General features: G+C 42.9%; 47 protein-coding genes and 3 tRNA genes (2 of these 50 cut by a window edge). 19 read left to right on the top strand and 31 right to left on the bottom strand.

Annotated features, from left to right (window positions below):
- From IEY18_RS12905 to IEY18_RS12895, 3 genes are all read right to left on the bottom strand, one after another.
- A protein-coding gene (locus IEY18_RS12905) for an alpha/beta fold hydrolase (protein WP_188921472.1) crosses the window boundary here: on the bottom strand, positions 1-841 show its 5' portion. 38 nt of this gene lie to the left of the window's left edge; 841 of the gene's 879 nt are visible here — the first part of the coding sequence; the start codon lies at positions 839-841; the stop codon falls past the left edge of the window.
- A gap of 248 nt (positions 842-1089) precedes the next feature.
- Positions 1090-3264 (bottom strand): malate synthase G, encoded by a 2175-nt coding sequence (locus tag IEY18_RS12900; protein ID WP_188921470.1) that lies wholly within the window; start codon positions 3262-3264, stop codon positions 1090-1092.
- Between the two features lie 198 nt (positions 3265-3462).
- Positions 3463-4413, bottom strand: a complete 951-nt coding sequence (locus IEY18_RS12895) for a LysR family transcriptional regulator (RefSeq protein ID WP_188921468.1) — start codon at positions 4411-4413, stop codon at positions 3463-3465.
- Positions 4414-4525: 112 nt separating this feature from the next.
- On the opposite strand from IEY18_RS12895, the gene IEY18_RS12890 reads away from it, so the two are divergent.
- The gene (locus IEY18_RS12890; protein WP_188921466.1) at positions 4526-6112 is read left to right on the top strand and encodes an isocitrate lyase; all 1587 of its coding nucleotides are present in this window, start codon (positions 4526-4528) and stop codon (positions 6110-6112) included.
- Positions 6113-6239: 127 nt separating this feature from the next.
- On the opposite strand, the gene IEY18_RS12885 is transcribed toward IEY18_RS12890, so the two are convergent.
- Positions 6240-7184: an ATP-grasp domain-containing protein gene (locus IEY18_RS12885; protein ID WP_188921464.1), complete on the bottom strand. Its 945-nt coding sequence runs from the start codon at positions 7182-7184 to the stop codon at positions 6240-6242.
- 69 nt (positions 7185-7253) lie between these two features.
- Positions 7254-7751: a peptide deformylase gene (def, locus tag IEY18_RS12880; protein ID WP_188921462.1), complete on the bottom strand. Its 498-nt coding sequence runs from the start codon at positions 7749-7751 to the stop codon at positions 7254-7256.
- A 138-nt stretch (positions 7752-7889) separates the two neighbouring features.
- Between def and IEY18_RS12875 the strand changes: the two genes are divergently transcribed.
- Together IEY18_RS12875 and IEY18_RS12870 are read left to right on the top strand one after the other, a co-directional pair.
- Positions 7890-8246 carry an MGMT family protein gene (locus IEY18_RS12875; protein WP_229779864.1) on the top strand — a complete coding sequence of 119 codons (357 nt, stop codon included), beginning with the start codon at positions 7890-7892 and terminating at the stop codon, positions 8244-8246.
- A 23-nt stretch (positions 8247-8269) separates the two neighbouring features.
- The gene (locus IEY18_RS12870; RefSeq protein WP_229779862.1) at positions 8270-9064 is read left to right on the top strand and encodes a DUF3108 domain-containing protein; all 795 of its coding nucleotides are present in this window, start codon (positions 8270-8272) and stop codon (positions 9062-9064) included.
- Here IEY18_RS12870 and IEY18_RS12865 read toward each other — a convergent pair.
- On the bottom strand, positions 9029-9808 hold the full coding sequence (locus IEY18_RS12865; RefSeq protein ID WP_188921458.1) for a class II glutamine amidotransferase: 780 nt from the start codon (positions 9806-9808) through the stop codon (positions 9029-9031). The genes IEY18_RS12870 and IEY18_RS12865 overlap by 36 nt on opposite strands.
- A 228-nt stretch (positions 9809-10036) precedes the next feature.
- On the opposite strand from IEY18_RS12865, the gene fadE reads away from it, so the two are divergent.
- Complete coding sequence (gene fadE, locus IEY18_RS12860) at positions 10037-12484, top strand: acyl-CoA dehydrogenase FadE (RefSeq protein ID WP_188921456.1); 2448 nt, start codon at positions 10037-10039, stop codon at positions 12482-12484.
- 128 nt (positions 12485-12612) lie between these two features.
- Here the strand turns inward: fadE and IEY18_RS12855 are convergent.
- From IEY18_RS12855 to dnaQ, 4 genes are all read right to left on the bottom strand, one after another.
- Positions 12613-12689: transfer RNA gene (locus IEY18_RS12855), tRNA-Asp, on the bottom strand.
- Between the two features lie 49 nt (positions 12690-12738).
- Positions 12739-12815, bottom strand: a tRNA-Asp gene (locus IEY18_RS12850).
- A 178-nt stretch (positions 12816-12993) separates the two neighbouring features.
- On the bottom strand, positions 12994-14298 hold the full coding sequence (locus IEY18_RS12845) for a TIGR03503 family protein (protein WP_188921454.1): 1305 nt from the start codon (positions 14296-14298) through the stop codon (positions 12994-12996).
- Between the two features lie 10 nt (positions 14299-14308).
- Positions 14309-15037 (bottom strand): DNA polymerase III subunit epsilon, encoded by a 729-nt coding sequence (dnaQ, locus tag IEY18_RS12840; RefSeq protein WP_188921452.1) that lies wholly within the window; start codon positions 15035-15037, stop codon positions 14309-14311.
- 240 nt (positions 15038-15277) lie between these two features.
- On the opposite strand from dnaQ, the gene rnhA reads away from it, so the two are divergent.
- Complete coding sequence (gene rnhA / locus IEY18_RS12835) at positions 15278-15748, top strand: ribonuclease HI (protein ID WP_188921450.1); 471 nt, start codon at positions 15278-15280, stop codon at positions 15746-15748.
- A 105-nt stretch (positions 15749-15853) separates the two neighbouring features.
- Here the strand turns inward: rnhA and IEY18_RS12830 are convergent, their stop codons facing one another.
- A complete protein-coding gene (locus tag IEY18_RS12830; protein WP_188921448.1) occupies positions 15854-16594 on the bottom strand; it encodes a methyltransferase domain-containing protein in 741 nt (246 codons plus the stop codon).
- A 209-nt stretch (positions 16595-16803) separates the two neighbouring features.
- On the opposite strand from IEY18_RS12830, the gene gloB reads away from it, so the two are divergent.
- The 3 genes from gloB (at position 16804) to IEY18_RS12815 (ending at position 21164) form a co-directional block, all read left to right on the top strand.
- Positions 16804-17580 (top strand): hydroxyacylglutathione hydrolase, encoded by a 777-nt coding sequence (gene gloB, locus IEY18_RS12825; RefSeq protein ID WP_188921446.1) that lies wholly within the window; start codon positions 16804-16806, stop codon positions 17578-17580.
- 266 nt (positions 17581-17846) lie between these two features.
- Positions 17847-19421 carry a lytic transglycosylase gene (locus IEY18_RS12820; RefSeq protein WP_188921444.1) on the top strand — a complete coding sequence of 525 codons (1575 nt, stop codon included), beginning with the start codon at positions 17847-17849 and terminating at the stop codon, positions 19419-19421.
- Positions 19422-19613: 192 nt separating this feature from the next.
- Positions 19614-21164 (top strand): methyl-accepting chemotaxis protein, encoded by a 1551-nt coding sequence (locus tag IEY18_RS12815; RefSeq protein ID WP_188921442.1) that lies wholly within the window; start codon positions 19614-19616, stop codon positions 21162-21164.
- Between the two features lie 73 nt (positions 21165-21237).
- On the opposite strand, the gene IEY18_RS12810 is transcribed toward IEY18_RS12815, so the two are convergent.
- Genes IEY18_RS12810 through IEY18_RS12800 form a run of 3 tightly spaced genes read right to left on the bottom strand, consistent with a single transcriptional unit; the run spans position 21238 to position 24354 of the window.
- A complete protein-coding gene (locus IEY18_RS12810) occupies positions 21238-21972 on the bottom strand; it encodes a BsuPI-related putative proteinase inhibitor (protein ID WP_188921440.1) in 735 nt (244 codons plus the stop codon).
- A complete protein-coding gene (locus IEY18_RS12805; RefSeq protein ID WP_188921438.1) occupies positions 21973-23793 on the bottom strand; it encodes an AsmA family protein in 1821 nt (606 codons plus the stop codon).
- A gap of 60 nt (positions 23794-23853) precedes the next feature.
- The gene (locus IEY18_RS12800) at positions 23854-24354 is read right to left on the bottom strand and encodes a putative 4-hydroxy-4-methyl-2-oxoglutarate aldolase (RefSeq protein WP_188921436.1); all 501 of its coding nucleotides are present in this window, start codon (positions 24352-24354) and stop codon (positions 23854-23856) included.
- A 200-nt stretch (positions 24355-24554) separates the two neighbouring features.
- Between IEY18_RS12800 and IEY18_RS12795 the strand changes: the two genes are divergently transcribed.
- Positions 24555-24881 (top strand): hypothetical protein, encoded by a 327-nt coding sequence (locus tag IEY18_RS12795; RefSeq protein ID WP_188921435.1) that lies wholly within the window; start codon positions 24555-24557, stop codon positions 24879-24881.
- A 237-nt stretch (positions 24882-25118) separates the two neighbouring features.
- On the opposite strand, the gene IEY18_RS17435 is transcribed toward IEY18_RS12795, so the two are convergent.
- The 5 genes from IEY18_RS17435 to grxD form a co-directional block, all read right to left on the bottom strand.
- Positions 25119-27443 (bottom strand): ABC transporter substrate-binding protein, encoded by a 2325-nt coding sequence (locus IEY18_RS17435; protein WP_229779860.1) that lies wholly within the window; start codon positions 27441-27443, stop codon positions 25119-25121.
- Between the two features lie 674 nt (positions 27444-28117).
- A tRNA-Ser gene (locus IEY18_RS12780) sits at positions 28118-28205 on the bottom strand.
- A 484-nt stretch (positions 28206-28689) separates the two neighbouring features.
- On the bottom strand, positions 28690-30684 hold the full coding sequence (locus IEY18_RS12775; protein WP_188921433.1) for a methyl-accepting chemotaxis protein: 1995 nt from the start codon (positions 30682-30684) through the stop codon (positions 28690-28692).
- A gap of 154 nt (positions 30685-30838) precedes the next feature.
- Complete coding sequence (gene nadA, locus IEY18_RS12770) at positions 30839-31906, bottom strand: quinolinate synthase NadA (RefSeq protein WP_188921431.1); 1068 nt, start codon at positions 31904-31906, stop codon at positions 30839-30841.
- 208 nt (positions 31907-32114) lie between these two features.
- Positions 32115-32450: a Grx4 family monothiol glutaredoxin gene (grxD, locus tag IEY18_RS12765; protein ID WP_188921429.1), complete on the bottom strand. Its 336-nt coding sequence runs from the start codon at positions 32448-32450 to the stop codon at positions 32115-32117.
- Positions 32451-32803: 353 nt separating this feature from the next.
- Here grxD and sodB point away from each other — a divergent pair, with 353 nt between their 5' ends.
- From sodB to IEY18_RS12745, 4 genes are all read left to right on the top strand, one after another.
- Positions 32804-33388, top strand: a complete 585-nt coding sequence (gene sodB, locus IEY18_RS12760; protein ID WP_188921427.1) for a superoxide dismutase [Fe] — start codon at positions 32804-32806, stop codon at positions 33386-33388.
- Between the two features lie 370 nt (positions 33389-33758).
- Positions 33759-35693 (top strand): PrkA family serine protein kinase, encoded by a 1935-nt coding sequence (locus IEY18_RS12755; protein ID WP_188921425.1) that lies wholly within the window; start codon positions 33759-33761, stop codon positions 35691-35693.
- Between the two features lie 50 nt (positions 35694-35743).
- Positions 35744-37012, top strand: a complete 1269-nt coding sequence (locus IEY18_RS12750; protein WP_188921423.1) for a YeaH/YhbH family protein — start codon at positions 35744-35746, stop codon at positions 37010-37012.
- Positions 37013-37020: 8 nt separating this feature from the next.
- Entirely contained in the window at positions 37021-38547 is a 1527-nt protein-coding gene (locus IEY18_RS12745; protein WP_188921421.1) for a SpoVR family protein, read from the top strand.
- 102 nt (positions 38548-38649) lie between these two features.
- Here IEY18_RS12745 and fadR read toward each other — a convergent pair whose 3' ends face one another.
- Entirely contained in the window at positions 38650-39369 is a 720-nt protein-coding gene (gene fadR / locus IEY18_RS12740; protein WP_188921419.1) for a fatty acid metabolism transcriptional regulator FadR, read from the bottom strand.
- Positions 39370-39655: 286 nt separating this feature from the next.
- Between fadR and nhaB the strand changes: the two genes are divergently transcribed.
- Positions 39656-41239: a sodium/proton antiporter NhaB gene (nhaB, locus tag IEY18_RS12735; protein ID WP_188921417.1), complete on the top strand. Its 1584-nt coding sequence runs from the start codon at positions 39656-39658 to the stop codon at positions 41237-41239.
- Between the two features lie 167 nt (positions 41240-41406).
- Positions 41407-41934, top strand: coding sequence for a disulfide bond formation protein DsbB (dsbB, locus tag IEY18_RS12730; protein WP_188921415.1), 528 nt, complete (start codon positions 41407-41409; stop codon positions 41932-41934).
- A 118-nt stretch (positions 41935-42052) separates the two neighbouring features.
- Here the strand turns inward: dsbB and IEY18_RS12725 are convergent, their stop codons facing one another.
- The 11 genes from IEY18_RS12725 to yoaA form a co-directional block, all read right to left on the bottom strand.
- Positions 42053-42493, bottom strand: a complete 441-nt coding sequence (locus IEY18_RS12725; RefSeq protein WP_188921413.1) for a YcgN family cysteine cluster protein — start codon at positions 42491-42493, stop codon at positions 42053-42055.
- A 54-nt stretch (positions 42494-42547) separates the two neighbouring features.
- Positions 42548-43540, bottom strand: coding sequence for a lytic murein transglycosylase (locus IEY18_RS12720; RefSeq protein ID WP_188921411.1), 993 nt, complete (start codon positions 43538-43540; stop codon positions 42548-42550).
- A 44-nt stretch (positions 43541-43584) separates the two neighbouring features.
- Positions 43585-43866 carry a YcgL domain-containing protein gene (locus IEY18_RS12715; protein ID WP_188921409.1) on the bottom strand — a complete coding sequence of 94 codons (282 nt, stop codon included), beginning with the start codon at positions 43864-43866 and terminating at the stop codon, positions 43585-43587.
- 179 nt (positions 43867-44045) lie between these two features.
- Positions 44046-45155 (bottom strand): ribonuclease D, encoded by a 1110-nt coding sequence (gene rnd, locus IEY18_RS12710; RefSeq protein ID WP_188921407.1) that lies wholly within the window; start codon positions 45153-45155, stop codon positions 44046-44048.
- A 92-nt stretch (positions 45156-45247) separates the two neighbouring features.
- Positions 45248-46921 (bottom strand): long-chain-fatty-acid--CoA ligase FadD, encoded by a 1674-nt coding sequence (gene fadD, locus IEY18_RS12705; RefSeq protein WP_188921405.1) that lies wholly within the window; start codon positions 46919-46921, stop codon positions 45248-45250.
- Between the two features lie 185 nt (positions 46922-47106).
- A complete protein-coding gene (locus tag IEY18_RS12700) occupies positions 47107-47985 on the bottom strand; it encodes an alpha/beta hydrolase (protein ID WP_188921553.1) in 879 nt (292 codons plus the stop codon).
- Positions 47986-48034: 49 nt separating this feature from the next.
- Positions 48035-48856 carry a class I SAM-dependent methyltransferase gene (locus IEY18_RS12695; protein WP_188921403.1) on the bottom strand — a complete coding sequence of 274 codons (822 nt, stop codon included), beginning with the start codon at positions 48854-48856 and terminating at the stop codon, positions 48035-48037.
- Between the two features lie 153 nt (positions 48857-49009).
- The gene (locus tag IEY18_RS12690) at positions 49010-49684 is read right to left on the bottom strand and encodes a M50 family metallopeptidase (protein WP_188921551.1); all 675 of its coding nucleotides are present in this window, start codon (positions 49682-49684) and stop codon (positions 49010-49012) included.
- Positions 49685-49716: 32 nt separating this feature from the next.
- Positions 49717-50055, bottom strand: coding sequence for a hypothetical protein (locus tag IEY18_RS12685; RefSeq protein ID WP_188921401.1), 339 nt, complete (start codon positions 50053-50055; stop codon positions 49717-49719).
- Positions 50056-50247: 192 nt separating this feature from the next.
- Positions 50248-50952: a tRNA (adenosine(37)-N6)-threonylcarbamoyltransferase complex dimerization subunit type 1 TsaB gene (tsaB, locus tag IEY18_RS12680; protein ID WP_188921399.1), complete on the bottom strand. Its 705-nt coding sequence runs from the start codon at positions 50950-50952 to the stop codon at positions 50248-50250.
- Between the two features lie 191 nt (positions 50953-51143).
- Positions 51144-53075: a DNA repair helicase YoaA gene (gene yoaA / locus IEY18_RS12675; protein WP_188921397.1), complete on the bottom strand. Its 1932-nt coding sequence runs from the start codon at positions 53073-53075 to the stop codon at positions 51144-51146.
- A 538-nt stretch (positions 53076-53613) separates the two neighbouring features.
- Here yoaA and hisG point away from each other — a divergent pair.
- The 4 genes in view from hisG to hisB are tightly spaced (at most 39 nt apart) and all read left to right on the top strand, a layout consistent with a single transcriptional unit that may run on beyond the window.
- The gene (hisG, locus tag IEY18_RS12670) at positions 53614-54513 is read left to right on the top strand and encodes an ATP phosphoribosyltransferase (protein ID WP_188921395.1); all 900 of its coding nucleotides are present in this window, start codon (positions 53614-53616) and stop codon (positions 54511-54513) included.
- 5 nt (positions 54514-54518) lie between these two features.
- The gene (gene hisD / locus IEY18_RS12665) at positions 54519-55814 is read left to right on the top strand and encodes a histidinol dehydrogenase (RefSeq protein ID WP_188921393.1); all 1296 of its coding nucleotides are present in this window, start codon (positions 54519-54521) and stop codon (positions 55812-55814) included.
- 3 nt (positions 55815-55817) lie between these two features.
- Positions 55818-56894, top strand: coding sequence for a histidinol-phosphate transaminase (hisC, locus tag IEY18_RS12660; RefSeq protein WP_188921391.1), 1077 nt, complete (start codon positions 55818-55820; stop codon positions 56892-56894).
- A 39-nt stretch (positions 56895-56933) separates the two neighbouring features.
- Positions 56934-57671 carry the 5' portion of a bifunctional histidinol-phosphatase/imidazoleglycerol-phosphate dehydratase HisB gene (hisB, locus tag IEY18_RS12655; RefSeq protein ID WP_188921389.1) on the top strand. Its footprint extends 330 nt past the window's final position, so 738 of the gene's 1068 nt are visible here — the first part of the coding sequence; it begins with the start codon at positions 56934-56936; its stop codon lies off the right edge, out of view.

Below are 57671 nucleotides of genomic sequence, written 5' to 3'. Positions count from 1 at the left end.
GCCAATCTAGCAAGGTATGGTTAAATTCGTCTTTTGCCTCTGTCATCACCCAATGACGCGTCGCAAATGGTACAACTCTATTTCCTGGAGTTGCGGAAATGCGTTCTTCCCATGATTTGGAATGAAACATACCCGGCTTATTCTCGCCGTACATAAACAAAAATGGACATTGAATATCCAAGGGTAAATTGCCTAACGGTCTACCAGTTAATGTATTACTCCACTTCCAATAATAAGAATAGGTCATTGAAGACGTAATACTCTCGATGTCACCAGGTGCTTTTAAAATCTTCGCCATCTTACGCGTCATAGCATCACCAATGGGCCCGCCAATCTTCCATGCCGTTGCCAACCACATTTGATAACCAAACATAAAGGCTTTAACTTTGGCACTCAAAACATGCTCTTTGGAGCCTGCATCACCAATGTCCACGCCTATGATTTTTGATACTTTCTCTGGGTATCGCATATAAAATTGATAACCAAAGAAGCAGCCCCAGTCATGCAACAACAAAGTAACGGGGTCACCCTCACTTACTGCATCGACTATTTTGTTAATTTTATCTACAAGTTGCTCTAAGCTATAGAACGCTCTTGGCGAATTTTTATCGTAGCCTGGTAAAGTAAAGCGAACGCAGCGGTATTGGTCTTGCAAGGCTTCAACTTGCTTGTCCCATATTCGAAACGTATCTGGCCAACCGTGGATCATCACGATGGTATCTTTTCCCTTACCTTCAATAATAACGTCTGTACCATCGACCTGAATCTGCTGAGCCGCTTCTAGCAGTTGATCTCGCTCTGGTTCAGTTTCATGCGCAGTAATTTCTGATTGTTGTTCCATTGATCTCTCCACTAATGCTTTGCCTTACCCAAATAGAGCAAATACTCTAGATAGAGAGTATTCTGATTTTAAATGCTTGTCTAGATCTTCATCACACAAAATAAATGCCAAAAACCGTCTCGCATCACAACACGCACGTTGTACTACGAAAATAATGCAATGCGCTACATCGCGAACAACAAAAAGCCGGAGGTTACTCCGGCTATTTAAATGTAAGTTCTGATTTAATCAGAACACGATACTAAAGGTTAACTTTGCAATTTAGCTTGCTTACGGTAAGCATGCAGCAAAGGTTCGGTATAACCTGAAGGCTGTTCTTTACCCTTAAAGATTAAATCACAAGCGGCTTTAAACGCAATGCCATCAAAACTAGGGGCCATCGCCCTATACTCTGGGTCAAACGCATTCTGGCCATCCACCACGGCAGCCATTCGTTTCATTGCTTCCATCACTTGCGCTTCAGTACAGACCCCATGTTCTAACCAATTAGCAATATGTTGAGAAGAAATTCTTAGGGTTGCACGATCTTCCATCAATCCGACATTATTAATATCAGGCACTTTGGAACAACCAACACCATGATCAATCCAACGAACCACGTAGCCCAAAATTCCTTGAGAATTATTGTCCAGTTCAAACTTAATTTGCTCTGATGTTAACGACTCTGGCGAGGTTTCTAACGGAATGTTGAGGATATCATCTAGACTAGCTCGCGCTCGTTTTTTGATCGCCTCTTGCGTTTGAAAAACATTGATTTGGTGATAGTGGATCGAGTGTAATGTAGCTCCATTGGGTGAAGGAACCCACGCAGTATTAGCACCGGCTTTAGGATGACCCGACTTCTGCTCTAACATCGCCGCCATTTCGTCTGGCATTGGCCACATCCCCTTACCAATCTGTGCAACACCACTTAAGCCACATTCGAGACCAATATCTACGTTCCAATCTTCGTATGCTTTAATCCAAGCTTGTTGTTTCATTTGAGATTTTGCAACAAAAGGACCGGCTAGCATCGAAGTATGAATTTCGTCACCAGTTCTATCCAGGAAACCTGTGTTGATAAATACAACTCGCTCTTTCGCGACACGTATACACTCTTTCAAATTCACGGTTGTACGACGTTCTTCATCCATAATACCAACTTTAATGGTATTTCGATTTAAGCTCAGAGCATCTTCAATGCGAGCAAATAACTCACAAGTGAGTTCTACTTCCTCAGGTCCATGCATCTTAGGTTTCACGATATTGACTGAACCAGCGCGACTATTACTACGTTGATTATTATTCCCTTTAAGATCGTGTATAGCAGCAAGTACAGTCACCATGCCATCAAGGAAACCTTCCGGAACCTCATTGCCATTTTTATCAAGCACGGCATCGATTGTCATTAAATGACCGACATTACGGTTAAATAATAAACTTCGACCTGGAAGTATGAATTCATCACCGATAGGAGACTGATACTTGCGATCATCATTTAGCTCGCGAAGTAGTGTTTTGCCACCTTTTTGGAACTCAGCACTTAAATTACCCTGCATTAACCCGAGCCAATTGCTGTAAATTTCAACTTTATCTTCAGCATCAACAACAGCGACAGAATCTTCACAATCCATAATCGTGGTGACCGCTGCTTCTACTAACAGATCTTTTACGCCAGCAGCATCTGTTTTACCAATTGGATGTTGATTATCAATTTGGATTTCTACATGCAAACCATTGTTTTTCAGAAGAACAGCGTGGGGTTCGGAAGCTTCGCCTTTAAAGCCAACAAATTTTTGAGGCGTTGCAAGCGTCGTTTCAGTACCATCCGCTAACGTAATCACAAGGCGACAATCAACAACTTTGTAGTTAACCGCTTGAGCATGACTCCCAGATTCAAGCGCCGCAACACAGTCAAGGTGTTGTTTTGCAAATGCAATCACCTTATTACCGCGAACCGGGTTATAACCAGCTGTTAATTCGGCACCTTCGGTATCGCTAATTGCATCGGTTCCGTAAAGGGCATCGTACAAACTCCCCCACCTAGCGTTCGCAGCGTTTAAACTAAAACGTGCATTTTTCACCGGGACGACGAGTTGCGGCCCAGCTTGCACTTTGATTTCCTCATCAACATTTTGTGTCGTCACCGAAAAAGCTTCACCCTCAGGCACAAGATAACCAATGTCATATAAAAATTGTTTATATGCTTCGGCATTGTGTGGCTGCTCTTTACGCTCGGTATGCCATTGATCAATTTGCTTTTGTAACTGTTCACGCTTTGCAAGTAATGCTTTGTTTTTGGGACCTAACTCTTCGACAATATTTTCAAAAGCTTGCCAAAAGTCTGCCGAGCTAACGCCGGTACCAGGTGCAACCTTATCTTCGATTAATTGCCAAAGACTACTTGCGACTTGTAAACCACCTACTTGAACTCTTGAAGTCATATCCTTGTCCCTTTTCATGGTGCTAATTACTTGAAAAATATAAGTTATAACAGTTAGCTATAGCTAATATTTTACGCTAAGGCCGATAAAAGTTATCAACCTAGCCTAGCCTAACCATTTTACATTTAGCCAATTTATAGTGTTTATTGACATCATTCACAAAACAAATATCAGTTCATAAAACAAACAACACCTACTCTAAGCGATGGCCTGATCTATCTCAATGGCCGTTTCATTAATCTGCTGTCTCATCCATTTATGGGCCGGATCATGTTGGTAGAGTGGACTCCAAGCCATGGTTAATTTAATCGGTTTAATTTCAAATGGCGGTGGGACAATCTTGACACCTTCACGGTGCTGCTGCTGTTTAGCCATTTTGGAGGGGACAGTTGCTATCAAATCTTGCCGCTGTGCCAGTAAGCAAGCCTGTTGATAATGTCGAGTGAATACCGTGATGTGCCGCTTAGCACCGATTTTATCTAATGCATCATCAACCCAACCAAGTCGCTGCACATCACTTGGATCCATCCCAACCCCGACCCCCATACCAGTTTTACTCACCCAAACATGATGTGCTGATAAATAACCTTCTAAATTAAACTTATTTAATACTGGATTATGATCACTGATAACACAGCTAAAATCATCGCTCCACAAAACTTTTTGGTGAAAAGACAAAGGGATACTGTCAAATCTATTGATCACCATATCGACCCGACCTTGTTCTACATCGGGGAAGCTAACATCGCTTGGCGTCATGATGTCGAGTATAATATTCGGTGCCCGCTCTCGAAGTTTAGTGATGAGCGGTGGGATCAACGTGGCTTCGGCATAGTCACTTGCCATCATGCGGAACACTCGATTACTGTTCACAGCATCGAATTCTGTGCGCGGTTGTACCGCCTTTTCAATACCTACAAGCAATTGGCGGACCTGGGGTTCCAACTCTTGTGCACGCTCTGTCGGTGTCATTCCATTACTTGTGCGAATCAACAAAGGGTCATCAAACAAATTTCTTAGCCTTTTCAACCCGTTACTCATTGCGGGCTGACTAATGCCTAATTTGTCTGCTGCTCTTGTAACATTTTTTTCACGAAGTAAAACATCAAGATATACCAATAGATTCAAGTCGATACGAGACATATTCATAGGATAAATACCGAAGATAGAAAGTATAAATTAGATTAATTACGTTCATTATTACTACTATTTATCAGGTAATCAAATGTCGCGTACCATTATTTCGTAGAAGGGATTAACTATGACTACTTATACTAAATACATTGATGAAGCAGCTACCTTACTAGAGACTCAAGGTTCAGCTTGGAATGCCATCAGCTCAGAGTCTGTTGCCCGCATGCGACTGCAAAACCAGTTTCAAACTGGCTTAGATATCGCAAAATATACCGCGAAGATCATGCGTGAAGATATGGCTGAGTATGATGCAGACTCATCAAAATATACGCAGTCATTAGGTTGTTGGCATGGATTTATCGGTCAGCAAAAAATGATCTCTATTAAAAAGCACCTTCTCACAACGAAACGTCGTTACTTATACTTGTCGGGTTGGATGATCGCAGCGCTTCGCTCAGAATTTGGCCCACTTCCAGATCAGTCAATGCATGAGAAAACTGCTGTCGCCTCATTGATTGCAGAGCTATATACGTTCCTGCGTCAAGCCGACGCTCGAGAGTTAGGCGGACTATTTAGAGCGTTAGATAGCGCAACTACTGCAGAAGAAAAATCCGCAGTACAAAGTAAAATTGATAACTTTGAAACACACGTCGTACCGATTATTGCTGACATTGATGCAGGCTTCGGTAACGAAGAAGCAACCTACCTCATGGCAAAACAAATGATTGAAGCCGGAGCGTGTTGTATTCAAATTGAAAACCAAGTGTCAGACGTAAAACAATGTGGTCACCAAGACGGTAAAGTCACCGTGCCGCATGCAGAGTTCCTTTCAAAAATTAATGCCGTTCGCTATGCATTCTTAGAACTTGGTGTTGATGATGGCGTTATCGTTGCACGTACCGATTCACTCGGTGCAGGCCTCACACAGAAAATTGCGATGACGCAAACTGCTGGGGATTTAGGCGATCAGTACAACTCTTTCCTTGATGTGGAAGAGGTTGCACCAGAACAACTGCAAAATGGCGACGTCACACTCGTTCAAAATGGAAAGCTTGTGAAGCCAGCCCGTCTACCGAATGGTCTATTCCAATTCCGTAAGGGCACAGGCGAACAACGCTGTATCCTAGATTGCATTACCTCATTACAAAATGGTGCGGACCTCATTTGGATTGAAACAGAGAAGCCCCATATTGGTCAAATTGGCGCAATGGTCAACGCAATCCGTGAAACCGTGCCTAACGCGAAGTTGGTCTACAACAACTCACCATCATTTAACTGGACACTCAACTTCCGTCAACAGGTATTTGATGCAATGGATGAGGCGGGTCAAGATGTTTCAGGTTACAACCGCGACAACTTAATGAGCGTTGATTATGATGAAACAGAGCTTGCTGCTTTAGCAGATGAAAAGATCCGCACCTTCCAAGCCGATGCGGCACGTGAAGCAGGTATTTTCCATCATCTGATTACGCTACCTACGTACCATACCGCTGCATTGTCTACCGACAACCTCGCGAAAGAGTACTTTGGTGACCAAGGAATGCTGGGCTACGTTGCAAATGTACAACGTAAAGAAATTCGCCAAGGCATTGCCTGCGTGAAGCACCAAAACATGGCAGGTTCTGATATCGGTGATGATCACAAAGAGTACTTCTCTGGTGACCAAGCATTAAAAGCATCGGGTAAAGACAACACGATGAACCAATTCGGATAATCAGTGAGTAATCCGTAAACTCGGTTTCAAAGCGTTTCTTTTAAGTCGGAAAAAGCCAGCTTTCATGCTGGCTTTTTTTCATTTCATCATATCAATTACACATTGATCTTGCTTCGTGAGCGTTAAATTAGGTTTTATATTGCGCATCTCGAGTTTGAATAAGAAACTCTGCGATAGCGTCCATACCTGTCAGCGGGACTCCCCCCTCTAACTCGGCTCTACGATTGTAATTCGTATTCGTATTGACATCGTAAGTGTAGAGCTGCCCATGAATATCTTTAATCAGTTCAATACCCGCAATTTCAATCTGATTTTTTTGTAAAAACGTTTCATATCTAGTGATGATTTCATGACGATCAAATTCATGACTGATGTTAAATTTATGACTTGGCGCCGTCGCAGGGCAAACTTGCTCACTAATTTGACAACTATCAGCTGGACACAACTCAAAGCCTTGCTCCGTGTTGACATTGACACTGTAAACAAATTTCCCCCCAACAAATTCACAACGGGTGATGTGATTTTCTGCTGCGTGAACATAGGCTTGCACTAACCAAGTACCATCAAGTGGTGCTTCATAATCCTCACAAACTAAATAGTCTTTCAACTCATTAATACTTTTAAATAATTGTACTCCTAAGCCTTTTCCCCCTCGATTGGGTTTCAAAATAAATGGCTCACCGGCAAAGCATTCTGCGGCTTCTATAACTTGTGTTTTGCCCACAGCAACAATGGTTCTAGGGGTATTTATACCGCAAGATTCAAGTGCAGCATATTGAGATACTTTGCAAACCTCAAAATATAGAGCACGGCTATTGTTGATCACTCGGCGCCCGTGAGACTCAAGCCAAGTCAACACACTACGCGTAAGCTCAGGCGCATATCGATGACCTCTCGTATGCGATGACGCACTCATCCTATTATAAAAAATGCCTTCAGGCGGTATTGCCGCTAAATCCACCACCCCTTGATCAAGAAACATCTCTTTTGCTGATTCTTGACGTTGTTTAAAAGCTTCATGCAATGGCACAATCCATTCGCTATTTTCATGCAAAATATAAATCGGTGGCATTGTATGCTCCTTTTTTACTGAGCTTTGAATTTACGGATAATTGCTGGGTGTATCGAAACACACATGGCATCATTGCTTCAGTGTTTTCTTTACTTTCTTCAGCGCCATTTGTTGCTTTAACTTAGATAGGTGGTCAATGAATACTCGCCCCTGAAGATGATCAATTTCATGTTGTAACACGATAGCCAAAAACTCATCGGTTTGGATTTCAATCTTTTGTCCATCTCGGTTCAACGCGGTAACGGTTACAGATTCACTACGCTCAACTTTAGCTCGATAACCTGGGATAGATAAACACCCTTCCTCGCCCACATAATCCCCATGACTAGCAATGATTTCAGGATTAATCAGAACTTGTGGATTATCTCTATTCTCAGAAATATCAATCACAATAATTGCATGCTCACTTCCAACCTGTGTGGCGGCTAATCCGATGCCATCTTCAGTGTGGTACATGGTTTCAATTAAATCATCAATAAAGGATTGCACCTTACTGACATCGATGACGGGTTGGGCCACACGTTTTAAGCGAGGATCAGGTAAAGTTAATATTTCTAGCACTGCCATTACAAACTAGCTCTTTTAGAGTCATGAAAGCGCGCTATTATGCCGCAATGCCCTGCAAACGCAAAGTGCCTTACCCTCTGTCACTCTTTTATAAGCAATGCTAGGATAACAATAATTGTTCAAGAAATTACAGACACCATGAAAGAGCCAACCGAAGTCCCATCGGCCTTAAACAAAATATGGTTTATTGTTGCTATGATCCCAGAAGGAGCTGTCATTAACTACGGCAAAGTCGCTGATTTGGCAGGTTTACCTGGTCGCGCTCGATATGTATCAAGAGCACTCAAATTAGCGCCGCAGCACATGCAGCTGCCCTGGCACAGGGTCATTAATAGCCAAGGAAAGATTTCGTTTAAATATGGAAGCGAAGGATATCAGTTGCAACAAAGCCGTCTTAGAGAAGAAGGGATTAAAGTGAACAAAGGTAAAATTAGTTTGTCTGAGTATGAGTGGCGCCCTGATATTGCGACACTGGTTATGTCGATCCCTTTTTAATAAAATCCCTTAAGGAGAAGCCATTGAAGTTTTATTCATTACTTTTTCTAGCTTTGGTACCAACATTCGGTTGGGCAAACACAAATGAATTACAAAACCCAATTGAAACTGGTATAGATTTAACTCAAAAAAAACTCAAACCTATAATTGCAGCAACAACACCGTTTACTGCTGAATATAATGTTGATTACGGCAGTATCGGTTTAGGTAAGGCCAAGTATGATTTTCCCGCGCCAGAAGGAAATACCTATACATTTAAATTTAAAAGTAGCCTCAGTTTTTTATTACTCTCAGATAAACGTAAAGTCGTCAGTGAATTCACAATAGAAGACAATAAACTCACACCGTTTCGATTTTTACATCACCGTAAAGGGACTGGGCCAGACTACCGCGAACAAGCAGCCTTCATACGCTCTGAAAATATCGTTCATACCCGATACAAAGACGAAAAAGCAAAAATTGAATACGATAATGATTTACTTGATCCTCTCATGACCCAACTGCAAATCAGGATTGATCTACAAAATAACCGTAAAGAGTTAACCTATAAAATGGTCGAAGAAAACCAAGTAGAAAACTATAAGTTTAAAATTCTTGGCCAAGAGGTTATGAAATTAGAAAGTGGCAGCTACGATACCATCAAGCTTGAGGTCGTGCGCAAAAGTAAAAAACGCCATACCTATTTCTGGATGGCGCCTGATTTAGGTTATTTACCCATTCGATTAAGCCATTTCGAGAAAGGTGATAAACAACTCGACATGACACTGCGAAGCTACAAGTTCTTAGCCCTCGAGCAACAAACAGCCCTGGCGAAATAGCTTCCATTCCCCAGGTTTTAATATGTGCCACTCTTCATTATCAGTTAATGGGCGAGTGGCGATCACAGTGACAACATCATTAGGCGTTGTTTCTTTGTCAAAATCAATCACCACATCAGTATCGATCAATTTTGCCTTCCCAAACGGCGCCTTTCGAGTGATGTAGCATAAATTATTGCTGCAAAAATTCATCAAGTGATCACCATCACTCAGGATCATATTAAATATCCCAAGCTCACGGATCTCTTCAGCCAACTTTGCAATAAATCGATAGACAGCCATTAAATCACCCGGCTCTGTCTCACCAAACTTCATCACCACTTGTTCTAAAATCCAGCAAAATGCCAATTCACTATCGGTATCACCAACGGGTTGATATCGCGATACAACGAACTTCTGTTGGTAATCACTTAGCTGGCCATTGTGAGCATACGTCCAATATCGCCCCCAGAGTTCTCGAGTGAACGGGTGGGTATTTTCAAGAGAGACACAGCCACGATTTGCTTGTCGTATATGGCTCACCACCACTTCGCTTTTAATCGGGTACGACTGTATCAATTTCGCGACATGAGATTGGCTGCTTTGAATCGCATCCTTAAAAGTACGGCTTCCTTTGCCTTCATAAAACGTTATACCCCAGCCATCAACATGGGGGCCAGTTACCCCACCACGCTGCACTAAGCCAGTAAAACTGAAAACAATATCTGTTGGCACATTTGCACTCATCGCCAGCAACTCACACATACTTATTTACTCGTAACTAATTGAATATCTCTATTGTATCTAAACCTGTAATAGAGGGGAACGAAGCCGGGTCACAAATAATTTAAACAATTGTTTGAAAAATACTTGTATTGCTTGGCGCTAGGGTTTAAGTTTTATGAGAGACAGGTCTGACCACAAGCGCATTCTGTGATCATGATCGACCCATTTGTAAAGGATGTAAACAGTAAACAGAAAGGGAGAAATATAGTGACTAGCCTACTTTGGATCGTCGCAATGATATTAGTTTTAGGGACAATGTCCTACTTACAAATTTCATTGCTGACCACAACAATCGTAGCGGCAATCGTCATGGCCTTTGGTGCAGCACTCGATGTCGTGGGCGTTGCTTCATGGATTGTATTCTTGGCCATTGCACTACCGCTTAATATCAATAGCTTTAGGCAGAGCGTTATTACTCGCCCACTGTTAAAGATGTACAAAGGCATCATGCCTGAAATGTCGAGCACAGAAAAAGAAGCGATTGAAGCCGGTACCACTTGGTGGGAAGCCGACCTCTTTGCGGGAAATCCAAACTGGAAAAAGCTTCACAACTATCCAGTTTCACGCCTTAGTGCTGAAGAACAAGCATTTTTAGACGGACCAGTAGAAGAAGTATGCCGTATGCTTAGCCAGCACCAAGTGTCTCACGAACTCGCCGATCTACCAGCTGATGTTTGGCAATACCTAAAAGACAATGGCTTCTTCGCCATGATCATTAAGAAAAAGTATGGTGGTCTTGAATACTCGGCTTATGCACAATCTCGTGTGCTACAAAAACTAGCTGGCGTAAGTAGTGAACTCGCTTCAACGGTCGGTGTACCGAATTCCTTAGGCCCAGGCGAACTCCTTCAACACTATGGTACGCCAGAGCAGCAAGACCATTACTTACCAAGGCTTGCAAAGGGTCTAGAAGTCCCCTGTTTTGCGTTAACTAGCCCTGAAGCAGGAAGTGATGCCGGCGCTATTCCAGACTTTGGAATTGTTTGTAAGGGCGAATGGCAAGGTGAAGAAGTTCTTGGCATGAAGCTGACTTGGAACAAGCGTTACATCACGCTTGCTCCTGTTGCGACCGTGCTAGGTTTAGCATTCAAACTGCAAGATCCGGATCAGCTCCTAGGCTCAGAAAAAGACTTAGGCATTACCTGCGCTCTCATTCCAACCGATATTGAAGGTGTCGACACGGGTCGTCGCCATTTCCCATTAAATTGCATGTTCCAAAATGGCCCAACACGAGGCAATGAAGTGTTTGTTCCACTTAGCTTCATTATTGGTGGTCCAGAAATGGCAGGGCAAGGTTGGCGTATGCTTGTTGAATGTTTATCTGTAGGTCGCGGCATTACCCTACCCTCAAATTCAGCTGGCGGCGTTAAAACTTCTGCGCTGGCCACGGGTGCTTATGCCCGTATCCGTCGTCAATTTAAACTCCCCATCGGTAAGCTTGAAGGTATTGAAGAGCCAATGGCTCGTATTGGCGGCAATGCTTACCTAATGGATGCAGTGACTTCGTTAACGACCACAGGAATTGATTTAGGTGAAAAGCCTTCGGTAATTTCTGCCATCGTTAAGTATCACTTAACCGACAGAATGCAACGATGCGTTATCGACGCGATGGATATTCATGGTGGTAAAGGTGTCTGCCTTGGCCCTAATAACTATCTCGGCCGTGGCTATCAAGCCGCTCCCATTGCCATTACGGTTGAAGGTGCAAATATTCTCACTCGCTCCATGATCATTTATGGACAAGGTGCGATTCGTTGTCACCCCTATGTACTCGCTGAAATGGAAGCTGCTTTTGACCCAGATACTACCCAAGGTCTTGATAACTTTGACTCTGCACTGTTTGGGCATATTGGATTTACGACAAGCAACTTTGTAAAAAGTGTGTGGCTTGGCTTAACTTCTAGCCGCTTCTCGAACTCGCCTTATACAGATCAAACTGAACGCTACTATCAACATATGAATCGATTCAGTGCTAACTTGGCGTTGCTGTCGGATTTAGCAATGGCAACCCTGGGCGGCAACCTTAAACGAAAAGAACGAATTTCCGCTCGTTTGGGTGACCTCCTCAGCCAGCTATATCTTGCGTCTGCGACCTTAAAACGCTACCAAGACGATGGACGATTAGTTGAAGATCTACCCTTAGTTCAGTGGGCTGTTGAAGATGCACTATTTAAATTGCAAACGTCACTTGATGAACTGCTTGATAACTTCCCGATGGGCCTGGGTTTTGCGCTACGCCTAGCGATATTCCCGTACGGTCGCCCAATCAAGCGCCCTAGTGACACCCTTGATCATAAGGTTGCCAAAATCATGCAAACACCAAGTGCGAGTCGTGACCGTTTAGGTGAAGGACAGTTCTGGGAAGCCCATGAAAACAATCCTGTTGGTGTTCAAGAGCAAACATTTAAAGACATTCTGGCTTGTGAGCCGCTTTACGACAAAGTGTGCGAAGCTGCCAATAAACGCCTACCATTTATGTGGCTTGATAAAATTGCCGCTCAAGGTAAAGAGTTAGGTGTCTTGAATGACGACGAGGTGGCTTTATTAGAACGTGCAGAAATTGGCAGAATGAAGTCAATTAACGTGGATGATTTTGATTCCGATGAGTTGAAAGCGCAATCCATCACCCCTCCGCCTCAACATCAAGCAGCTTAGTGAAGCAATAACCTTAAACAACAAAGAGACCTTCGGGTCTCTTTTTATTGGAGTAACAACCAGTAAATACACAATATAGTGACTGGCATACAAAAAAGCCCTTGCTTTATAGCAAGGGCTTGATTGTTTGGCGGAGCGGACGGGACTCGAACCCGCGACCCCCGGCGTGACAGGCCGGTATTCTAACCAACTGAACTACCGCTCCTAACTCTTATCATACGGCTCAGCCATATAATTAAATTAGGTAACTTGATTGGCGGAGCGGACGGGACTCGAACCCGCGACCCCCGGCGTGACAGGCCGGTATTCTAACCAACTGAACTACCGCTCCCCTCAAGTTGCGAGGAATAATACGTACGGAGCAGACCGTCGTCAACAACTTTTTCAACAGTTGAGATCCGTTTAGTCAAAAAACAAACAAACCAAATCAATCGACTTTAGAATCACCGCGAAACAAGGATCAAAAATCACCCCAATTCCACATAAAAAACGAAAGTTTTAGTGAAGATCTAATTGTCGTCAGGAATCGTCAAATCAATGTCATCTAGCGTACTTTCTAAACTAGGTTTAGATTTAGGCTCTTCGACATCCAAATTCTCTTCTGCTTGCTTTAAATTTCTCGCTAGACTCTGACGCTTACGCCAAATCACTAAACCTAAGGCACCAACAATCAATAGCACACTATTGACAACAGCAATCCAGAATACGGCTTTGTCACGGGCTTCTTTTTCTGCAATTTCAGCCTGCCGAGCTGCGATTGCAGCCAACTCTTCGGCTGTAGGTGGCGGTGGCGGTGGCTGTACGAGATTAAAAAAGACCTCTGGCAAGCTCAACGTGATCTCTCGTCCCTCTTTGGTGGTGCTCGCCGCTGTACCTTTAAGGCGGTAACTGCCAAATTCTGTGACAACGGGAAGCTCTATCTGCGACGATTGCTGTAACACGCCATCTTGAATAACAGGTAATTGCAAACCTGCTGGTCCCAGCAACTCAAAGGCAAAGTGAGTCTCTTCAAGGTTAAGCAATTCTTGATCAACTTGTACAGCTAAATGCCATCGTTCTGTTAAAGGATCTTCGGGCTTCACGATATTAACCGTAATGGGGATCGGAGAAAGACGAAACGACTGTTTATACTCACGGGTGAAAATATTGTTCCGCGCTCTCACTTGGAATGTATAGTTCCCCCAAGGCTGGCTTAAATTTAATTTGCCAGTAAAATCACCGTCATCGGGGCGCTCATCGAGTTCTTCGCCATTATCTTTGTAGGAACCAACAATAAAAGTACCCGATGCAAAATTTTCATCTCCTGGCAAATGTTCACTCGCAAACCGAGCGGTCCATTCAACCAAATAATCTAAGCCAGGCATTCGCACTTTTTGCTCATCACCGATGAGTTTCGCCATGACTTTAATACGCTCACCTTGAAACAGTGGCTGGGGTAAAGGGTCAACTTGAATGGCCAACTTAGATAAGAATTTAATTTGTGAACCTTCAGATACGCGGCCTAGCAACTGCCATGGACCCGGAACCGGATTAGCAATTGTAATAATGTCCCCCGTTACACCGTCAAGCCATTGCACTTGCTCTTTGGGGTGACGACTCGCATACCACTTACTGCCATCTGGCAACACAATCACAACCGGCGCAGAACCATAATCCCGCTGTATCATCAAGGTAACGCTTTCAACCATATGGTCGATGCGAAATCTATTTTTAAGCTCCATCGCTTGCGATAAAGGCACCACCTCCGCTTTGACCGGACAGGCTAAGCTGAATAGAAGCAGACAACTGACAAGAGTACAAAGGTAGCGATTCATAAATAGAAAATTATCCTCTCCAGAGGCATTGTCCAGACTTATCAATTAAATCAAGACGCTGTTCATGCTTATTTAGTTCATCGGCAGAAGCGGAGATCACTTTAAGCCTTCCTCTGTTTGCATCTAAGCGGACAATTCCTCCGCCTTCTTGCCCTTCTTCCTCATTCGATAATTTAAGTTTAGTTTGGCCACCGGTCATGACCAAATAAACATCAGCTAGGATTTCGGCATCAAGTAATGCGCCGTGCAAATCACGCTTGGAGTTGTCGATACCGTAACGCTTACAGAGCGCATCAAGGTTGTTCTTTTGTCCAGGGTGAAGAAATTTTGCAATATCAAGGGAATCTAGAATTTGGCATATATCTGCGGTTTTAGGACCACTGGGCTGCAGCATAGAAAACTCATGATCCATGAAACTCACATCAAACGGCGCGTTATGTGCAACAATCTCTGCACCATCAATAAATTCGATAAATGATTGCGCGATTTCATGAAAACGCGGCTTATTCGCAACAGCTTCATTGGTAATACCATGGACAGCGATGGCTTCTTCATCAATCAATTGACCAGGATTTATATACTCATGATAGTGACGACCCGTTAATTTCCGGTTGATGACTTCAACACAACCAATTTCAATAATTCGATGGCCGATATAAACCGGACCGCTCGCCTGATTCATACCCGTTGTTTCGGTATCAAGAATTATTTGGCGGGATGCTTTTGAAACAATATTCATAAACTAAATCACTTTATGTCAGAAATCATGGACTAAGACGCAATAACGCTAAACGTTCATGACAATACTTTACCGTCTTATTTTGTAAATTGCGCAAGTAATTCGCTACTGAGGAGCTCACCCGTACTAAAATCACCCAGTTGTAACGTCGGTTACGGCTTCGTTCCCACATCACTTTGCCCATCGAACGGTGTTAGGTATATACTCGCCATGACAATTTTAACAAGTGTGCGGAAATTCATGAGCGACTTAAAAAAGATCCAAATATTCACAGACGGCTCTTGCCTAGGCAACCCTGGCCCCGGGGGCTATGGAATTGTAATGAAATATAATGAACATACCAAAGAGCTTGCCGATGGATTTGCGCTTACCACTAACAACCGCATGGAATTGTTAGCCCCGATCATAGCCCTTGAAGCACTAAAAGAGCCCTGCCAAATCGTACTGACAAGTGATAGCCAATACATGCGGCAAGGGATCACACAATGGATCCACGGCTGGAAAAAGAAAAACTGGAAAACAGCGAGCAAACAACCGGTTAAAAATGTCGATCTTTGGAAACGGCTTGATGCTGCATCACAGCATCATCAAATTGATTGGCAGTGGGTAAAAGGCCACGCTGGTCATGTCGAAAATGAACGTTGTGATGTGCTTGCTCGGAATGCGGCAGAAGCAAATCCGAGCCAAGAGGACAAGGGATATAACCCTTAGTCCTACATTTATAATTTATGAACCACAACCACCACAAACCGATTTTTCCACACAATATCTGGTAATCGAGCCTCAATGTGGACAATTGATACTGAACACACGGCTTTATGATTTGCTACGGGGGGTCGCTTTACCCGCTGTCGGTGCAGGCGACCATTTCGTTTGCCGAACCTTTCGCTTTTGACGAACAGGTGTTAATGGTGAGTCGAGCTTTCTAGCAACCAATACATAGAAGCTTCCAGCATTTGGCAACCAAGCTTCTAACGTGTGCTGCCATATGCTTTTAGGATTGGCTTCTTTCAATAACGAATGGAAGACCATTCGCTCATCAGCAACCACTTGATAACCTAATAAGCCTAGCCAATCTTTCACTCGAGCAGGTGTAAAAAAATGGCCACACCAAGGTACGCGAGCCTGATATTTCGGCCACATTTTCCCAAAAAATATAGAACTCAGTGGATTAATACCAACAATAAAAAGATAGCCACCAGAAATAATGACTCGGTCTAATTCTCTTAAGATACGATATGGGTCGTCTTCAAACTCTAACAGCAGTGTCATCAATGCCGCATCGATACAAGAATTCTGCAAAGGTAAATTTTCAAAACGTCCAATCACACTGGCAAAGTCTTGTTCAAATAACATCACCTGATGCGGTATAGAACATTGCATGCTGTTGAGCCCTGCACTGAGTTCACCGAGTTTCAAAAGATGGTAACCAAATACTTTAGGCCACCAAGTTTCAAGGTAATCCTGCACATTCGCTTGTACTAGCTCACCGCTTGGTAGATCGCCCCAGTGGATTGGTTTGCAGGCACGTGGCGAATGATTAACATGGTCAGACAAACAAAGCCCCCTCGACAAGTAAACCAATGATTGGATGAATAAACATCATATACGCCAAAGTATTCGTGGGACAAGCCTTTCATTTAATTCTTTCTTCTCAATAGTTTGTCAAAATTCCAACCCAAGATGTAAGACAGGTAAAAGATATACAAATACCGCACACTCCCGTTAAAATAGTCAATAATATTGAATTGGTAACCGATGGCATTATGATTAAAATCCACACTATCCCAGCTTTTGATGATAATTATATTTGGGGCATTCAAGCTCACGATCAATCCGGTGTCGTCGTTGTAGACCCTGGCGATGCGCAAGCCGTCATTCGTTACCTCAACACCAACAAGCTCATTCTAAAAAGTATACTCATCACTCATCATCACCATGATCACACTGGGGGCATACAAGCATTACAAACACACTTTGGTCAGCAACTCACAGTCTTCGGCCCCAAACGAGAAACGATTTCTGGCATAACCCACGAAATTGAAACCCAAGAGTCTATCTCGCTACTCCCTCTCGAACTCAGTGCTCAGGTGATTCAAGTTCCAGGTCATACCGCTGGCCATATTGCCTATTTAATTGAAGACAATCTTTTTTGTGGTGACACATTATTTAGTGGCGGTTGCGGACGATTGTTTGAAGGTACAGCTAAACAAATGCTATCCAGCCTTAAAAAGCTCGCTGAACTTCCACCACAAACCCGTATTTTCTGTGCCCATGAATATACACAAGCAAACTTAGCATTTGCTCGTGATGTCGATCCTCAAAATCAAATGCTTGCCGATTATGTCCGCAAGGTCAGCAATTTGAGAGAACAACGACAGCCAAGCATCCCAAGCACGCTCGAAACCGAATTAGCAATTAATCCATTCTTACGTTGCTACACATCAAATATTCGCAACCGTATACAGCAGCAAACCGGTATTCAGCCCCAGAGTGAGTTAGAGACCTTTACGCTACTGAGGAAGTGGAAGGACAACTACTAGTCACTTGCATAGTTAAATATATTTATTAGATACATTGAGCAGCACAATCTGCGTATTTGCGTGGTCTAATGATTAGGAATCGTAAAGGTTACGCGAATTGCCCCCATGACAAGGCGCGCAATCTAAGCAAAGTCATCCAACGAATTGCTGACATTTGTGGTTCGTCGAACAGACAAGCTGCTCGTTTTAACATACAATGCAGCGCTAAATTACTAACGAGATCGAGATAAACTGCCTTCAAACTTAAGTTGCAGTATACGAATCATATGCGAATTACTTTACCGTCTATTTTAAGTTGCTCATTTCTAAGCTGCGCCTTTTTGCTAACTGGCTGCGTGGCAACTACAGAGCCCGTGCCTCAGACGACTCAAGCCCCTGAACTTATACAACCCCAAGCGGTTTCCGTACCAAGTCCAATCGTAGAAGTGAAACAAGCGGCGCCAGTAACCGATGTATGGCATAGAATTAGTCGCCAAATCACTTTCGATGTGCCAGACCATAAACTAGTCAATTATTATCGCCAAAAATATATCAAGAACCCACGTCATCTGGCTGAGATTTCTAAACGTGCACAACCGTTTATGTTGCATATTGTCGAGAAAATTGAAGCAAGAGGCCTCCCAATTGAGTTGGCACTATTACCCATTGTCGAAAGTGCATTTGACCCATTTGCGTACTCCCATGGCGCAGCTTCAGGGCTCTGGCAATTCACCTCGCCTATGGCAAAGCATTTTGGCCTTCATATGAACTGGTGGTACGACGGTCGTCGAGACGTTCCTGCAGCGACCACAGCCGCTTTGGACATGATGCAATACTTACACAAAAAAACGAAAGGCAATTGGTTATATGCGATTGCGGCGTACAATACCGGTGAAGGTCGCGTCCTCAAAGCCATCAAAAAAAATAAACGACAAGGTAAACCCACTGACTTTTGGGCTTTAGATTTACCAAAAGAGACCGAACATTACGTCCCTCAACTGATCGCGTTAGCCGATGTCATTAAAAACGCCAAGAAATATGGCATTCAATTGACACCTATTGATAATCAGCAAAAAATTGCTGTGGTTGATATCGGAAGTCAGATTGATTTGGCGTTTGCGGCTGAGCTTGCGGACATGAGCATCGACGGGTTACATCGCCTAAACCCTGGATATAATCGCTGGGCAACTTCGCCAGATGGACCACATCGCTTGGTGCTCCCTGTAGAAAAAGTGGCTGCTTTTAAAACTCAAATCGCCCAAACCAAGCCAAATGAACGATTGAATTGGCTCAGATATAAAATCAAACCTGGTGACAGTATTGGTGTGATTGCCAAGCGATACCATACCAATATTGCAGTGTTGCGTTCAGTCAACAACATCTCAGGCAATACCATTGTCGCAGGTCGGCATTTATTGATTCCTGTTGCGGCAAAAGATCCAAAACAGTATGCACTGACACTGGATAATCGGCACTCAAAAAACAAGAATAGAAAACGTGCAAACTTTAAAATTGACTATCAAGTGAAATCTGGTGACTCATTATGGAAAATTGCCAAAAACCACAAAGTTAAAATTTCCCAACTTGCTCAATGGAATAACATCACACCCAAAACAGCATTACAGCTAAACCAAAAGCTGGTGATTTGGGCAAATACGGTCAGTGATAATCAGTCAAAAACCTCGGTAATGCGTAAGGTTAATTACAAAGTACGCAGCGGTGACTCCTTGGCACGTATCGCCAGTAAATTTAATGTCACAGTAAATGATCTCCTACGCTGGAATAGTATTCAAGCAAGTAAATACCTTCAGCCGGGACAAATGCTCAAGCTTTTTGTCGATGTAACCAAGGTAAATGTGTAACAATCTGGCCCCTAAATTGATAGGTTACGCACGTCATACTTTTGATTGGCGTGACCTATTTCATACAATTGAAATGCTTCTTAATTTTTCACAGTTAAATTAGCGAATCGTCACATAAATATCACCTTTTCTCATTAATAATTCCTGCACACCTCGCCCCTGCAACTCGCTTGTAACTATTGAAGTAGAAACATGACGGCTAAAAATATTATCAATGAAGAAGTGACTTACCCTTCAGACTACAAAATCCTCTCAACAACGGATCTTGATAGCATCATTACCCATGTGAACAAAGATTTCACCGAAGTATGCGGTTTCGAAAGCGAGGAGTTACTCGGCAAACCACACAATATCATTCGCCACCCAGATATGCCTAAAGCCGCCTTTGGCAACCTATGGGACACCATTAAACAAGGCCAAAGCTGGATGGGCTTGGTAAAGAACAAATGTAAAAGCGGCAAATACTACTGGGTGAATGCCTACGTCACCCCAATTAAGCGCAATGGTAGTATTTGTGAATACCAATCCGTCAGAACAAAGCCGGAACCTGAACTCACTCAGCGCGCTCAAGCTTGTTATGACGCCGTTAATGCAGGTAAAGCAGCAAAGCCCTTCTTTGGTTTGAGTATCATTACTAAGCTGCTCATAGGCTGGTTGGTTTCCTGCGCTTTAATCGCCAGCCTTCCCCACCTTACAACTTGGCAAATATTTGTCGCGATAACAACTGCGATAGCTAGCTTCCTCTGGCCATTACTTAATTTAAAACAACGATTCAATCGAACTCTAGCACTCAGCAAGAAAGTTCATGACAACCCGCTAAATCAGTTTGTTTACACCGGCTATATCGATGAGCTTTCTCATATTGAGTTAAGCTTAAGAATGCAAAAGGCTGAAACCTTAGCTGTCATCGGCCGCATTAAAGATAGTGGCGAACATTTACAGCAAGGTCTTGAAGAACACCAAGAGCAAAATCAAAACAATCAAAGCCAGTTAGATGAACAATCACAAAGCTTAGAGCAAGTTGTGACCGCAATTGGTCAAATGAATTCATCAGTAACAGATATTGCCCAAAATACCGCCAACTCAACTTCAGAAATCCACCAGCTGGTTAAGCAAATTGACGCGACTAAAACAGCGCTAGATAGCAGCCAAACTGCAACCTTAGAGATTACGGCACTTCTTGAAGAATCTCGCGGTGCGATATCAGCACTCGATCAGCAATGTCAGAGTGTAAACCAAGTCGTCGAAGTGATTGAAAATTTAGCTGAACAGACCAACCTACTCGCACTCAATGCCGCGATCGAAGCAGCTCGAGCTGGTAATGCTGGTCGTGGATTTGCAGTGGTTGCGGATGAAGTACGTAATCTTGCCACTCGTTCGGCAACCTCAGCACAAGAGATCCACAATATTATTAACTCTTTAAGCCAGACTACTTCTCAAGCCGTTACACAAATGGAAGAAAGTCATCAGCTCACCAATAAAAGCGTCGAATCAGGCAAAATGCTTGAGCAAAATTTAATATCTGTCAGTGAAGTGATGCAGATTATCGAAGCAAATGGTGAACAAATCGCTGTCGCAGCAGAAGAACAAGCAACGGTTGTAAATCAAATTTATAACAACGCCATGGAGTTACAAGCAGGAATAGGCCAATTTGAAGATAACTGTGCAAACGCCGCGATTCATAGCCAAGAGATAAGCGCTCAAGGGCATCGCCAAACAGAGCTTGTTTCTCAATTCAATTAACCTTTTTGAGTTGCCATAAAAGCAAAAAACCTTGTTTGCGTTTAGCCAACAAGGTTTTTTTATCGCTCAGGTTTTACATCAAGTTTGGAACATCAAACGCTTTCTCAACGGGTGCCATCGCTGGGGTGTCAGCCTCTTGAACCTTCGCAGCCAATATTGCTCGTAACCGGTATCCCTCACCTTTTAAGCTTTCAAGCACATCTTTTGGAATGTAAAAGCTTGTTGAGATATCACGACCCGCAATAAGCTGTTTTTCTGAAAGAGCCTGAGTAAACATCATATCGTTTGACCAACGCCATACTGTTTTACCCATATTATCAACAATCTCTAAATCAGCAGTTTTACCAGAAGAAAATACGAGTGGCACTGAAACCTGGGTGGTGTTGGTCGCCGTTAAGGTCACCTTTAGACCGAGTTGGACATCAAATGATCGAGCCACTTTTAACTTGCCCGTTAACGGCGTTAGCATAGCAAGCTCCTTAGCCCCCTTTTGCTTTAAGCTTCCGATATCAACAACCTGCTCAACTTGCTGAGATAGCAGCTGCGATACTTCTGCTGCTTTGAGGCCTTGTGTAAGTTCAGCCTTATGACCACGGTTGGATGCTGATTCCTGCTGCTGAGTTGCTTGAGGTTGCTCAGCACCAGATGTAACTGCAGCAACTTGCGGCTGTTCAACCTCTAATTGTTGCGTTTTGTCACCATCCGATGGATTTGTTGGCTTTGACTCAACCTTTTGCTCATTGCACGCCGTCACTGAAAGTACAGCGATTACCGCCAGAGCGACTGATGTGGTTTTGAATAATTTCAATTAAAAGCCTCCAAATTTTTCAAGCAATGAATCCTTTAACTTTTTCTTGGCTTTATCTTTTACTTTTTCCGTCTCTTGCTTAATTTTTGCATCCATTAGGCCACTTGTATCAAGCGAGAATTTTGGTTCTTGGAAAGTTCCTTTAATCGCAAACGGGATCTCCAAACCTTTCATATCATCACTGCCGCCTTGACCTTGTAAAGAGCCCACGACATTCGTGGTTAACTTATAATCAATCGACTCGTTCACAATATTTGCTTTACCACCACCTTTAACACGGATCAGTGGAGAAGCCATGAGTAAGTCAGGGTTCGACGCGACACCGTTTTTGACATTGAAACGACCCGTTAAACTTGAGAAGTCTGTTTTTTGTTCTGATGCTTGCGCAGAAGACATGTCCCCCTTAAGTTTGGCTTGCGCTGAACGCAGCATATGGGGAATATTCACACCATAGAGCGCACCGTCAGCAACATCAAATTTGCCCTTCGCATCAAGGTTCTTCTTAATATTATCTGGCAGCAAACTACGACCAGAACCTTTTACGTTGAAACTCGCCGTACCTGACAAGAAATCAATTTCAGCAGCGTCTTTCAATAAATCGCCTACTTGAACACCTTGCAGAACTTTGTCAAATTGATATTGAGCAATCGCTTTGCGACCATCAAGCCTCGCCGTTGCCTTGAGCTTACCTTGATATAGATCAGAACTCAGTTGACTCACATTGAGGACACCATCTTTCAACTTGAAGTTAAGCGCCCAATTTTGGGTCAACAAATTGGCAACTTTTATCGATTTAGCGGTTAACTTCACGTCTGCATTTACACTTTTCATGCCTCGTAAGTCTGGTTCGACAGCAGGCTGGCTTGTAGAAGCTTGTTCATCTTCTGTTGCTTCTGACTTCGGTAGCATTTTATCCAAATCAATATCACCAAAATCTAAGCTCGCTTGAATCGAAGGAACCTGACGGCCGTAAGCGATATCGAGCTTACCACTGCCTCGAATATCTGCTGCAACAAACTCGTTTAACTCAACGGTTAAATTTTGACTATCAAGTGCGACTTGTATATTTGAAAGTAACGTTGCTATTAATTGCTTATTAGGGATCCCCTCCCCAGTGACTGTGTTTTCAACTTTGAAGTCTTTCACTTGCAGTTGCTTTAAATCCTTAGACACACGAAGTTGGCCTTGACCTAAACTCTTTAGTTCCATGTCTGGCAATTTGGCAGCAAATTCATAATCTAATGAGGCAAATTGGCCCAGTGAAAACTGACCCAAAGTCAAAGATTTTAATAGAAAAGTTTGAGTGACTTCTGCCGCTTCATCAACTAGGTTAATTTCAGTATTGGTAATTGAAACACCACCAATGTTAAGTGAATCTAATTGAATTTGATTGCTACCCGCAGGGGCTTCTTCAGTTTTCTTTTTTTCATCCTGAGACAACCCATCAAAGCTCGTTTTACCACCTTTTTGAGTCACTAAGTTTAGTTTTAATCCGTCTAAGTTCAGCTGAGAAATTTCAACTTGCTTACTAAATAGAGGCATCAACGCAACTTCTGCAACGACTTGGTTCACTTCAACCATGGAAGCAAGATTAAACCCTTCGGGATTAGATAATGCGATGCCTCCGAGCTCAATGCCCAACGTTGGGAAAAAAGTCCAGGTTAGATCTTTCGATATCGTTAAATCGCGACCAGTCTGCTGCTTTACCTGATCAACAACTTGGGGTTTAAAATCGTTGGGGTCAAAAACTGACGTAATATATACGACAACGCCAACGACCAGTACGATCATACCAATCAAAATCCACTTAACAGCTTTCATAGTAAAATCCTTATTCACCTAACTTATGCTTTAAAGCTTAGTTCAACCTAATTTGTTCAATTAATCCTGTTCTAAAAACGACAACGAAAGTTCTGACGCCGAAAATGCGATACCATTGTCATCTGCATATACCCACATTCCCGGTTTTATATGGTTTGATTCAATATTGATAGGTATGTTCAATTCACCTTGATTTTTTCTTTCGGTTTTAATGGGGACCGCCCCCAAAGCCTGCACGCCAAGTTTCATCGTTTTTAAAGTACCGACATCTCTTACAAAGCCATAAATAATCACGCCTTGCCAACCGTTCTTCACTGCGGACTCTGCTATTAAATCGCCAAGTAATGCCCGCCGCTTAGAACCGCCACCATCAACGACAAGTACCCGGTTTAAACCTGGCTCATTTAAAACTTGTTTTACTTTTGAATTATCTTCAAAGCATTTGACAGTGAATACTTCACCAAAAAAAATTGATTTTCCGCCATATTGGGAAAATAGAGGCGGTAGAATAGTGAGTTGCTCAGAGTAGCGATCAAAAAGATCGGGGAGTAAATCTAACATGTGGCCTCCTTGCTGAATCAATATCTTAGGCTACATTTGCCCGCGGTCGAAAACAAGAGTGATTGAAAGCTTTTAATCTAAACCATATAAACAAAGAATAATTAATTATTGTGCTTATTTAAGTTAAGACTATAATCTAACAACGATTTTATTCTTGCCTTGTCCGCCCAAACACATAACCATTACTAAAACGGAAACAAATGAGTAACGAACTCGATTTAGATAGCGCAATCAATGCGCTAGATACCTATCAATATGACCAAAAACACTCTGCTGATCTAGAGCAAGCTCGAAATAAACAGCAAATGTCTAAATACCTGAATTCTTTAGACTATAGCTTACATCGCCTACGTGTTTTACAAGAGACTGTTAATGAACTTGTCGCGGCTAAAGAAGCGGAGCAAGTCAGACAAGAGCACGTCCAAACCTATCAGACGAAAATTATAAATTTAGCAAAAGAGTACGACACAAATTACCAAGAAGTAATTTTAGTGATGAAACAATTAGAACTAAAAGCTTCCAGCTGATCATAAACTCCTGGATACCTGCCACCGCCTTTCCTTCGTGCTACAGCCACTTTTGATAAAGTAGCCACCACTACAAAGGCCCATGTTTATAGTGTATTTCATTAAATCTCAACGTATAGAGAATAAACCCGCATTTCATTGAAGTATAATTTCCACTGAACAAAAGCCATTGCAACGCAAGACGAGAGCGAATCGGATTCAAAGTCTCGTGTAGCACAATATCACGTTAAATCCGTTTTACGCGATTAAACCGTCACTATATATATGGAACCGGTTTTTGCCCGCGTTTTTTGCAGCATACATAGCGAGATCTGCATTACGAATGAGTTGCTCGGAATCTATCCCGCCATGGGGGTAAAAAGCCACGCCGATACTTGCTGAAACTTGCAATTCTTTCCCTTCAACAGTAACCGCGCTCATAGAAGCTTGTAGCAATCTGTGTAACACAAGTTCACAATCTTCAACTTTATCTAAATCAACCATCAGCGCTACAAACTCATCCCCACCAATACGCGCTATCGTATCGCCATCGCGCATGCTTTGCCCTAAACGATTCGCAACTATCGTTAATAGTTCATCTCCAACACTATGACCATGGGTATCATTCACTTCTTTAAAACCATCTAGGTCGATGTAAGCCACGGCAAGTAATTGCTCCCGACGTTCACATTGATTCATTGCATAACTCAATCGATCAGCAAATAACATCCGATTGGGCAAACCAGTTAGAGGGTCAAAATGAGCGATATGTTCAAGTTGCTGCTGGTGCTGCATCATAGAGGTGATATCAGAGAATAACGCTACGTAGTGCTTTGTTTCTCCTTTGCCATTGGTTACTGCACTGATAGTCACTAGTTCGACAAAGATTTCACCATTCTTACGACGATTCCATAGCTTACCCGACCATTCCTTTTGATTTAACAAACAAGCCCACATCTCTTGGTAAAATTCATCGCTATGGCGACCGGACTTTAAAAATCTGGGGTTTTGGCCAATAGCTTCTTCACGCTTATAACCTGTTATTCTGCTAAACGTATCATTCACGTCAATTATTTTGGCATCACTATCTGTAATCACGATTCCTTCACTCGCATGCGTAAATACACTTGCTGCAAGCTTCAGTTGTTCATCGGTTTTTTTTCTTTCACTAATATCAACAAATTCAATGACCCTTGCATCTTGCCCCTTATAAATAATGTTTTTACCTTTTACTGAAAATGGGCAACGTGTACCATCTTTTAAAATGCCTATCACTTCGTAACTATTCGCAAACCCAACTCGAACTTTCTCATGCACCCTGTCTAGGAATTCTGGTGCAATCAACTGAAAGCCATTCATGCCAATGAGCTCTTGGTAGCTAAAACCGGTAATGTCTGACAAGCCCTTATTGCACTCGAGAATAATGCCATTGTGATGAATAGCAATGCCACCATATGCGGCGTCACTGAGTGCTTTAAAGCGAGCTTCACTCTCTTGTAAATCCTGTTGTGCAACGAGCATGCGACGATTAAATCGATGCAAATAAAAGCTCACGATACTCGTTAATGAAGCGAGAATTAGTGCTCCAAATAAGAAAGGCATGATCCAAGCAGGAAATTCCGGTCGCTTGTCTTCATATACGAAGCCTGCTAATCGTTCCATATCTTCCACTAACCCCGCTTTTACAAAAGTTTCGGCCATATGATGCCAACGTGCGGGGTTCATATGACCAATCTGGATCAGATCAGGAAAAATTAGCGCACGCATAGCGCTGGCTTCAAATCTCAAATGCTCTCTGCTTTTATTGATCTGATATTTTGTCTTGAGAAGTTCAATAATTTCTTCAGGGTTATCTAACGCATATCGCCATCCTTTTAGCGTTGCCGTTCGCATGGCGCGAACGCGCTGAGGATGGTTGCGGAGCTCTTCTTCTGTGGTAAACAAAATATCACTATAAAAATCAACGCTATAATTTGTTGGGCTAATGATGTTGTATCGAATATTTTGTTGCTTTAAATAGAATGGCTCATTCGTCGAGTAAGAATTAAACGCATCAACCCGCCCTGATATTAAGTCTTCCAATTGGTAGCTACTCGGGATGATGTTGACATTTGAAGGGGAAATCCCTTCATTGAGAAACATCGCTAAAAAGTCCGCATCCTCTTTTACTGCGGCAAACATGACTCTTTTATCGACCAAATCGTGAACAGAATGAATTCCAGAGCTTTGCAACGTGAGTAGAACCGACGGGGAGTGTTGAAAAATAGCGGCTAATGCAACAAGAGGCTCACCTTTCAGGCGATGGTATAAAACTTCACTATTCCCTTCTGCGTATTGGGCTCTGCCAGACAAAACCTCTTGAACGGGTTGATGCTGAGGGCTACCACTGTGAAGTTCGACCTTTAGCCCTTCTTCCGCATAAAATCCTTTTTCTAAAGCCGCATAATATCCAGCAAACTGAAACTGATGATGCCAGCGAAGCTGAAGATGAACGACATTATCATCTTCAGATGCAACACCACTAGTAGTGGAGAGAATATAACCAACAAAGACTAAAACGATTTGAATTATTCTTTTGAGCATATATGACTCTACAAGTAAGCCCAAATTAAGGCTTTATAAAGTAAGTAATGAATGTAACGCTTCATTATTCATTCAAACTAATACCATTATTGTATTCAGTAAAACGCTGGTTCACACGCGAATAGCCAACTATCAGCATAAAGACTGACTAAAATGGCAATAACGGAATACAAATTTGAACACATTGAACTGCTGAAGTTTATGCTTAGCGGCTAGCTCTATACCAAAATAGATTCCTAAAGGAGTTCATCTTAAACCTAGAAATATTGTTCCAAAATAAACAAAAATCCCTGTTCTAATTCAGTTTTATCCCGAGAATCTATCAGTATTGTTCAATAGTGAAATGTACGAAGAATGCAACTCTTCATTGACACCCAAAATAGTCCGTGAGACACAAATTTACGGGTTAAGACCAAATATGACTTAAAAACTAAGATAAACAACAACGATTGAACTCAACATACTGCACGATCAATATAATTCTTTTGCCCCATAAACAGCGACATCGAATCATAAATTCTAAGGCAAAGGCGAACGCTAAGTGTAAAAAGCAATAGTAATGAATTGAGGTCGCAAACTTAATTTCAGTTATGCTTAGAAAACAAGTCGGGCTAAGATCCTAAGGAAGGGGTATAAACAGCAAAAAGCCCCGCATCGCAGGGCTTTTTAGAATTTGGCGGTGAGGGAGGGATTCGAACCCTCGATACGTTACCGTATACACACTTTCCAGGCGTGCTCCTTCGGCCACTCGGACACCTCACCAGATTTTTGTTCCAACAGCGCAGCAGTTTTACAAACTGCTAATCCGCTGATAACGGAGCGCTACTTTACGCAAAAGCCTATAAAGCGTCAAGGGAAATCCTTATCTAGACAAACGTTTGCCTAATTGCTAATCAGGATAGTACTTCTTGCCTTTTAAACAGAAGCCAATGACACTGTGTCAAACTTTCAGCGGGGTAAAAGTAACTGAAAATGTGGCGTTCCTTTGGCACTTAAAATTATTTATTGTTGCATGTACATCCGATACTGCCGTCTTCATTTCTCCACTGAGAGTAATGCCGATAAGATTCAGGATTATTCTGGTTTGAGATATTGCAAGCATTTTAATTTGGTTGCAAGACGCTGCAATTCGCCCATGATCACTATTCGTTGCATCTTCTAACAAGTGATGTGCGACATCTCTCGCCGGGCAACTTGCCAAAACTATCGCTAAAACTCTCAAACAAATCCTTTGTATATTGATTAATTAACTCACGCGGAATTTACTCACCGCAGCAGACATAGTATCTGCCTCATTCATCAATGTCTGATTCAACGCACTCAGATCTTCGGCAATCTGCTGTGTATTTCGATAAATCTCGCTGATTTGCAGCGCATTTCGGTTTACTTCTTCTGACACAGCAGATTGCTCATGGGTCGCCGCTGCTATTTGCTGATTCATACTGTCAATAACACCAACATGATCAACGATTTTATCTAGTTCTAACCCTGCTTTCTTTGCATCTTCGACGCTAATCAAAGCTTGATTCAAACCTCGCTCTATCGCAGAAACTGCAACACCAGCACCTTGTTGAAGACGTTCAGTCATTCCCTGAATATCTCCTGTTGAAGATTGAGCTCGCTGCGCAAGACTTCTCACCTCATCAGCAACTACTGCAAAGCCACGTCCCATTTCTCCGGCGCGAGCGGCTTCAATGGCTGCATTTAACGCTAATAAGTTTGTTTGCTCGGCGATACCACTAATCACAGCTAAAACACTGACGATGCCTTGTATGTCATTGTCCAACTGGGTAATTGCAATGTTTGCCCCTTTGATCTCTTGGGCTAAGGTTTCAATCGAGCTTGCGGTCTTTTCTACTTCAGCCCTTCCGGCTTCAGCTTCACTATTTGCTGATGCTGATGCCTCTGAGGCTTGTACGGCATTATTAGCGATTTCATTTACTGTCGAGCTCATTTCTGTCATCGCTGATGCAACTTGATCAGACTCACTATGTCCCTTTGCAACATCATCAAGCATGTTTTCAGAATGATTTTTCATTTGTGTCATAGCTTCTACCAGCGTATTTGCATTGGCAGTCACATGCACGATCACTTTTTCAAAGTCGTTCAACATATCATTAAACGCTTGAGCTAACTCTCCAAACTCATCTTTGCTATTAACTTGCAAACGAACACTTAAATCAAAATTCTGGCGTGCTTTAGTTATGCTTTCATATAAATGATGTACGCTTTGATGTAGAAAACGAATAACTGAGAACGACACCAATAGCACAAGCAACGTCACCACTGACAATACGATGGTTAACCACATCATTTGCGACTGTGCTTGTTGTAACTTTAGGTTAGTTTGCGTGATTAAAACGCCAGCTAATTTCTTTTCAAACTTGCGCAACAAATCAATACGAGCTGTTGACTTACTAAACCAGTTTTCTGGTGTTTGAGCTGCTATTGCAACACCATTTTGACTTTTTGCAATATCGCGAAGCGCAATCACATCTTTAACGGTTTGTGTTGTAAGTAGCTGTTGAAAGTCTTGTTTGAGTTGAGGTACTGCAAGTGCAAAAAAGCGTTCCTGATAGCTGTTTTGTTCGTGCACTAGCTTTAAGAACCTCACGAACATATTAGGCTTGAATCCGTCATTACCAAATGTAGAACTCAAAACGGCTCGTTCGACCCCAGCCCTTTCTTTCATTTGTAAATAAGAAGCAAATGCCGCCGTTTCAATTGCAATTGTTTTGTCTGCGCCTTGCTTTGTTGAGTGGTCCACGATACTTAATAAGCTCGCATTAAGCTGTGTATAATAGTTCACTTGTTCAGGTACTTTGATACTTTGGCTATCAACGCGAGAACGAATTTGGGTCAGTTGAGCAAGCATTGATTTGGATTGATTCAGACCTTGCTGCATTTCTCCATCAAAGCTTCTATTTTTCATAAACTCATTGAAAGCTTGAAGGCGGGCATCGACATCTCTACGCTGAATTGGAAGCTTAGATACAAAGGACTTACCTTTGCTGCCAAGAAACCCTGCGCTCATACCACGCTCTTTTTGTAACTCATGCACTAAATCGCTGTTAATCACAGCCAGCTCACTCAGCACAAGCGCATCTTCTAAATCAGACTTGTAGTGGTATTTATCGACGAGAGAAAGGCCGCCAAAAACAATGAAGCCAAGTAAGGTTGGTGCAACAATCAGTAGCAGTTTAAATTTTAAATTGAGGTTATTAATCCAACGCAGGTTCATATAGTGAGCATCCCAAAAAAAACATCTAAGCCTAAGCATAGTAAAGGCTTGGATCTTATCTAGTTCGGATGCCCTACCAAATACCCAATTTGTGGTATAAAAACATTAAAACATGTTCATTCGTCACAGATATCAAACTTTCTACTGACGATATTTACGCGTTACCTTTTACGGTAACATTCATTTCCGCGGCAAAATCGAGCATTCGAGAAAGTGGCAATAAAGCACGATCTTTTAACGCAGGATCTACGTGAATCTGATGGGCTGACAAATCGGTTGCATTCAATGCCGTTGAAATTGACTGTAAGCCATTCATTGCCATCCAAGGGCAGTGCGCACAACTTCTACACGTCGCACCATTCCCCCCCGTTGGAGCTTCAATAAGTTCCTTGCCAGGCGCTGCTTGTTGCATTTTGTAAAAAATACCTTTGTCTGTCGCAACAATAAATTTTTTATTTTCCATCGTTTGTGCAGCTTTAATCAGCTGACTTGTTGAACCAACAGCATCAGCAATTTCAACTACATTTGCTGGTGATTCAGGATGAACAAGAATTGCAGCATCAGGGTGTTGTTTTTTTAACTCTTTAAGTGCATTGGCTTTAAACTCGTCATGAACAATACAGTCACCTTGCCACATCAACATCTCTGCACCAGTTTGGTTAGCAATATAAGAGCCGAGATGACGATCAGGCCCCCAAATAATCTTTTTATCCTGACTATCTAAATGCTCGACGATTTCTAATGCAATACTTGAAGTAACAACCCAATCGGCACGTGCTTTTACTGCTGCAGAGGTGTTTGCATACACCACGACGGTGTGCTCTGGATTAGCATCACAAAACTCACTAAACTTGTCTATTGGACATCCAATATCTAATGAACAAGTGGCATCCAATGTCGGCATTAGCACTGTTTTTTCTGGGCTAAGGATCTTAGCGGTTTCACCCATAAACTTCACACCAGCAATGATTAGTGTTTTCGCTGGATGATCCCGACCGAATCTCGCCATTTCTAATGAATCAGATACACAACCGCCAGTTTCTTCTGCAAGCGCTTGAATCTCAGGGTCTGTGTAATAATGAGCAATTAACACCGCGTCTTTTTGTTTGAGAAGCGCTTTAATCTGACGTTTGTACTCTTCCCTTTCATACTCAGAAAGAGGCACAGGCTTAGATGGAAACATGAAGTCAATAGACTCAGCTTTGGCAATAGGTAGACTCATAACAGTTCCAATGGCGGTAATTTGCAGCGGATTATACGAAATAGAGCATGAAAAATTAACTAGCTAGCCTATATTAATCTTGAATAACCTACATCTTTCATATTAATAGCAGGCATCAACTGACCATAGGGCGCTCAAAACAATAAAAGCCCAAACACGTATGTGCTTGAGCCTTCAGAAATAAAACGAAGTTATACGGACTTTACGCTTACTCTGCTTCGGTTTTATACTTAACTGCAGTTTCTTTAATCAAAGACTGTAGCTCACCTTTTTGGAACATTTCAGTCAAAATGTCACAACCGCCAACCAACTCACCTTCAACCCACAACTGTGGAAACGTCGGCCAATTTGCAAACTTAGGAAGTTCAGTACGAATATCTGGGTGCTGAAGAACGTCGACAAAAGCAAACTGCTCATCACAGTTAATCATCATTTGCGCAACTTGCGAAGAAAAACCACAGCTAGGTAACTTTGGAGAGCCTTTCATGTACACGATAATCGGATTTTCGGTAATCTGTTGCTTGATTTTATCTACTGTTTCCATTTTGGTTCCTAATGACTACAAAGTGATCACTCATCAGAGAAAGTATGCGACGCTTCGTTGGGCACACGTTGAGCAAATTCTCAACAAAATTTAACATGCTTTGACAGCTGGACGCTCTAATCGTTTGATTGTGATTTAAAAAGTGTAAAAAACACTACCATACCTTTCATTATACTTGAGATCACAGTTTAACAAAAACCCTTAGTTTGTAGGGGTAATTTTCAATTTGTTTTCTCGATGAATGCAATCGAATCAAATTTCTCATCTAGTGATTCACATCACAAAATATATCAGTACAATAGGGTCACAAGAACACGAACAAAATAACAATCTACTTTCTATGGAGAGATGCAATGGCTTTCGTATTACCCCCGTTACCTTATGAGAAAAACGCTCTAGAACCACATATTTCACAAGAAACGATTGAATTTCATTATGGCAAGCACCACAACACTTATGTTGTAAAGCTTAATGGTCTTGTAGAAGGCACTGAAATGGCCAATATGAGCCTAGAAGATGTAGTGAAATCATCTACTGGTGGCGTATTTAACAATGCTGCGCAAGTATGGAACCACACATTCTACTGGAACTGCCTATCTCCTAATGGTGGCGGACAACCAACAGGTGCGGTAGCTGAGGCAATAAATGCGGCATTTGGTTCTTTCGAAGAATTCAAAGCAAAGTTTACAGATTCTGCAGTAAATAACTTTGGTAGTGCTTGGACGTGGTTAGTTAAAAATGCAGATGGCACTGTAGCCATTGTGAATACAAGCAATGCCGCAACACCACTTACAGACGAGACAGTCACACCAATTATGACTGTCGATGTTTGGGAGCATGCATACTATATCGACTATCGTAATGTACGCCCTGACTATCTTGCGCATTACTGGGAATTGGTCAACTGGGATTTTGTAAATCAAAACTTCGCGGGTTAATCATTCTTAATATGTTAAAAAGGAGCTACGGCTCCTTTTTTGTTTTTCATTGAAAGCTCACAACGATCCAAAACACACTGCTACTGAGCTCGTCTAACCCAGTAAATACGAATAATTTTTGTTTAAACAGAGCAACCTATAACTCTTACGCGCTTAACGATCAAGCAACAAGCTTCCTTAAAAACCATCTCAATTATGTATCCTCGAATGCAACACAAACAAATGCTAATGTTGCTTTTGCAACTATTTGTCATTGTTTTTATTTGTTTTTTTATGAGCATTCTCAAGAATCAGGTCTAAAATTAGAGATAGGTAGCTACAGTGTAGCTGTCCCTAATTCCGATTTGCTTGATGTTTTTTGGGGGTCATTATGGGCATTTTTGAGCATTATCAACAACGATATGAAAAGAAGTTAGACGAAGAATATTCACTACAAGAATTTCTCGATATTTGTAAATCCGATCGAAGCGCTTACGTTTCTGGTGCTGAGCGGCTGTTGCTCGCAATTGGCGAACCTGAAATTGTCGATACCTCTAAAGATCCGATCCTAAGCCGTATTTTCTCTAATCGTCTTATTTCTCAGTATCCGGCATTTAAAGACTTCTATGGTATGGAAGACTCCATCGAGCAAATTGTCGCCTACCTGAAACATTCGGCCCAAGGGTTGGAAGAGTCAAAACAAATTCTATACTTACTGGGTCCTGTTGGTGGCGGTAAATCTTCTTTAGCTGAGAAGTTGAAAGCTCTCATGCAGAAAGTTCCCATTTATATTCTCAGTGCCAATGGTGTACGCAGCCCCGTTAATGATCATCCATTTTGTCTTTTCGACTCTGAAGAGGACGGAAAACTACTCCTCGATGAATATAAAATCCCTGAGCGCTACCTGAAAACCATCATGTCACCGTGGGCCGTCAAACGATTACATGAATTTGGTGGGGATATTTCCAAGTTTAAAGTTGTGAAGGTCTACCCTTCTGTTCTCGATCAAATCGCGGTCGCTAAAACTGAACCCGGAGATGAGAACAACCAAGATATATCTTCATTAGTCGGTAAAGTTGATATTCGTCAATTAGAACATTTTGCTCAGGACGACGCAGATGCTTATGCCTATTCAGGCGCATTGTGTCGCGCGAACCAAGGTTTAATGGAATTTGTCGAAATGTTTAAGGCACCGATTAAAGTCTTGCATCCGCTACTAACAGCAACACAAGAAGGCAACTACAACGGTACGGAAGGCCTTTCCGCATTACCGTACACCGGTATAATTCTCGCTCACTCAAACGAGTCGGAATGGTCAACCTTTAGGAATAATAAGAATAATGAAGCATTCCTCGACCGTGTTTATATTGTCAAAGTCCCGTACTGCTTACGTGTTTCTGAAGAAATCCATATCTATGACAAACTGCTCGCAAACTCAGAGCTTTCTGATTCACCTTGCGCACCAGGAACCCTAGAAACCCTTGCACAATTTAGCATCTTGTCGCGCATCATCACGCCAGAAAACTCTTCCATTTACTCAAAAATGCGAGTGTATGACGGTGAAAGCCTCAAAGACACCGATCCGAAAGCGAAATCTTATCAAGAGTATCGCGATTACGCCGGCGTTGATGAAGGTATGCAAGGCCTCTCTACACGTTTTGCATTTAAAATATTGTCCAAAGTCTTTAACTTTGATCATACAGAAATCGCTGCCAACCCGGTTCATCTGTTTTATGTTCTTGAGCGTCAAATTGAACAAGAACAATTCCCAGCAGAAACCGCCGAACGATACCTTGAGTTTTTAAAAGGGTATTTAATTCCCAAATATATTGAGTTTATCGGCAAAGAAATTCAAACCGCATATTTGGAATCTTACTCTGAATATGGGCAAAATATTTTCGATCGTTATGTCACCTATGCGGATTTCTGGATCCAAGATCAGGAATATCGAGACCCAGAAACCGGCCAACTATTTGACCGTGCGGCTTTAAATTCGGAGCTTGAAAAAATAGAAAAGCCTGCCGGTATCAGTAATCCCAAAGACTTCCGTAATGAAATCGTTAATTTCGTACTACGTGCTAGAGCAGGAAATGATGGCAAGAACCCGCTATGGACGAGTTACGAAAAACTCCGCACAGTCATCGAAAAGAAAATGTTTTCAAACACAGAAGACCTACTGCCGGTCATTTCATTCAGTGGCAAAACTTCAACCGAAGACCAGAAAAAACATGATGATTTCGTTAACCGAATGATGGAAAAAGGCTACACCCAGAAACAAGTCAGGCTGTTATCGGAGTGGTATTTACGCGTTCGTAAGTCTTCGTAACGTATTTGTCAGAAGAGCCCGACGCTCTTCTGACAATTTGGGAGGTGCCTATGGCAAATTTTATCGATCGACGACTCAATGCGAAGGGAAAAAGTACAGTCAATCGGCAACGGTTTATTAACCGATATAAAAATCAGATTAAAAAAGCCGTCAGCGATGCAGTGACGAGGCGAAGTGTCACGGATATCGAAACCGGAGAAAAGGTCGGAATACCCACTCGAGACATTAGTGAACCGACTTTTCATCAAGGACAAGGTGGAGTAAAGGAACGAGTTCATCCGGGCAACGACCAATTTACACGAGGTGATCAAATTCAGCGCCCTCCTTCAGGGGGGGGGCAAGGCAGTGGTAACGGCGAAGCTTCTGATTCTGGAGAAGGCCAAGATGACTTTGTGTTTCAGATTTCAAAAGACGAATATTTGGAATTACTTTTTGAAGATTTAGAATTGCCCAATTTACAAAAAAACCGTCTCAACAAGTTGGTGGAATACCAGATATACCGAGCAGGATTTACCAATGACGGTGTTCCAGCAAATATTAATATTGTTCGCTCTCTGCGAGGTTCCTTAGCACGCCGCATCGCTATGTCAGCTGGAAAAAAGAAGCGTCTAGAAGAACTTAAAAACAAGTTGAAGCTATTAGAAGATACACCGGGCTCAAATGCCGATCTTATTCTGCAGCTGAAACAAGAAATTGAACTGTTGGAACAAAAGATTGCCAAGGTTCCTTTTATCGATACGTTTGATTTGAGATACAACAATTTTGCAAAGCAAGAAGTGCCGTCGAGCCAAGCAGTGATGTTTTGTTTAATGGATGTATCAGGCTCTATGGATCAAGCAACAAAAGACATGGCGAAGCGCTTTTATATCTTGCTCTACCTATTTTTAACACGCACTTACAAAAACTTAGAGGTTGTATACATTCGCCATCATACCCAAGCAAAAGAAGTGGATGAACATGAATTTTTCTACTCTCAAGAAACAGGCGGCACCATCGTTTCATCGGCTCTAAAGTTGATGCATGAGATCCAACAAAAGCGTTATCCAGCAGACGAATGGAACATCTATGCAGCACAAGCGTCAGATGGAGACAATTGGGCGGATGATTCCCCAGCCTGTTACTCATTGCTAGAAAAGAAAATTTTACCTTTAGTTCGTTATTACAGCTATATCGAAATTACCAACCGAGCCCACCAAACGCTATGGCGTGAATACGAGGCATTACAACAAGAGTTTGACAATATGGCGGTGCAGCATATTAAGCAAGCCGATGACATATACCCGGTATTTAGAGAGCTGTTCAAGAAGCAAGCTGTTTAGGGGGCTTTATGGGAAACAACAAAAGAAAACCACTTGACGACGGCCCTGACTGGACGTTTGAACTGCTGGAGCAATACCAAAATGAGATTGAACGCGTAGCAAACCATTACAAACTAGACGCATACCCAAACCAAATAGAAGTCATTACAGCAGAACAAATGATGGACGCCTATGCAGGGATTGGCATGCCGATAGGCTATACCCATTGGTCATTCGGCAAACGCTTCATTGAAACAGAGCAAGGTTACAAGCGCGGGCAGATGGGACTCGCCTACGAAATTGTCATAAACTCAGACCCTTGCATTGCCTATTTGATGGAAGAAAACACCATTACAATGCAAGCACTCGTGATGGCGCATGCCTGCTATGGCCATAACAGCTTTTTCAAGAATAATTACTTATTTAAAACTTGGACCGATGCAAGTTCAATTATCGACTACCTCGTGTTTGCAAAAAATTATATTAGTGAGTGTGAGCAAAAGCATGGCGTTGACCAAGTTGAAAATATTTTGGACTCCTGTCACGCACTGATGAGCTATGGTGTTGATCGTTATAAACGTCCATCCGAAATTTCGTTTAAAGAAGAACAAATTCGTCAGAAAGAGCGAGAAGAATACCTGCAAAGTCAGGTTAATGATTTATGGCGAACGATCCCATTAAACCCTGAAGAAGAGGTTAAGAAAAAGCGAATTCGATTCCCTAGCGAACCTCAGGAAAACATCCTGTACTTTATTGAAAAACACGCTCCGCTGTTGGAGCCTTGGCAACGAGAATTGGTTCGTATTGTGAGGAAGATGGGGCAATACTTCTACCCACAGAAGCAAACCCAAGTCATGAATGAGGGTTGGGCGACGTTTTGGCATTACACCATACTGAATCACCTTTATGACGAAGGTAAAGTTACCGATAGATTTATGCTCGAGTTTCTGCAAAGCCATACTGCAGTTGTCGCACAACCGCCATACAATAGCCCCTATTACAGTGGCATCAATCCTTATTCTCTTGGTTTTAACATGTTCATTGATATCAAGCGTATCTGTGAAGATCCAACAGAGGAAGATAAAGAGTGGTTCCCTGAGATAGCTGGCAGTGACTGGCTAGAAACCCTGCACTTTGCAATGAAACACTTTAAAGATGAAAGCTTCATTAGCCAATATTTGTCGCCAAAGCTGATTCGAGATTTCAAGTTGTTTGGGATTTTAGATGACGATAAGCAAAGTCATTTGTCAGTCTCTGCTATACACGACGCTCAAGGGTATAGAAATATTCGAGAAATGATGTCACAGCAATATAATTTATCGAATATTGAGCCAAATATTCAGGTACACAATGTTGAAATTACCGGTGACCGTTCACTATCTCTCAGATACATTCCCTCAAATCGAGTGCCATTAGCCGATAGCCATCATGAAGTCATAAAACATTTACATCGTCTCTGGGGCTTTAAAGTCACGCTTGAACAAAAAAGTGATAACGGTGAAGTCAAAGTGCTTTCTAGCTGTCCAGAAATCAAAGAAGAGGTTTCAGAGCCTTAAATATAAAAAACACCGCATCCCCGAATAGGGTGCGGTGTTTTTTAAAACTCAAAGCAATACTCGCGCTGAATTGAATACCACCTCACGGAAGAAAGTAAGGCGTTATGAGTTATCTTGCGCCATTTCTAATGGCATCTCATCACGCAATGTCATCCACATTTTGCCGCTATCGATACCATAAGTTCGCATCAACTCAGGTACAGCAACATAATTGTTCTCGTTCGCAAGAACCTCAAGCTTTTTGTAAAAATCTAAAGCAAGCTGACGAGCTTCTGGGCTTGAGAAGTAGTAACGACCAATTCTGCTATAAAGACCTTTGAAACCATTTAAGATCAACACGTACAGTGGGTTTCCAGAAGAAAACGCCAATTGGTGATGCAACTGATAGTCAAACTCTGCAAATGCCTCGGCAGTATCTTCCATCTCGTGGATTTGCTTTAAAACCTCTACAGCCGTCTCAGGGCTATTTTTTAATGCGCCTCGAAAGTAGATAGCACTGATATTAGTGCGAGCAGATAACAGCTGGTCAACCAATAGTGGAAAACCACTTGGATTTAGGTCAGCAATCGTTTCTAGAATATTTAAACCAGACGTCTCCCAGAAATTGTTAACTCGGGTTGGTTTCCCGTGTTGGATTGTTAGCCAACCATCACGAGCAAGGCGCTGAAGCACTTCGCGAAGGGTTGTACGTGTCACACCTATCAATTCCGAAAGCTCGCGCTCAGCCGGCAAAATTGAACCTGGAGGAAATTTATTTTCCCAAATTGAGCGAACAATGTACTTTTCTGCGAAACTTGCTGGCCCTTTGGCGTTGATGATCATCAGCCTTTTATCCAATTGCTATCTGTTTTAATTAAACTGATCATACCAGAGAGACAAAAAATAGGAACTAATTGTGTAACATACCGTGAACTTCAAAGATAAGCGTCACGTTGGTGAGAAAAACAACGTTAACGTCTTATATTCACAATGTATGAAACGTCGAAACCTTCTTACTTTTGAATTTCTAATATATCTAAAGCAGCGCAATGGGTTTATCATACTGCGCCACGAACACATGGTGGTGTTCAACAAAAACAAAAATCCAAACACTTTGAGAGAGGAAGCCATGCCTGTGACAATGAGTCAGGCGTTTATGGACAACTTCTTAGGTAATTCACCTAAGTGGTTCAAAATCGCAATACTGTCATTTTTAGTTATCAACCCTGTATTATTCTACATAGACCCTTTTATTGCTGGTTGGGTTTTAGTTTTAGAGTTTATTTTCACCCTTGCTATGGCACTTAAATGTTACCCATTGCAACCTGGTGGTTTGTTAGCCATTGAAGCTGTGGCTATCGGCATGACCTCTCCTTCTCAAGTGCTCCACGAAATTGAAGCGAACTTAGAAGTGCTTCTGCTGCTGATCTTTATGGTTGCAGGTATTTACTTCATGAAGCAGCTATTGCTGTTTGCATTTACGAAAATCATCACGAGAATTCGTTCAAAAATCATCGTCTCTCTGATGTTCTGTGTGGCATCGGCCTTCTTGTCTGCTTTCCTCGATGCATTGACTGTAATCGCTGTAATCATCACCGTCGCAGTTGGTTTTTACTCGATTTACCATAAAGTTGCCTCAGGAAAAGACTTTGGTGCTTCCCATGACCATACCTCTGATGGCCATCACAAGCTAAATGAGCAAGAATTAGAAGACTTTCGTGGCTTCTTGCGTAACTTGTTGATGCACGCTGGTGTAGGTACAGCGCTGGGTGGGGTTTGTACCATGGTCGGTGAGCCTCAGAACTTGATTATCGCTGCACAGGCAAACTGGCAGTTCGCAGAATTTGCGATTCGCATGTCACCTGTCACTGTGCCGGTATTCTTCGCAGGCATAATCACTTGTGTGTTGGTCGAGAAGTTTAAAGTATTCAGCTATGGCGCACAGCTTCCTGAAGCTGTTCATAAAATTCTTTTTGACTACGCAGCCTATGAAGATGAAAGACGCACACCTCGCGATAACATGAAACTTGTTGTCCAAGCTCTCGTCGGTATTTGGTTAATCGTTGGTCTTGCTTTGCACCTTGCTGCAGTAGGTCTAATCGGCCTTTCGGTTATTATCATCACCACTGCATTTAACGGTATTACAGATGAACATGCCCTTGGTAAAGCTTTTGAAGAAGCATTGCCGTTTACCGCGTTACTTGCGGTCTTCTTCGCGATTGTAGGCGTGATCATTGATCAGCACCTATTTGGTCCAGTGATTCAGTGGGCACTTAGCTATGAAGGTAATACTCAGCTCGTTATTTTCTATATTGCGAACGGTTTGCTTTCTATGGTGAGTGACAACGTCTTCGTTGGTACCGTGTACATTAACGAAGTGAAGTCTGCGCTGCTCAGTGGTCAAATTACTCGTGACCAATTTGATATGTTAGCGGTAGCTATTAATACAGGAACAAACCTTCCTTCTGTCGCAACACCAAACGGTCAAGCAGCATTCCTATTCTTGCTAACTTCAGCGTTAGCTCCATTAATCCGCTTGTCTTACGGCAAAATGGTATGGATGGCGCTGCCTTACACAATTGTACTCTCGATTGTTGGTGTGATGGCGATTCAACTTGGGTGGCTTGAAGATATGACCGCATATTTCTACGATGCCCACATCCTCATGCATCACACAGCTGAAGAAGCTGCTGGCGTTGTCTCTGGCCATTAACTTTGTGACTACAATCTCACGTTGACGACAAACGTGACATTCAGTAGAGTAAAGACGCCTTCAGCAATGAAGGCGTTTTTTATTGCAAATTTTAACGATTGAACCTCACCTTATAAAAAGTTTTCGTATTTTCATAACGCTAGCCTCTACTTTCAAAGGAGTTATTCTTGCAACCTCTGATATCAGTATGCCGCTCTCGTAAGTCGTGGCTTGCCCTAACCATTGGTGCGATCCTGCTAGAAGTGATTGCTTTATTTTTCCAATATGGCATGCATCTCGAACCCTGCGTAATGTGTATTTACCAACGGGTCGCCGTTATGGGGCTGATTTTTGCGGGCTTAATCGGAATGATACAACCCCAACACTTTTTAATTCGTAGCTTAGGGTTTGTCATTTGGGGAATCAGTGCTGCATGGGGCTTGAGTGTCGCCATCGAATTGGTGGATATCCAAACCAACCCATCACCGTTTGCAACTTGTCCATTTCTCCCTGAATTTCCTAGTTGGATGCCGCTACATGATTGGCTGCCATCAGTATTTATGCCCACAGGCATGTGTTCAGAAGTCCCATGGCAACTATTTGGTATCACAATGGGTCAATGGATGATTGGTGTCTTTTCTGTAATGTTGGTCATTTGTATCTTGTTATTGCCTTTCAGCTTTGTGCTATCAAAATATAGCAAAGTACCTCATTGAAAACGAATCAACTTTCGAAGCCATTAAGTGCCAACCTTAGTTAAAATTGATAAAGCATATTTAGTATCAAAAAAGCCGACAATGTGTCGGCTTTTTTGATTGGCTAAAACGGCTTGATTCAATCAAGATCTTTAATCGGCCAAACGACAATATGGTCTTCGATTTCTTGAACTTGCGTTTCACAGACCACCTTGCCTTTAACAGACATCCCCGCTGCATGCATTGCGTCCTTCGACCCGGTCAATAACGGATGCCATGAGGGTAAAGGGCGTTTATTAAGTAAACGACGATACGCACATGAGTCCGGCAGCCAAGTTAATGAATCAATATTATCAGGCGTGATTTCTGTACATAGTGGGACAAAGTTGAAGCGGCTTTCATAATGAATGCAATGACAATTTTCTCTATCCAACAATTTGCATGTGGCATTGGTATAGTAAAGCTCATCAGTTTCATCATCAATTAGCTTATTTAAACAGCATTTACCACAGCCATCGCATAGTTGCTCCCACTCCGTTGAAGAAAGCTGGGACAAACTCTTGGTAATCCAGAACGACATACTTTTACTTCTTACATTAGCCCGTACGGGCCAAGATTTAATAAACTTAAATATTTACTTCGCAGCTTTAATTTTCTCAGAAAGATAAGCAACTGAAACTGCAAAATGATGTGACCGATTCCAAGCAAGGAGCGATTTATAATTATCGTAAACAAGGTACTTTCTGCCCTTCACACCATCCGGCATAATCAACGACACCAACATGTCGTCACGGCTTGGTAAATCAGAACCATTATAACGGCGAACACCTAAAGCTTGCCATTCGGAAAACGTTTTAGACTTGTCTATACCAAGTAAACTTTGATCAAAATCTGAAGGTATTTGAACTTGTCGCCCCCAGGTTTCCTCACTTTTCCACCCTTGCTGCTGCAGAAAATAAGCCGCTGATGCAAACGCATCGCTCAAATTATTCCATATATCTGCCTTGCCATCGCCATCACCGTCTTGGGCATAAGCAATGTAAGTTACTGGCATAAACTGCATTTGCCCCATTGCGCCAGACCACGAGCCCAAGAGTTGACTAAACTCAACCTTTTGGCTCTCCAAAATATCAAGTGCGGCATAAAACTGTTTTTTAAAGAAGGCTTCTTTTTTACCTTCATAAGCAAGAGAGGCCGTGACCGATAACACCGGATAATTTCCCATCGTTTGACCATAGCGGGACTCGACTCCCCATAATGCTACGATAAACCGCGGTTGGATACCGTATTTCTTACCTATTCGTTCAAGCTCTTTTGCATTTTCTTTATATAAAGCTACGCCTTGACTAGATATGTGTGACGGAACGGACTTGCGAAGGTAAGTATCAATTGTATCAATCACAGGTGTCGGAGTTTGTTCAGTCACCACCGCCTTTTTAAACAGTTTTATCTTTGCAAAATTGCTTTCAACAAACTCTGAAGACAACCCGGTATCGAGTGCACCTTGTTTTAACTCAGCGACATATTCTGAAAAGCTTGGTTTTTGCTTATTCTGTTCGGCATGACTAAATGGGGAATACGTTGCAAGTATTCCAAACCATACTATAGCGAGTACGTGCCAATACATATAAGTTCCTTGTTCAATCAATCTGCGATAAAAAAGACGCTTAACTACTCGTTTACAAAGCCTATTTCTCGTTTATGTTCTTCTAACAAATTAACGGCTGGTGGGGGCAGTTGCAAGTAATAGCCTTTATCTTTTAGCTCTTCTTTTACCCGTTCAATATCAGCAAGCGCAAAATGGCTCCGCTTATCAAGTGGCACCATCATAACCAGTTTGGGCGCACCAAACATTTCCATCAGTGCTGGCGGCACATCTTCGAAGTGATCACGCTTATTAATGAAAAGGTAGGTATCTGCTTTACGGCTACTTTTATATACAGCACAGATCATATGAATGCTAGATCCTGATTTATTACAATTTAACGAATCAAAACACTATATCACGCTACTTTATTAAATAATGCTAATTAGCTAACGATATATGGCATTTTTCACAATTTTTTTCATGACAACTGCGTCAATGTTATGGCAATCGTCAATTAGATAACTATTTGAATTTGTGTCAATTACTATAACTTTAGGCCATCAAGGTGAGATTGCACAATTTCTCGACGCCAACCAGTCAAAATCAAAGGGGCGTGATCCGTTTTTCCGCCCCATATCCACTTTAAATACTCATGGATATGACGCTTGGAAGCCAGTAGTTCTTGGGGCACTTTGTGATGTTCACACAACTCGAGCAAGCAAGCTTTTATCGCTTTAAATGCACTCTTGTAGCTGGGTTTCAAAGCGATAACATCAATCGTTTCGGGCAAATTGACTAAGTCCACTTCTTCCATCACTTTTAACAAGCTACTTCCATGAATTCGTTTTTCTTGAGGAGTTAACTCATTCATTTGCATTAACAAATCAAGACTTTTTGGTTGCTTTTTAGCTAACGCAATAAGCGCATGATCCTTAATAACAAAACCAAGAGCTAAATCTTTAGCCAAAGCTTTTTCGAGTCGCCAACGAGCAAGAACCTTCAAATAAGCTAATTGCTTAGGGTTCAGTTGAAATCCATTTTTAACCTTTATATACGCATCTTCATAGTTAATCTCAGCTAAGCGGCCTTGCGTCATGCGCTCGCCCTCCTCATAAACCCAATCTAGGCGGTTTTGTTCACTGAGGCTTTGTAAAAGTAAGGGATAGAGTTGATACAAATAGAAGACATCATTAGCAGCATATTGCAGTTGAGCTTCTGACAATGGGCGAGCCATCCAGTTCGTTCTAGACTCACCTTTATCGATCTCAACTTCCAGCTTGTTTGCAACAAGTTTTGCATAACCCAACCCGTACCCTTCTCCAGCGATTGCAGCTGCCACTTGGCTATCAAACAAAGGGCTCGGCTGACACTGACCATAACGGGCAAATACTTCTAAATCTTCACTGCAAGAATGCACCAATTTGACAATATTCTGATTGCTCAGCAATGCCCAAAAGCGTGATAAATCTTTGATTGCAACAGGATCAATAAGCGCTAGAGACTGGCCATCGTATGCTTGAATCAAACCCAGTTTTGCATAATAAGTTCTTGTTCGAACAAACTCAGTATCAAGGACGAGCACTTCACTTTGCTCATATTGTTCTACCAGTTTATTTAAAGCAGCATCGTCACTGATATATTCAAACGTTAACAAATCTATTCTCCACACATCTAATTGGCCCAATGAAAATAAATGGCACTGCAAAATATCAACCATTAAAAAAGCCGGCTTGGCCGGCTTTCATTTTATGCAGTTTTGGCTTCATCTCGAAGCTCTCGCCGCAAAATCTTACCCACATTGGTTTTAGGCAACTCGTCTCTAAATTCTACCAGTTTAGGAACCTTATATCCCGTCAAATGATCACGGCAATGCTTAATAATTGCTTTTTCAGTTAAAGATTTGTCTTTTGCAACCACAAACACTTTAACCAGCTCGCCACTTGCATCATTGGGAACGCCAACCGCAGCGACTTCGATCACCTTCGGGTGTAGCGCAACCACATCTTCCACTTCATTAGGGAAAACATTAAACCCTGAGACTAAAATCATATCTTTCTTACGGTCAACAATATAGAAATAACCCTGCTCGTCCATATAACCGATATCACCAGTAGCTAACCAACCATCAGCATCAATCACTTTCGCGGTTTCTTCAGGACGCTGCCAATACCCTTCCATAATTTGTGGGCCAGTCGCAAAAAGTTCTCCGATTTCCCCCTGAGGTAATACATCGCCCTCTTCATTACGAACTTGCATTAACGTTGAAGGCGCAGGAAATCCAATGGAACCATTATAACCTTCAAGGTTATATGGACAGCAGGCAACCAATGGAGACGCCTCAGTTAAACCATAACCTTCCAGTAGCTTAGTCCCCGTAATGGTTTGCCATTTATCGGCAACAGCCTTTTGTACAGCCATGCCGCCACCAATTGAGAACTTCAGATCAGAAAAATCCAATTTAGCAAAATCATCATGATTAATCAGCGCATTGAATAAGGTGTTAACACCGGTAAGCGCAGTAAACTGATTTTTTCGTAACTCACCAATAAACGCGGGAATATCTCGAGGGTTAGTGATGAGTAGGTTTTTACTACCTTTATGTATAAACAGTAAACAATTCACTGTTAAAGCAAAGATATGATAAAGCGGCAATGCAGTTACTACCGTTTCTTTGCCGTCTTCGAGCAATGGCCCATACGCGCCATCGGCCTGTAGAAGGTTTGAAACGACATTTCGGTGCGAAAGCATTGCCCCTTTCGATACCCCGGTCGTTCCCCCTGTATATTGCAAAAATGCCAGATTTTGCCCCGTCAATTCAGGCTTGACGTATTGTAACCTGCGACCTTTCGACAATGCTTGACGCATTGAAATGGCTTTGGGCAAGTGATATTTCGGCACCATCTTCTTAATGTACTTGACGACGAAATTGACCAGAGTTCGCTTAGGCGCACTCAATAAATCACCAAGTCCAGTTAAAATAACACTTTGTACAGGCGTTTGCGCGACGACTTTTTCTAGGGTATTTGCAAAATTAGAGACCACAACAATGGCCTTTGCACCTGAATCTATCAACTGATGTTTGAGCTCACGCGGCGTATATAACGGGTTCACGTTTACAACGACCATCCCAGCCCGCAAAACACCAAAAAGTGCAATGGGGTACTGCAACAAGTTCGGCATCATAATGGCGACACGGTCGCCTTTTTGAAGCTTGAGCTGATTTTGGAGATATGCTGCAAAAGCACGACTTCTCTCTTCGAGCTTACGGTAAGTAAGCGTGGCACCCATATTTACAAATGCTGGCTGTTCTGCGTATTTTGAAACGGATGATTCAAACATCTCCACAAGTGTTGAGTAATCATCTGCGTTAATTTCAGCCAAAACATCTTCTGGTAGATTCTTAATCCATGGTTGGTCCACGAGTCTCTCCTAAATATCCCACAAGCAGCGGAAAACAGCACATTGCGTACTATTTAACAGTTTGCAATTTGCAAACTAATTCACTGGTTTTACTGTTTAGTTTTTATTAGCCAAGCATAAAAATCATACAGGCGTTTAAATTTGAGACAATCATCACACAATTCGCTTTAAAAGCCTAGTCCTTTTCATGATTTGCCAGTCAAAAAGTGAGACATCACACCCATAACCCCTTGGCTATTTTCCATATGTAAATGGTGGTCGCCTGCTAACGTATGCTGCTCAATGTTTTGAAACCAATTCAAGGCTTGTGGTATGTCTTGTTGGAGATAGGATAATCCGTCAGTTGCGGTAATTAATAGTGTTGGCGTTTCAATATGTTGCATCAAACTATCTACTTGCTCAAATGTTAAACGCATTGGTGAATCTAGCTTCAATCTTGGGTCACTGCACCAACTCACTCCGTCACCATTAGGGCGCATATTTCGTTCAACTATTATCTGGCACCAAGGCTCAGCCAACTTGGTTAACCTATGCCTTGCTTTTACGGCGACTGAAACGTTGTCATAAACCGCAGAGGGCTGATTCATTTTATCGAGATAACCTCGATGACCAGTGAAGCTCTTCCGCAATCGTTTAGTTGATTGATTAGCTTGCTCATATAATGGACTTATGGCTTCTATTAAAATCAGTCGTTGAACCCGTTTGGCAAATGTCGCGGTATAAGCTGAGGCGACGATGCCACCAAGAGAGTGTCCGAGCAATGCAGCAATTGTATACTTATTCGATAAATGCTCGAACAACACCTCAAGATCATAAAGGTAATCAACCCAATGCAGCGGATAAGCTCCAGGTCGATGTTGAGACAACCCGTGTCCCGGCCAATCAATCGCAATGAGTTGGTAGTCGGCTAAATAATCATGCCAGTGGTATGCCAGCGGCTCAAAACTACGGGCATTATCTAACCAGCCGTGCAGTGCAAGAATGACCGGTTTATGGGGCTCCCCCCAACGCAATGCCGCAAGTTGAATGTGCGGCAATTGTATCTGTAGCTCTTCAGCATTCATCGCAGGAGAGAGGATCAAGTTTTTACATCCTTATCAATCAAAAGAAGCCCTATTTCATTGGCTTTACAAATTTAAGAGTCATGCGGTCACTTTCACCGATTGCGAGATACTTGGCTTTATCTTCTTCGCCCATCGCAAGCGTTGGAGGCAATGTCCACACCCCTTTCGGGTAAGCCTTCATGTCCTTTGCATTCGCATTCACCTCAGAGGTTTCTGCAAGAACAAAACCCGCATTAATCGCAGCATCAATCATTTCCTGTTGATCCATGTAGCCGGTTTTAGAGTCCATTCCTGGATTAGCGCGATGTTCAATCACCCCAAAGGTACCGCCGGCTTTAAGGACACGATAAGCAGACCCAAAGACAGCATCTAGTTGTCCGCCCATGGCCCAGTTATGTAGATTTCTGAATGTTAGTACTACATCCGCACTACCATTATCCCCTAGCTTCAGATGAGATGGGGGGTCAAATGTTGTCACTGCTGCGCCTTTAAATTGAGCTTTGTTTTGTTCTAACCATGCTTCAAATTTTTTACCCACTTTGGCACGATAGCGAGTTCTGCGATTGTCTTCCGAAGGCTCAGTATCAAAGCTTGCCGCAATATAGCGACCATTTTTCGCTAAATAAGGCCCAAGGATTTCAGCGTACCAACCGCCACCAGGCCAAAGTTCAATCACCGTATCCGTTGCTTTTACTTGAAGAAACTCTAACGTTGCCTGAGGGTGGCGATAGACATCACGCTCAACATTCTTCGCTTGTCTAAAATCACTCTCAACCGCTTGCTTTAGCCCTTGAAAAGGCTCGTGAGCCTGCGCGGAAAATCCCATCAGCCCTGTGACCAATGCACAGGCAATCGCAATTCGAGTTCGCATCCTAATTCCTTATTCTTGTTTAGATTAGAGAAATACAAACTAACAGTCACCTCAGAAAAAGCCAAGGTGCAAAAATGTAAAAGGATTTAAATGGGTATGGCAATGCTTACTTAGATGAAGAACACTCACCTATTCAGAGATTGGATTGTTGCGTTAGGTGTAATTTGAATTTCCATAGGCCTGGTAGACTTTGCGCCAGCATGAAAAGAGTAAAACTAGTGCTACCAATAACCAGGCAGCAACCCAAACCCATGCCGGGATCCACGTGGTTTGGGATAGCATTGCAGCATCTCCGGCACCGGGCATCCCAAGCAAAACCATGGGGCTTGAAAGCGCATTCAGTAAAACCATCAGTGCCGCAATCCGCAGGCTACTGGTTAGAATTCGGCTATGGCTAAGCTTTAAAGGCAGGAAAAACAAAACGGCAAGCGCAATCAATATTGCGACAGTCAAAATATCACGACCCCAAAAAACAATAGTCAAAACAACTAAACCACCCAGTGCAGCAAAACTAGTCCTGATCCCTGCAGGCCAAGTGGCTAAATTGAACATGAGGTAGCCCCAGATGGATGCACCAAGGTAGCCAGAAAAACCAATCATGACCGGCCAACCTCCCTGGCTATAACACAGACCAGCGCCATTCATAAACAGCTCGATATGACTTACAGAACCACCGGTTAGCAACGTGGCAATTCCATGGGATAACTCATGAAAATAGGTTTCTAACCAATTGAACGGTACATTGATGTATGGAGTGCGAGTAAACATGAAAGCAATAAAAAGTTCGGCAAAAAACATCGATTTAGAAGGGACTCTAGGACTAACCATGCTTGATTTCAATCACAAATTCCTTTTGAGCATTATGCGTATATATCGATACCGATCATTTGCTGAATTTCGCTACGCTGTTGCTGGTGTTGCGTATGCAAGTATTGATGAATGGCTTGTTGCTGATGAGTCGTAATCACATCATATTCAAGGTTGGGCGTCATTTGCTCCACAAGTTGGTGGCGCTGCGCTTCAGACAAGGCCAAACCATTCAGTAAAGGTGTATATGACGTCGCTTCAGTCACTGTATTAGATGCTGCAACTCTCTCTGATGCACCCACAGACGAAATCGAACGCATCGCTTGGGACGCGTTCACAAATCGCAGGCTTGCCTGCATTTGTTGATTCATCATATTCGTCGAATTAATCATGGGACGCTCTTTTACTACATGACTTCATCTAATTTAACATTAGCCTTGGCTAGAGTATAGACCATCTATTTTGCACATGACCTCGCACCAATCATGCAGATGATTAACCATACAGACTGATAGCTCACATCACTCTATTGAAATGATTACTCTCAGTCACAGGTAAAACTCGCAAGTAGGCAAAGCGAAATACTATTCGCGACCCGGTAACTTTTTCCAAGTCACAGTGTCTCGCAGGTAAATCGGTGCAAGTTCATCAACTGTAGTCGTTTGATTGGCTGCGATTCCTTGTGCAGCAAGGGGTAACATGTTCGCTGCATTTGGGTATTTTGCGGCCTCAACCAAAACTTGGTTACCGATTAATTCGGGGTATGCATCAAACCCAGTTCCACAGATATGAATTGGCAAACTCTTATCTAGAGCACAGCAAAAATGGTCAGGCGCGCACACTTGCTCTTGGCCCACCAGCTTTGCAATCCCCTTATCATTTACAAATTGCGCCACGTAAATCTCGCCCATTCGTGCATCAATCGCGGCAATCACTTGTTGTGCTTGAATCGACGCAATTGCTGCTTGCGCCATAGCAGCGAGCGTTGAGATACCAATAACAGGCAACTCCTGCCCAAGTGCCAGCCCTTGAGTCATGCTGGTACAAATGCGGATACCCGTAAAACTCCCCGGCCCACGCCCATAGGCAATGACGTCAATATCAGACAGTTTTAAGGAAGCTTGCTCGAGTACATCTTGAACCATAGGCAATAGGCGTTGGCTATGCTCTCTTGGCGCATCTTGGATTTGACTAAACACTTGACCATGATGACAAATGGCAACCGAGCACATTTCTGTGCAAGTATCTAATGCTAGGACGGTATTTTGGGAGTTTGCTTCAATTGACATACTTTCTAATTTTTCACCAATATAAATGAATATGACTTCAACTATGCTACGGCACAATCACTGCCGACAAGGTTACGAAGAGGAACAAAGACCCATGAGCGCTTACAGTTGAACGCTAGCCTAATCTTGAGCCATAAAAAGTGTGCGCAAGTATAACCTGAACTGTATACGAGTTCACCGAGAATATAACATCAACAATCTTGCAATAAAGACAATGCCTTTTGTAAATCACGGGTACGAGACATCGGAGGCAATGACTCAAGAAAAGCTGCACCATAGGGACGATTCACAATGCGGTTGTCACATAAAATAAGCACACCTTTATCTTTCTCGTCACGGATCAACCGCCCCACCCCTTGTTTGAGACTTATGATGGCTTGAGGAAGAGAAACCGTTTCAAATGGATCAAGCTGTTTCTGTTGAGCAGACTCAGCTCGCGCCCGATATAACGGGTCTTCGGGAGAGATAAATGGCAGTTTATCGATAATCACGCAACTCAGTAAATTTCCGCGCACATCCACGCCTTCCCAAAAACTTCCTGTTCCGAGCAACACCGCATTTCCCAGCTGTCGAAACTTTTTAAGCAGCCCTTGTTTACTATCCTGTCCCTGAACCAACAAAGGAAACTCACTGCGCTGATTCAGCTCAGTAGCCACGAGCTGAAGCATCCGATGACTTGTAAACAGAATAAACGTTCGCCCCTGTGCAGCACGAATCGCTTGCTGGCACACCGTGACCAATTGCTTTGCCGCCATTTGTTGATTCGAAACATGACCCAGCTGCCTTGGAACACATAACAGAGACTGTGCTTGATAATCGAAGGGACTATCCATGATCAATTGCTTGGCATCTGACATTGCCATATCCGCAGCAAATAGACCTAGGCTTCGCTGCACCTGCAAAGTCGCAGATGTAAAAACCCAACTAGTTTGTTGATCAAAGAGTGCCGCACATTCCTTTGCTACATTCATCGGTGATATTCGAAGCAACACAGTATGCGATGCATAGTCCACACTGTATGCCACTTGCGGATTGTCACAATGAAAAAACACGGACAACTTATCGATGAACTCCACCAAACGCTCTAACGATAAATCAAGTTCGTCGCTGCGGCCAACATGGGCCTGTAGCAACCGTTGCAACAACTTGAGTTCATCCAGCAGTGCCCACGATGCAAAAGCAATGGACTTCATTCCAATTAACCGCCGCCAATCGCTGTTACCCGTTTCGAATAGTAAATTATGCCAATCTCGCAACTGCTGTAAGCAACGTAAACTAAAACTCTCTATCTGCCCTGTATCTTTGAGCGAGCTTTGGTAAATCTCAATAATTTGTTCCAATAAGCGAACAACGGCTTTCGTTGAGCATTGTTGGCCAAAATAGGTTAACGCGATATCTGGCAGTAAATGCGCTTCATCAAAAATAACGACGTCAGCATCGGGCAGTAATTCGGCGAACCCAGTCTCTTTAAGAACGCGGTCAGCAAAAAACAGATGATGATTAACCACAATAATCCGCGCTTCTAATGCGCGCATCCGAGCTTTACGAGTAAAGCAATCCTCATAATAATCGCATTTTTGACCAATACAGGTTTCTTTACTGCTTGCCACAAGTCCAATCGCAAAGGCATCCTCAGCGACTGACGATAATCCACCAAAGTCGCCATCTTTGCTGATCCCTGCCCACTGATGAATACGCAGCAAATCATCTAACGTGCGCTCATCGACGGTCGATGCCGCCGTCATTTGTTCCACCAGTCGGTATTGACACAAATAATTACTTCGCCCTTTCAGCAAGGCAAGTTGCGGCGACACATTGAGCATTTGGGTTAATTCAGGGAGGTCTTTGAAAAACAACTGCTCTTGTAAGTTCTTACTGCCGGTACTCACAATCACTTGCTTACCAGACAGAAGTGCGGGTATAAGATACGCAAACGTCTTTCCAACGCCAGTACCAGCCTCAACAATGACATTACTCTTATGGGCGATCGACTGGCTAATGCTCTGCGCCATATCCAGCTGAACTTGGCGCAGCCGAAATCCTTTGACGTGCTTCGCCAAAGGGCCATTTTCCGTAAACGTTGCTGCTACTTGCTGCTCAAGTCTCGTTGCCAAAAATTGCATCTCATTATCGGTCGAAACAGCATTATCCCGATCTACGCATTTGCCACAAGTTACTCACTGTAAAAAATTATTGAAATTAGCTTTTCTTTGTTCTCATTCTGAAACAGCAATCACCCACCGGGCTTAAAAAAACAGCCAATGGTGAATATTCCTCACAAGTTCAAAAAGCCTGTTGCAAAAGGGCTGAAAAGAAGTTAACGTTGTTGCAAGTTTAAATATTCATGCAGACCAATGCCACTGGCATGCAGATTTATAGGTTAATTTTGCTTTCGCATGAATAATTATCTTTTTTTAATTGAGACCAAAGGTCCACAAAAGAGTACAAAACATGATACAGCTTTCGAATATTATTCATCGTCACCACCATAAGCGGTAGCCTTCGGAAGCTCACTGCCGAAGGTTTTATTCCCTTCCGGCGGTTGATTAGAAATATCAAAACCCTTGGAAGGAATTCCGAGGGTTTTTTAGTTTTAGCGTCACAAATTTTAAGTCCATTACCAAATTTAGCGATTTATCAAATTAATTAGGAAATACAGTTATGTCAGAGTCAGGTAGATTAAGAATTGCAATCCAAAAATCCGGTCGACTGTCAAAAGAGTCGATGAAGCTACTGAAAAGCTGTGGCGTTAAGTTCAATATTAACGAGCAGCGCCTCATTGCTCACTCAGACAACATGCCAATCGACCTGCTTCGCGTTCGTGATGATGATATTCCGGGATTGGTCATGGACGGTGTGGTTGACCTTGGCTTTATCGGTGAAAATGTTCTAGAAGAAGAACAACTAGAGCGTCAGCAGTTGGATAAACCTGCAACGTGCCAAAAGCTTCGTCAACTTGATTTCGGGGCATGTCGTTTATCGCTAGCGGTTCCTACTGAATTTAGTTACGACTCGGCAGCCTCTCTTGAAGGGCTGCGCATCGCAACATCGTATCCCAACCTTCTTCGTCGCTACATGCAGGAAAAAGGTATTAGCTACCGAGATTGCATGCTCAAAGGTTCAGTTGAAGTTGCACCGCGAGCGGGTCTTGCGGATGGTATTTGTGATTTAGTTTCGACGGGTGCCACCTTGGAAGCGAACGGCCTCTACGAGACGGAAGTAATCTACCGCTCAACCGCTTGTCTGATCCAATCAGAGCAAGAGCAAACACCAGCAAAACAAGCACTAATTGATAAGTTGCTGTCACGTATTAATAGTGTTACCCAAGCGAGAGAAAGTAAATACATCCTGCTACATGCGCCTGCTGATAATTTAGATAAAATTGTATCGTTACTTCCTGGTGCTGAAAACCCAACCGTTCTACCTTTGAAGAATGATGCAGATCGTGTCGCCGTGCACGCGGTCAGTAGTGAAGACCTATTCTGGGATACTATGGAAGAGCTCACAGAGTTAGGTGCAACATCAATTCTTGTGATGCCAATTGAGAAGATGATGGGGTAATTGAGATGCAAATCTTAGATTGGTCCACCTTGAGTGAAGTGCAGCAAGCCGAAGCGCTTGCCCGCTCTCCGCTCGTGGGAGATGAAAACCTAGAACAAACCGTTGCAAGCATTTTGCAACAAGTTCGCCAAGACGGCGATGACGCTTTACTTGCGTTGAGCCGTAAGTTTGATGGCGTTGAAATCGCAGATATCAAACTCTCAGCAGAAGCCATTGCCAGCGCGTGTAGTAATGTGCCGCAATCGTTAAAAGAAGCGATTGCACAGGCCATCGCTAATATCGAAACATTTCACAACGCACAAAAGTTCCAAGGTGTCGATCTCGAAACCCAGCCCGGCATACGCTGCGAACTGCGTACAGAAGCCATTGAAAAAGTCGGTCTATACATTCCTGGCGGCAGTGCGCCATTAATTTCAACCGTACTCATGCTCGCTTTGCCAGCGAAGATTGCTGGTTGCGATCAACGCGTCCTCGTCAGCCCGCCACCAATCAATGATGCTATTGTCTATGCCGCCAATGCCTGCGGAATTGACGAAATCTACCAGGTCGGCGGTGCACAAGCGATTGCGGCATTAGCATTTGGTAGCCAAAGTGTCCCCAAGGTGGACAAAATATTTGGTCCAGGTAACCGCTTTGTAACTGAGGCGAAACGTCAAGTCTCCCAAGACAGTCAATCGGTCGTCAGTATTGATATGCCTGCGGGGCCATCTGAAGTTCTAGTCATTGCCGATGCCAAAGCAGAGCCAGCATTTATTGCAGCAGATCTGCTGTCACAAGCCGAGCACGGACCAGACTCGCAAGTGATGTTGGTTACCGATAGTGAAACACTCGCAGCGCAAGTGAATACAGCATTAAGCGCCCAACTCGAAGCCTTACCTCGTAAAGAGATGGCTAGCGTTGCCCTACTTTCAAGTCGCACGCTGTTAGTCAAAGATATGGCACAAGCCGCGGCAGTCTCCAATTTGTATGGCCCAGAGCACCTCATCGTGCAAACCGAATCACCAAGGGACATCCTCAAGGATATTCGCGCAGCGGGTAGCGTATTTCTAGGTGCATATACCCCAGAGTCTGTTGGAGACTATGCCAGCGGTACCAACCATGTATTGCCAACCTACGGTTATAGTCGCTCTGTATCGAGCCTGTCACTGGCAGACTTCAGCCGCCGCTTCACTGTACAAGAGCTCACTCCGTTGGGGTTACAAAACCTTGGAAATGCGGTCATGACAATGGCAGAAGCAGAGCAACTTGACGCGCACAAAAATGCTGTCGCTCTGCGTTTAGCGAAACTGGCTGAGGAATAATTGATGGCGGACTCAAATGTAACGGTTACGCAGCGCTCACAACAGCTTGCTCAACAGCTTGCTCGGCCAGAACTACTCGACCTTGTGCCTTATCAATCTGCACGTCGCATCGGTGGCAACGGTGATATTTGGATCAACGCCAACGAATCTCCATTCAATAACCATGACATTGAAGGAGTAAATCGATATCCAGAATGCCAGCCACCAGCCGTCATCGAAGCCTATGCAAGCTACGCAGGTGTTCAACCTGATCAGGTAATTTGTAGCCGCGGCGCCGACGAGGCCATCGAATTGCTAATCCGTACATTCTGCGTTGCAGGCCAAGACCAAATTACAATTTTTGGCCCCACCTATGGCATGTACGCCATTAGTGCAAAGACCTGTAATGTGGGTGTGCAAGAGCTTGCTTTAACGACTCAATATCAATTGCCACAGGATTATGCGGACCAACTTGATGACAGCAAGCTGGTCTTCATTTGCAACCCCAACAACCCGACTGGTACTGTGATTGCTAAAGAGACCCTCGAACAAGTAATCGCCAAACTACAGGATAAAATCGTCGTCATTGATGAAGCCTATATTGAGTTCAGTCCCGAGCTTAGTGTGGCCGATTTAATTTGCCACTATCCAAACCTCGTCGTGCTACGTACGCTTTCAAAAGCGTTTGCATTAGCTGGCGCACGTTGCGGGTTTATGCTGGCCAATGTCGGCATTCAAGAGCTCGTCATGCGCGTTATTGCACCTTATCCGGTACCAGCCCCTGTTGCTCAACTTGCGGCAAACACGCTTAACAGCAACGGTTTGTTGAGAATGAGACAGCAAGTTGCTGATTTAAAGCAACAAGGTGATATCCTTGTGCAAACACTGAAACAAATCGGTGCGCAGCCACTCCCTGCACACGGTAACTATGTACTCGCATCGTTTGCAAATATTGATCAAGTCAAACAACAGCTTGTCGAAGCTGGCGTTGTCGCTCGCTGTTACAGCGATCCTAGACTTGCCGACTACATTCGCTTTAGCTTTAGCAATGCCCAGGAAACACAAGTAATCGCCACGGCGTTGACTCAACAAGAACAATAGAAGCCAAACCCTACGTCAGGCTCTCAAGGTAACGAACAGATGAAACAAAAAATATTATTTATAGACCGTGATGGCACCCTAGTTGAAGAGCCGCCAGTGGACAAACAGCTCGACAAACTATCAAAGCTTGTATTTGAGCCAATGGTGATACCGTCATTACTGCAGCTGCAAAAAGCAGGTTACCGACTAGTCATGGTCAGCAATCAAGATGGACTGGGTACACCTTCATTCCCCCAAGATGACTTTGATGCACCTCACGACATGATGATGCAGATCTTTGCAAGCCAAGGGATCCTGTTTGACGATGTACTCATCTGCCCCCATTTCGATGACGAAAATTGTAGCTGCCGTAAACCGAAATTGGGGCTAGTCAAAGATTACCTGACTCAAGGTAAAGTCGATTTCACCCAATCCGCCGTAATTGGCGATCGTTTAACCGATATTGGCCTCGCCGAAGCCATGGGCATTCAAGGATTGCAATACAATCCACAAACCCTGAATTGGCAAACCATTACCGATCAGCTGCTTAGTAAAGGCCGTCAAGCCAGCGTAGTTCGCACCACCAAAGAAACCGATATTCGAGTCAGTATCGATCTTGATGCCAGTGACAAAGGCACGATTGAAACTGGTATTGGTTTCTTCGACCACATGCTCGATCAAATCGCGACCCACGCGAGCTTTAAAATGGATGTCAAAGTCGATGGCGATCTAGAAATCGATGATCACCACAGCATTGAAGATACCGCACTTGCCATTGGTGATGCATTAGGTCAAGCA

This window comes from Shewanella gelidii (assembly GCF_014647855.1).
In the GTDB taxonomy this organism is placed as follows: Bacteria; Pseudomonadota; Gammaproteobacteria; order Enterobacterales; family Shewanellaceae; genus Shewanella; species Shewanella gelidii.
Note: the sequence above shows the minus strand (reverse complement) of the source record. Positions and strands in the feature narration are given on the sequence as shown.

Coding starts and splice junctions, on each gene's coding strand:
- dnaQ (WP_188921452.1), bottom strand. CDS start 15,037: ATGAATATTGTTTCAAAAGCATCCCGCCAAATAATTCTTGATACCGAA.
- IEY18_RS12815 (WP_188921442.1), top strand. CDS start 19,614: ATGACGGCTAAAAATATTATCAATGAAGAAGTGACTTACCCTTCAGAC.
- hisD (WP_188921393.1), top strand. CDS start 54,519: ATGCAAATCTTAGATTGGTCCACCTTGAGTGAAGTGCAGCAAGCCGAA.
- hisG (WP_188921395.1), top strand. CDS start 53,614: ATGTCAGAGTCAGGTAGATTAAGAATTGCAATCCAAAAATCCGGTCGA.
- IEY18_RS12755 (WP_188921425.1), top strand. CDS start 33,759: ATGGGCATTTTTGAGCATTATCAACAACGATATGAAAAGAAGTTAGAC.
- sodB (WP_188921427.1), top strand. CDS start 32,804: ATGGCTTTCGTATTACCCCCGTTACCTTATGAGAAAAACGCTCTAGAA.
- IEY18_RS12795 (WP_188921435.1), top strand. CDS start 24,555: ATGAGTAACGAACTCGATTTAGATAGCGCAATCAATGCGCTAGATACC.
- grxD (WP_188921429.1), bottom strand. CDS start 32,450: ATGGAAACAGTAGATAAAATCAAGCAACAGATTACCGAAAATCCGATT.
- yoaA (WP_188921397.1), bottom strand. CDS start 53,075: ATGCAATTTTTGGCAACGAGACTTGAGCAGCAAGTAGCAGCAACGTTT.
- IEY18_RS12685 (WP_188921401.1), bottom strand. CDS start 50,055: ATGATTAATTCGACGAATATGATGAATCAACAAATGCAGGCAAGCCTG.
- fadR (WP_188921419.1), bottom strand. CDS start 39,369: ATGATCATCAACGCCAAAGGGCCAGCAAGTTTCGCAGAAAAGTACATT.
- IEY18_RS12720 (WP_188921411.1), bottom strand. CDS start 43,540: ATGTATTGGCACGTACTCGCTATAGTATGGTTTGGAATACTTGCAACG.
- IEY18_RS12885 (WP_188921464.1), bottom strand. CDS start 7,184: ATGCCACCGATTTATATTTTGCATGAAAATAGCGAATGGATTGTGCCA.
- IEY18_RS12900 (WP_188921470.1), bottom strand. CDS start 3,264: ATGACTTCAAGAGTTCAAGTAGGTGGTTTACAAGTCGCAAGTAGTCTT.
- IEY18_RS12775 (WP_188921433.1), bottom strand. CDS start 30,684: ATGAACCTGCGTTGGATTAATAACCTCAATTTAAAATTTAAACTGCTA.
- IEY18_RS12750 (WP_188921423.1), top strand. CDS start 35,744: ATGGCAAATTTTATCGATCGACGACTCAATGCGAAGGGAAAAAGTACA.
- tsaB (WP_188921399.1), bottom strand. CDS start 50,952: ATGTCAATTGAAGCAAACTCCCAAAATACCGTCCTAGCATTAGATACT.
- IEY18_RS12865 (WP_188921458.1), bottom strand. CDS start 9,808: ATGTGTGAGTTGCTGGCGATGAGTGCAAATGTGCCAACAGATATTGTT.
- def (WP_188921462.1), bottom strand. CDS start 7,751: ATGGCAGTGCTAGAAATATTAACTTTACCTGATCCTCGCTTAAAACGT.
- IEY18_RS12800 (WP_188921436.1), bottom strand. CDS start 24,354: ATGTTAGATTTACTCCCCGATCTTTTTGATCGCTACTCTGAGCAACTC.
- IEY18_RS12895 (WP_188921468.1), bottom strand. CDS start 4,413: ATGAATATGTCTCGTATCGACTTGAATCTATTGGTATATCTTGATGTT.
- nadA (WP_188921431.1), bottom strand. CDS start 31,906: ATGAGTCTACCTATTGCCAAAGCTGAGTCTATTGACTTCATGTTTCCA.
- IEY18_RS12690 (WP_188921551.1), bottom strand. CDS start 49,684: ATGGTTAGTCCTAGAGTCCCTTCTAAATCGATGTTTTTTGCCGAACTT.
- IEY18_RS12700 (WP_188921553.1), bottom strand. CDS start 47,985: ATGAATGCTGAAGAGCTACAGATACAATTGCCGCACATTCAACTTGCG.
- IEY18_RS12820 (WP_188921444.1), top strand. CDS start 17,847: ATGCGAATTACTTTACCGTCTATTTTAAGTTGCTCATTTCTAAGCTGC.
- IEY18_RS17435 (WP_229779860.1), bottom strand. CDS start 27,443: ATGCTCAAAAGAATAATTCAAATCGTTTTAGTCTTTGTTGGTTATATT.
- nhaB (WP_188921417.1), top strand. CDS start 39,656: ATGCCTGTGACAATGAGTCAGGCGTTTATGGACAACTTCTTAGGTAAT.
- IEY18_RS12725 (WP_188921413.1), bottom strand. CDS start 42,493: ATGTCGTTCTGGATTACCAAGAGTTTGTCCCAGCTTTCTTCAACGGAG.
- IEY18_RS12695 (WP_188921403.1), bottom strand. CDS start 48,856: ATGCGAACTCGAATTGCGATTGCCTGTGCATTGGTCACAGGGCTGATG.
- IEY18_RS12745 (WP_188921421.1), top strand. CDS start 37,021: ATGGGAAACAACAAAAGAAAACCACTTGACGACGGCCCTGACTGGACG.
- IEY18_RS12890 (WP_188921466.1), top strand. CDS start 4,526: ATGACTACTTATACTAAATACATTGATGAAGCAGCTACCTTACTAGAG.
- IEY18_RS12875 (WP_229779864.1), top strand. CDS start 7,890: ATGAAAGAGCCAACCGAAGTCCCATCGGCCTTAAACAAAATATGGTTT.
- IEY18_RS12715 (WP_188921409.1), bottom strand. CDS start 43,866: ATGATCTGTGCTGTATATAAAAGTAGCCGTAAAGCAGATACCTACCTT.
- IEY18_RS12845 (WP_188921454.1), bottom strand. CDS start 14,298: ATGAATCGCTACCTTTGTACTCTTGTCAGTTGTCTGCTTCTATTCAGC.
- hisC (WP_188921391.1), top strand. CDS start 55,818: ATGGCGGACTCAAATGTAACGGTTACGCAGCGCTCACAACAGCTTGCT.
- rnhA (WP_188921450.1), top strand. CDS start 15,278: ATGAGCGACTTAAAAAAGATCCAAATATTCACAGACGGCTCTTGCCTA.
- gloB (WP_188921446.1), top strand. CDS start 16,804: ATGATTAAAATCCACACTATCCCAGCTTTTGATGATAATTATATTTGG.
- IEY18_RS12805 (WP_188921438.1), bottom strand. CDS start 23,793: ATGAAAGCTGTTAAGTGGATTTTGATTGGTATGATCGTACTGGTCGTT.